At 52.7% G+C, this 56,475-nt stretch carries 59 protein-coding genes and 2 tRNA genes (2 of these 61 cut by a window edge); 39 read left to right on the top strand and 22 right to left on the bottom strand.

From position 1 onward, the window contains the following. Both B5D49_RS06220 and cobI read left to right on the top strand, forming a co-directional pair. Window positions 1-604: the 3' portion of an ABC transporter substrate-binding protein gene (locus tag B5D49_RS06220; protein WP_078716792.1), read on the top strand. 284 nt of this gene lie to the left of the window's left edge; 604 of the gene's 888 nt are visible here — the last part of the coding sequence; its start codon lies off the left edge, out of view; it ends in the stop codon at window positions 602-604. A gap of 2 nt (window positions 605-606) precedes the next feature. After that, a complete protein-coding gene (gene cobI, locus B5D49_RS06215) occupies window positions 607-1,332 on the top strand; it encodes a precorrin-2 C(20)-methyltransferase (RefSeq protein WP_078716791.1) in 726 nt (241 codons plus the stop codon). A gap of 73 nt (window positions 1,333-1,405) precedes the next feature. Here the strand turns inward: cobI and B5D49_RS06210 are convergent, their stop codons facing one another. Next, on the bottom strand, window positions 1,406-1,828 hold the full coding sequence (locus B5D49_RS06210) for a bactofilin family protein (protein WP_078716790.1): 423 nt from the start codon (window positions 1,826-1,828) through the stop codon (window positions 1,406-1,408). Between the two features lie 187 nt (window positions 1,829-2,015). On the opposite strand from B5D49_RS06210, the gene B5D49_RS06205 reads away from it, so the two are divergent. The 13 genes from B5D49_RS06205 (at window position 2,016) to B5D49_RS06145 (ending at window position 14,493) form a co-directional block, all read left to right on the top strand. Then, window positions 2,016-2,651 carry a TetR/AcrR family transcriptional regulator gene (locus B5D49_RS06205; protein ID WP_078716789.1) on the top strand — a complete coding sequence of 212 codons (636 nt, stop codon included), beginning with the start codon at window positions 2,016-2,018 and terminating at the stop codon, window positions 2,649-2,651. Between the two features lie 2 nt (window positions 2,652-2,653). Beyond that, window positions 2,654-3,664, top strand: coding sequence for a TRAP transporter substrate-binding protein (locus B5D49_RS06200; protein WP_078716788.1), 1,011 nt, complete (start codon window positions 2,654-2,656; stop codon window positions 3,662-3,664). Window positions 3,665-3,752: 88 nt separating this feature from the next. Continuing rightward, entirely contained in the window at window positions 3,753-4,250 is a 498-nt protein-coding gene (locus B5D49_RS06195; RefSeq protein WP_078716787.1) for a TRAP transporter small permease, read from the top strand. A 2-nt stretch (window positions 4,251-4,252) separates the two neighbouring features. Further along, on the top strand, window positions 4,253-5,566 hold the full coding sequence (locus B5D49_RS06190; protein ID WP_078716786.1) for a TRAP transporter large permease: 1,314 nt from the start codon (window positions 4,253-4,255) through the stop codon (window positions 5,564-5,566). A 191-nt stretch (window positions 5,567-5,757) separates the two neighbouring features. Continuing rightward, window positions 5,758-7,038 carry a PAS domain-containing protein gene (locus B5D49_RS06185; protein ID WP_078716785.1) on the top strand — a complete coding sequence of 427 codons (1,281 nt, stop codon included), beginning with the start codon at window positions 5,758-5,760 and terminating at the stop codon, window positions 7,036-7,038. Window positions 7,039-7,456: 418 nt separating this feature from the next. Next, entirely contained in the window at window positions 7,457-8,140 is a 684-nt protein-coding gene (locus B5D49_RS06180) for a FadR/GntR family transcriptional regulator (protein WP_078716784.1), read from the top strand. Window positions 8,141-8,156: 16 nt separating this feature from the next. Further along, complete coding sequence (locus B5D49_RS06175; RefSeq protein ID WP_078716783.1) at window positions 8,157-8,411, top strand: hypothetical protein; 255 nt, start codon at window positions 8,157-8,159, stop codon at window positions 8,409-8,411. A gap of 34 nt (window positions 8,412-8,445) precedes the next feature. After that, window positions 8,446-9,849: a hypothetical protein gene (locus tag B5D49_RS06170; RefSeq protein WP_078716782.1), complete on the top strand. Its 1,404-nt coding sequence runs from the start codon at window positions 8,446-8,448 to the stop codon at window positions 9,847-9,849. A gap of 23 nt (window positions 9,850-9,872) precedes the next feature. Then, entirely contained in the window at window positions 9,873-11,042 is a 1,170-nt protein-coding gene (locus B5D49_RS06165) for an MBL fold metallo-hydrolase (RefSeq protein WP_078716781.1), read from the top strand. Between the two features lie 68 nt (window positions 11,043-11,110). Next, on the top strand, window positions 11,111-12,937 hold the full coding sequence (locus B5D49_RS06160) for a CobW family GTP-binding protein (RefSeq protein WP_078716780.1): 1,827 nt from the start codon (window positions 11,111-11,113) through the stop codon (window positions 12,935-12,937). After that, a complete protein-coding gene (locus B5D49_RS06155; RefSeq protein WP_078716779.1) occupies window positions 12,934-13,539 on the top strand; it encodes a MotA/TolQ/ExbB proton channel family protein in 606 nt (201 codons plus the stop codon). The genes B5D49_RS06160 and B5D49_RS06155 overlap by 4 nt, the downstream gene beginning before the upstream one ends. Further along, entirely contained in the window at window positions 13,536-13,964 is a 429-nt protein-coding gene (locus B5D49_RS06150; RefSeq protein WP_078716778.1) for an ExbD/TolR family protein, read from the top strand. The genes B5D49_RS06155 and B5D49_RS06150 overlap by 4 nt, the downstream gene beginning before the upstream one ends. 4 nt (window positions 13,965-13,968) lie before the next feature. After that, complete coding sequence (locus tag B5D49_RS06145; RefSeq protein WP_159447149.1) at window positions 13,969-14,493, top strand: TonB family protein; 525 nt, start codon at window positions 13,969-13,971, stop codon at window positions 14,491-14,493. A gap of 323 nt (window positions 14,494-14,816) precedes the next feature. Here the strand turns inward: B5D49_RS06145 and B5D49_RS06140 are convergent. The 5 genes from B5D49_RS06140 to rimI form a co-directional block, all read right to left on the bottom strand. Next, a tRNA-Leu gene (locus tag B5D49_RS06140) sits at window positions 14,817-14,903 on the bottom strand. A gap of 30 nt (window positions 14,904-14,933) precedes the next feature. Next, a complete protein-coding gene (gene secG, locus B5D49_RS06135; RefSeq protein WP_078716776.1) occupies window positions 14,934-15,257 on the bottom strand; it encodes a preprotein translocase subunit SecG in 324 nt (107 codons plus the stop codon). A 38-nt stretch (window positions 15,258-15,295) separates the two neighbouring features. Continuing rightward, a complete protein-coding gene (tpiA, locus tag B5D49_RS06130) occupies window positions 15,296-16,051 on the bottom strand; it encodes a triose-phosphate isomerase (RefSeq protein WP_078716775.1) in 756 nt (251 codons plus the stop codon). Beyond that, window positions 16,048-17,247, bottom strand: a complete 1,200-nt coding sequence (locus B5D49_RS06125) for a phosphoglycerate kinase (RefSeq protein WP_078716774.1) — start codon at window positions 17,245-17,247, stop codon at window positions 16,048-16,050. The genes tpiA and B5D49_RS06125 overlap by 4 nt, the downstream gene beginning before the upstream one ends. 39 nt (window positions 17,248-17,286) lie before the next feature. Continuing rightward, the gene (gene rimI / locus B5D49_RS06120) at window positions 17,287-17,763 is read right to left on the bottom strand and encodes a ribosomal protein S18-alanine N-acetyltransferase (RefSeq protein ID WP_078716773.1); all 477 of its coding nucleotides are present in this window, start codon (window positions 17,761-17,763) and stop codon (window positions 17,287-17,289) included. An 85-nt stretch (window positions 17,764-17,848) separates the two neighbouring features. Between rimI and B5D49_RS06115 the strand changes: the two genes are divergently transcribed. Beyond that, window positions 17,849-18,397, top strand: coding sequence for an NUDIX hydrolase (locus B5D49_RS06115; RefSeq protein ID WP_078716772.1), 549 nt, complete (start codon window positions 17,849-17,851; stop codon window positions 18,395-18,397). Here the strand turns inward: B5D49_RS06115 and B5D49_RS06110 are convergent. The 3 genes from B5D49_RS06110 to B5D49_RS15025 form a co-directional block, all read right to left on the bottom strand. Next, window positions 18,394-19,188: an inositol monophosphatase family protein gene (locus tag B5D49_RS06110; protein ID WP_078716771.1), complete on the bottom strand. Its 795-nt coding sequence runs from the start codon at window positions 19,186-19,188 to the stop codon at window positions 18,394-18,396. The genes B5D49_RS06115 and B5D49_RS06110 overlap by 4 nt on opposite strands. Window positions 19,189-19,281: 93 nt before the next feature. Then, on the bottom strand, window positions 19,282-20,310 hold the full coding sequence (gene mreB, locus B5D49_RS06105; protein ID WP_234990637.1) for a rod shape-determining protein: 1,029 nt from the start codon (window positions 20,308-20,310) through the stop codon (window positions 19,282-19,284). Window positions 20,311-20,334: 24 nt separating this feature from the next. Continuing rightward, window positions 20,335-20,556: a DUF6485 family protein gene (locus B5D49_RS15025; RefSeq protein ID WP_078716770.1), complete on the bottom strand. Its 222-nt coding sequence runs from the start codon at window positions 20,554-20,556 to the stop codon at window positions 20,335-20,337. A gap of 228 nt (window positions 20,557-20,784) precedes the next feature. Between B5D49_RS15025 and B5D49_RS06095 the strand changes: the two genes are divergently transcribed. Continuing rightward, window positions 20,785-22,533 (top strand): hypothetical protein, encoded by a 1,749-nt coding sequence (locus B5D49_RS06095; RefSeq protein ID WP_078716769.1) that lies wholly within the window; start codon window positions 20,785-20,787, stop codon window positions 22,531-22,533. Window positions 22,534-22,595: 62 nt separating this feature from the next. Then, a complete protein-coding gene (gene gcvT, locus B5D49_RS06090; protein WP_078716768.1) occupies window positions 22,596-23,690 on the top strand; it encodes a glycine cleavage system aminomethyltransferase GcvT in 1,095 nt (364 codons plus the stop codon). A gap of 69 nt (window positions 23,691-23,759) precedes the next feature. Here the strand turns inward: gcvT and B5D49_RS06085 are convergent, their stop codons facing one another. Then, window positions 23,760-24,395 (bottom strand): lysophospholipid acyltransferase family protein, encoded by a 636-nt coding sequence (locus B5D49_RS06085; RefSeq protein WP_078716767.1) that lies wholly within the window; start codon window positions 24,393-24,395, stop codon window positions 23,760-23,762. A 156-nt stretch (window positions 24,396-24,551) separates the two neighbouring features. On the opposite strand from B5D49_RS06085, the gene yedF reads away from it, so the two are divergent. Continuing rightward, window positions 24,552-25,184: a sulfurtransferase-like selenium metabolism protein YedF gene (yedF, locus tag B5D49_RS06080; protein ID WP_078716766.1), complete on the top strand. Its 633-nt coding sequence runs from the start codon at window positions 24,552-24,554 to the stop codon at window positions 25,182-25,184. Between the two features lie 77 nt (window positions 25,185-25,261). Next, on the top strand, window positions 25,262-26,002 hold the full coding sequence (locus B5D49_RS06075) for a pseudouridine synthase (protein ID WP_234990636.1): 741 nt from the start codon (window positions 25,262-25,264) through the stop codon (window positions 26,000-26,002). Between the two features lie 64 nt (window positions 26,003-26,066). Here the strand turns inward: B5D49_RS06075 and B5D49_RS06070 are convergent, their stop codons facing one another. The 4 genes from B5D49_RS06070 to B5D49_RS06055 form a co-directional block, all read right to left on the bottom strand. Continuing rightward, window positions 26,067-26,750 (bottom strand): LolA family protein, encoded by a 684-nt coding sequence (locus B5D49_RS06070; protein ID WP_078716765.1) that lies wholly within the window; start codon window positions 26,748-26,750, stop codon window positions 26,067-26,069. Window positions 26,751-26,840: 90 nt separating this feature from the next. After that, on the bottom strand, window positions 26,841-29,075 hold the full coding sequence (locus tag B5D49_RS06065; protein ID WP_078716764.1) for a DNA translocase FtsK: 2,235 nt from the start codon (window positions 29,073-29,075) through the stop codon (window positions 26,841-26,843). Between the two features lie 78 nt (window positions 29,076-29,153). Then, window positions 29,154-29,711, bottom strand: coding sequence for an elongation factor P (gene efp / locus B5D49_RS06060; protein WP_078716763.1), 558 nt, complete (start codon window positions 29,709-29,711; stop codon window positions 29,154-29,156). Window positions 29,712-29,876: 165 nt separating this feature from the next. Continuing rightward, a complete protein-coding gene (locus B5D49_RS06055; RefSeq protein WP_078716762.1) occupies window positions 29,877-30,338 on the bottom strand; it encodes a type II 3-dehydroquinate dehydratase in 462 nt (153 codons plus the stop codon). Window positions 30,339-30,534: 196 nt separating this feature from the next. On the opposite strand from B5D49_RS06055, the gene yihA reads away from it, so the two are divergent. Beyond that, window positions 30,535-31,119: a ribosome biogenesis GTP-binding protein YihA/YsxC gene (gene yihA / locus B5D49_RS06050; RefSeq protein ID WP_078716761.1), complete on the top strand. Its 585-nt coding sequence runs from the start codon at window positions 30,535-30,537 to the stop codon at window positions 31,117-31,119. Here the strand turns inward: yihA and B5D49_RS06045 are convergent. From B5D49_RS06045 to B5D49_RS15020, 3 genes are read right to left on the bottom strand one after another with little or no spacing between them, the layout of a single operon-like run. Continuing rightward, entirely contained in the window at window positions 31,103-32,239 is a 1,137-nt protein-coding gene (locus tag B5D49_RS06045; protein WP_078716760.1) for an LptF/LptG family permease, read from the bottom strand. The two genes, yihA and B5D49_RS06045, sit on opposite strands and share 17 nt — an antisense overlap. Further along, a complete protein-coding gene (gene lptF / locus B5D49_RS06040; protein WP_078716759.1) occupies window positions 32,236-33,402 on the bottom strand; it encodes an LPS export ABC transporter permease LptF in 1,167 nt (388 codons plus the stop codon). The genes B5D49_RS06045 and lptF overlap by 4 nt, the downstream gene beginning before the upstream one ends. Before the next feature lie 24 nt (window positions 33,403-33,426). After that, window positions 33,427-33,756, bottom strand: coding sequence for a hypothetical protein (locus B5D49_RS15020; protein ID WP_234990635.1), 330 nt, complete (start codon window positions 33,754-33,756; stop codon window positions 33,427-33,429). A 137-nt stretch (window positions 33,757-33,893) separates the two neighbouring features. Here B5D49_RS15020 and B5D49_RS06030 point away from each other — a divergent pair, with 137 nt between their 5' ends. After that, a complete protein-coding gene (locus B5D49_RS06030; RefSeq protein WP_144019202.1) occupies window positions 33,894-34,688 on the top strand; it encodes an undecaprenyl-diphosphate phosphatase in 795 nt (264 codons plus the stop codon). Window positions 34,689-34,777: 89 nt separating this feature from the next. Continuing rightward, window positions 34,778-34,854, top strand: a tRNA-Met gene (locus B5D49_RS06025). Between the two features lie 345 nt (window positions 34,855-35,199). On the opposite strand, the gene B5D49_RS06020 is transcribed toward B5D49_RS06025, so the two are convergent. From B5D49_RS06020 to B5D49_RS06010, 3 genes are read right to left on the bottom strand one after another with little or no spacing between them, the layout of a single operon-like run. Next, window positions 35,200-35,544 carry a YHS domain-containing protein gene (locus B5D49_RS06020; RefSeq protein ID WP_078716757.1) on the bottom strand — a complete coding sequence of 115 codons (345 nt, stop codon included), beginning with the start codon at window positions 35,542-35,544 and terminating at the stop codon, window positions 35,200-35,202. A gap of 39 nt (window positions 35,545-35,583) precedes the next feature. After that, window positions 35,584-36,069: a 2-amino-4-hydroxy-6-hydroxymethyldihydropteridine diphosphokinase gene (gene folK, locus B5D49_RS06015; protein ID WP_078716756.1), complete on the bottom strand. Its 486-nt coding sequence runs from the start codon at window positions 36,067-36,069 to the stop codon at window positions 35,584-35,586. A gap of 8 nt (window positions 36,070-36,077) precedes the next feature. Further along, window positions 36,078-37,247 (bottom strand): LL-diaminopimelate aminotransferase, encoded by a 1,170-nt coding sequence (locus B5D49_RS06010; protein ID WP_078716755.1) that lies wholly within the window; start codon window positions 37,245-37,247, stop codon window positions 36,078-36,080. 167 nt (window positions 37,248-37,414) lie between these two features. Between B5D49_RS06010 and xerD the strand changes: the two genes are divergently transcribed. The 11 genes from xerD to B5D49_RS05955 all read left to right on the top strand — a co-directional run bounded on the left by xerD (window position 37,415) and on the right by B5D49_RS05955 (window position 50,225). Next, entirely contained in the window at window positions 37,415-38,359 is a 945-nt protein-coding gene (xerD, locus tag B5D49_RS06005; RefSeq protein WP_234990634.1) for a site-specific tyrosine recombinase XerD, read from the top strand. After that, window positions 38,359-41,016, top strand: coding sequence for a CBS domain-containing protein (locus tag B5D49_RS06000; protein ID WP_078716754.1), 2,658 nt, complete (start codon window positions 38,359-38,361; stop codon window positions 41,014-41,016). The genes xerD and B5D49_RS06000 overlap by 1 nt, the downstream gene beginning before the upstream one ends. A 122-nt stretch (window positions 41,017-41,138) precedes the next feature. Next, a complete protein-coding gene (locus B5D49_RS05995; RefSeq protein WP_327083008.1) occupies window positions 41,139-41,618 on the top strand; it encodes a TIGR00725 family protein in 480 nt (159 codons plus the stop codon). A gap of 59 nt (window positions 41,619-41,677) precedes the next feature. After that, window positions 41,678-42,163 (top strand): HIT family protein, encoded by a 486-nt coding sequence (locus B5D49_RS05990; protein WP_078716825.1) that lies wholly within the window; start codon window positions 41,678-41,680, stop codon window positions 42,161-42,163. 14 nt (window positions 42,164-42,177) lie between these two features. Next, on the top strand, window positions 42,178-42,555 hold the full coding sequence (locus B5D49_RS05985; RefSeq protein WP_078716753.1) for a lipopolysaccharide assembly protein LapA domain-containing protein: 378 nt from the start codon (window positions 42,178-42,180) through the stop codon (window positions 42,553-42,555). 54 nt (window positions 42,556-42,609) lie between these two features. Continuing rightward, window positions 42,610-43,785 carry a tetratricopeptide repeat protein gene (locus tag B5D49_RS05980; protein WP_159447148.1) on the top strand — a complete coding sequence of 392 codons (1,176 nt, stop codon included), beginning with the start codon at window positions 42,610-42,612 and terminating at the stop codon, window positions 43,783-43,785. A gap of 42 nt (window positions 43,786-43,827) precedes the next feature. After that, on the top strand, window positions 43,828-46,431 hold the full coding sequence (mutS, locus tag B5D49_RS05975) for a DNA mismatch repair protein MutS (RefSeq protein WP_078716751.1): 2,604 nt from the start codon (window positions 43,828-43,830) through the stop codon (window positions 46,429-46,431). A gap of 19 nt (window positions 46,432-46,450) precedes the next feature. Next, window positions 46,451-46,885, top strand: coding sequence for a hypothetical protein (locus B5D49_RS05970; RefSeq protein ID WP_078716750.1), 435 nt, complete (start codon window positions 46,451-46,453; stop codon window positions 46,883-46,885). Between the two features lie 81 nt (window positions 46,886-46,966). Continuing rightward, window positions 46,967-48,205: a diaminopimelate decarboxylase gene (gene lysA / locus B5D49_RS05965; RefSeq protein WP_078716749.1), complete on the top strand. Its 1,239-nt coding sequence runs from the start codon at window positions 46,967-46,969 to the stop codon at window positions 48,203-48,205. 20 nt (window positions 48,206-48,225) lie between these two features. After that, entirely contained in the window at window positions 48,226-48,978 is a 753-nt protein-coding gene (locus tag B5D49_RS05960; RefSeq protein ID WP_078716748.1) for an RsmE family RNA methyltransferase, read from the top strand. Continuing rightward, window positions 48,978-50,225 (top strand): replication-associated recombination protein A, encoded by a 1,248-nt coding sequence (locus B5D49_RS05955; protein ID WP_078716747.1) that lies wholly within the window; start codon window positions 48,978-48,980, stop codon window positions 50,223-50,225. The genes B5D49_RS05960 and B5D49_RS05955 overlap by 1 nt, the downstream gene beginning before the upstream one ends. 6 nt (window positions 50,226-50,231) lie before the next feature. Here B5D49_RS05955 and B5D49_RS05950 read toward each other — a convergent pair whose 3' ends face one another. Continuing rightward, window positions 50,232-51,461, bottom strand: a complete 1,230-nt coding sequence (locus B5D49_RS05950; protein WP_078716746.1) for a CgeB family protein — start codon at window positions 51,459-51,461, stop codon at window positions 50,232-50,234. A gap of 39 nt (window positions 51,462-51,500) precedes the next feature. Continuing rightward, the gene (locus B5D49_RS05945) at window positions 51,501-52,682 is read right to left on the bottom strand and encodes a glycosyltransferase family 9 protein (RefSeq protein WP_327083007.1); all 1,182 of its coding nucleotides are present in this window, start codon (window positions 52,680-52,682) and stop codon (window positions 51,501-51,503) included. 246 nt (window positions 52,683-52,928) lie between these two features. On the opposite strand from B5D49_RS05945, the gene B5D49_RS05940 reads away from it, so the two are divergent. The 5 genes in view from B5D49_RS05940 to tilS are tightly spaced (at most 20 nt apart) and all read left to right on the top strand, a layout consistent with a single transcriptional unit that may run on beyond the window. Next, window positions 52,929-53,624, top strand: coding sequence for a precorrin-2 dehydrogenase/sirohydrochlorin ferrochelatase family protein (locus tag B5D49_RS05940; protein WP_327083006.1), 696 nt, complete (start codon window positions 52,929-52,931; stop codon window positions 53,622-53,624). Further along, the gene (gene ccsA, locus B5D49_RS05935) at window positions 53,611-54,420 is read left to right on the top strand and encodes a cytochrome c biogenesis protein CcsA (RefSeq protein WP_078716744.1); all 810 of its coding nucleotides are present in this window, start codon (window positions 53,611-53,613) and stop codon (window positions 54,418-54,420) included. The genes B5D49_RS05940 and ccsA overlap by 14 nt, the downstream gene beginning before the upstream one ends. Window positions 54,421-54,423: 3 nt before the next feature. Further along, window positions 54,424-55,803, top strand: coding sequence for a glutamyl-tRNA reductase (gene hemA, locus B5D49_RS05930; protein ID WP_078716743.1), 1,380 nt, complete (start codon window positions 54,424-54,426; stop codon window positions 55,801-55,803). 11 nt (window positions 55,804-55,814) lie between these two features. Beyond that, the gene (locus B5D49_RS05925; RefSeq protein ID WP_078716742.1) at window positions 55,815-56,162 is read left to right on the top strand and encodes a hypothetical protein; all 348 of its coding nucleotides are present in this window, start codon (window positions 55,815-55,817) and stop codon (window positions 56,160-56,162) included. A 20-nt stretch (window positions 56,163-56,182) separates the two neighbouring features. Further along, window positions 56,183-56,475, top strand: partial view of a tRNA lysidine(34) synthetase TilS gene (gene tilS / locus B5D49_RS05920; protein WP_078716741.1) — the start only. The gene runs 733 nt beyond the window's last position; 293 of the gene's 1,026 nt are visible here — the first part of the coding sequence; the start codon lies at window positions 56,183-56,185; its stop codon lies off the right edge, out of view.

The following is a 56,475-nucleotide window of genomic DNA, read 5'->3' as shown; positions in this document are numbered from 1 at the left end:
AAGAAGCGCGGCATTGCAAAGTGTTCAAGCCTTGGAACGGTTTGGCATTCCAGTTGCTGTTTTTCATGTGTCTGATTTTGTGCAGCTTTTTGCGATGATAAACAAAATTGGGGATCTCACAGGAGCAGGGAAAGAGGCGAAAGCATTGGTTGCGCAGATGCGTCGGCGTCTTGAGGCGGTGCGGCAACGTCTGCCGAAAAATGGTTCGCCTCAAGTCTTTTTTGAAGTTCGGTCCGGAAATTTGTTGGCTGCCGGGCAGAAATCCATCGTAAACGACATTATTTTGCATGCGGGCGGTAAAAACTGTGTGACCCTCCACTCTCGATTGGTACGCCTCAGTGAAGAGGAGCTTCTTCGTCTTGCTCCTGAGGTTTACCTGTCACAGCAAGGGCCGATGAATCCCGTTCCTGTGGACGTACGGAGTTCATCCCGTTTTGCTTCGCTTCCTGCCGTGCAAGCCGGACAAGTTTTTCAGGTGGATGAACAGATGTTTTCCCGTCCTGGGCCTCGGAACGTCGATGCCGTAGAACGTTTGGCCGGGATTCTGTATCCTGATTTATTCCCTGAATTTTATGAAAGAAATCAAGCAATGGAGTTGAAATAATAATGACCAATATATCCAAAGGAACTTTGTACGGTATCGGTGTCGGCCCTGGCGATCCGGATTTGTTGACGTTGAAGGCTGTGCAGGTTTTACGTCGCGTAAAGCATATCTTTGCAAGTTCCTCCAGCAAAAACGGATTTTCCGTTGCGGAGGGAATTATGCGTCCGCATCTGCGAGAAGGTGTTGAGGTGCGCCGGCTTCGTTTCCCAATGACGAATGATGTCGAAGTGTTGCAGCATGCCTGGGAAGAAAATACCCACAAGTTGGTGCAGTGCCTGGACAAAGGAGAGGACGTTGTTCTTGTTACGTTGGGGGATCCGCTGTTGTATAGCACGGTTGGGTACATTTTGCGGACCTTGCGCCGTGCGTACCCGGATTACCCTGTGGAGATTATTCCCGGCATTACTTCTTTCCAGCAGGCCGCAGCACTGACGCAAACAATTCTGGCTGAAGGAGAGCAGCCTTTGCACATTCTTGCGGGGACCATGTCGGAAGACGCTCTTGCCGAGACGTTGTCGCAAAAGGGAAATTTTGTAATTCTCAAGGCGTATAAGAATTTTACAGTCATACGCGACCAGTTGCGACACAATAACATGGCGCATGACTGCGTGTATGCAAGTCGCATTGGTTTGGAGCGAGAGAAAATTTGTCGAGGAATTGAAAACCTTGTTGAAGACCCCACCTATCTTACATTACTTTTAGCGAATTCTTATGAAAAACCTGCTTGATCGTCTCGGCCTACAATAGTTTTCCTGGCCATTCCATTAGGGAAAAGTGTTTCGCCTTCCCTTGCTCGTTGGTTTATGAAGCCACGTCAGATAGATGGCGCTCCGCTTCTTTCGGCAATGCCGGGGCGGGGCGCACGAGCATTGTGCGGCGAGCTCTCGGACTGCCCTTTCCGCTAAGCATGTTCAATTTGCCGGTAAATGAAGCCCCTTCTTCACTGGCCAGGCAAGGGGAATCTATGTTGCCGGTCAAGGTTGCGCCGTCACGTAAGAGCACTTTTCGCTCGGCCTGAACATCCCCTTCCACTTTGCCGTACACTTCCAATTCGCCAACTTGAAGGCTGCCTGCCACTTTTCCATTCGGGCCAATGGTTAAAAGTCCCCTTGTACGTATGTCACCTTCAAAAAAAGAATCAATTGTTCCGGATCCTTCAAACTCGAGTAGCCCTTTCCATTGGCTCCCTTTACCAAGAATGCATAGCGCGTCATGCTTTTTCATGATTATTTTTTAGTCATCTTTTTGTGTTTCTTCAAGCTCTTTTGATTGTCAGTATCGGATATATAATTCGAAAATGTTTATAGTCTGTTTTTCTGTGATTTTTTCCTGTTGACAGCATAGGAAAAAGCTCATACCTAGGGTCAGTAAATGACCATCGGTCACTTTTTGACCAAAGGACGGAGCGCACATGGCACGCAGGCAGCAGGAAAAAAGTCGTCAGACCAAAGAAGAGCTGTTGGTCTGCGCCATGCGTTTGTTTGGTGAAAAAGGATTTGCCGCCACGACCATTTCCGAGATCACCAAGGCTGCCGGCTATGCCAAGGGGAGTTTTTACAGCCACTGGCCGGGTAAAGACGATATTTTTTTGGAAATTTTAGAACGCAAGATGGACCAATACCGTCGTGATCGTTCAAAAAAGATTCAAAAGGCTTCATCGTTTGAAGAAGTTTTTCACGTTATATGGGATTTTCTTGAATCAATTATGGATGATATGAACTGGTCCAAGGTCTTTTTGGAGTTTACGATTCATGCTTCTCGTGATGAACGACTTCAGACAGAGCTGAATCGGAGCAAGTACAGGTTGTCAAATGATATCTTTTCCAAACTGTTGGGAGATTTTGTTTGTACCGATGTGCCGCCTGAGAAGATTGGTTCTCTCAATACCGCGCTGTTCGAAGGTTTTTTGATTCAAAACGTTCTACAAACCAATGTGCTGGACCGTGAAGACATTCGCCGGGCTGCCCTGCTTCTTGCCCGGGCGCACTGCTTTCCTGAGTCCGATCAACTGGGCTTCCCGGCCCGAACGCCCGAATGTAAGGAGTGATCATGCGACCCCGTACCCTTTTGACAGGATGCCTCGCTGTTTTGTTGTCCTTATGGGTGCTGCCCACGCACGCCAGTGAGTTTCGCCTGAGTTACAGTTGTTTTTTCCCTCCAACCCATGTGCAGTCACAGCTTGCGGAGCAATGGTGTCGGGAGGTTGAAGCCCGTACTGACGGTCAGGTGCGTATTGATTACTATCCTGGTGGCACGCTGACAAAGGCAAAACAATGCTATGACGGCGTGGTAGAGGGTATCTCAGACATCGGCTTTTCCGCCCTGGCCTACTCCCGAGGTCGATTCCCGGTCATGGCTGCTGTGGATTTACCCTTGGGATACACCTCGGGGATGCAGGCCACCAAGGTCGCCAACAGCGTGTATGAGCATTTTCAACCGCAGGAACTGCAGGATGTGCAGGTCATGTATTTCAACGCTCATGGTCCGGGTCTTTTGCATACTCGGGAAATTTCGGTCACCCGCCTGGAGCAGCTCAAAGGACTCAAGCTCAGGGCAACTGGAAACAGTGCTCAACTCGTTCAAGCTCTTGGCGGGACTCCCGTGGCGCAATCCATGCCCGAGGCGTATCAAAGCATCCAAAAAGGCGTGGTCGATGGCGGTATGTATCCCGTTGAAACCAACAAAGGGTGGAAAATGGCCGAGGTCGTGGACTACATGACCGAAAGCTACTCCACTGGATACACCACGACTTTTTTTGTGGTCATGAACAAGGACCGCTGGGAATCCCTGCCGGACGACGTGCGGAAAGCTATCCAGGAAGTTAATGCCGAGTGGATCGCCAAGCACGGACAGGCCTGGGATGAGGCGGACAAGGTTGGTCGAGCAGCTTTTCTTGAGCAAGGTAATCAGATTGTTCCGCTTGCTGCTGAGGAAGCTGAGCGTTGGCAAAATGCTGCCGCTCCCCTGCTCCGTACATACGTGGATGAAGTGTCCGCCCGGGGAGTGGATGGAGACGCTGTTTTACGTTTTACCCGCGACGCGCTCCAAGAGCTGCGTTAAGCGTTGCTGCTTTTAATTTGAAGCGGGCAGACTTTTGGGTCTGCCCGTATCTTGTTCATACGGATATACATTGGAAGGAATAGGTTCCATGCTGCAATCGTTGTTTTCCGCATTGTCTGGTATGCGAAAAGTGATGCGCGCTGTGGCCGCAACAGCTCTTTGCGCTATGGCGCTAGTCACGGGAACCGATGTTGTGGGGCGGTTTTGGGACTCCCCTCTCTTCGGTTCCGAAGAAATCGTGACCATGCTTGCCGTACTCGTTGTCGGTCTCAGCCTCCCCGAAGCCCACTGGCATCGAAGCCATATTGGTGTGGAGATTTTTGTCCGATTCTTGCCGAAAAAGGTCCGTGACATCATCCACCTGATCACCACGTCAGCAGCATTGGGACTTTTTGCCGTAGTCGCCTGGCGGATGGTTGATTACGGCCTGACCATGCAAACGTCCGGGGTCCGTTCCATGAACCTCGGTTTTCCCGAATATCTCGTCGTGTTTGTGCTTGCCTTCGGTTTTCTGATCTTCACCCTCCATTTGGTGCGGGACGTGGTAACATGGTTTACCGCCTCACCCGAAACACGTCAGGAGTAATCATGGATCCCACTCTTGTCGGCATTCTGGGCATTGCGTTCATGCTCGTGCTGTTCATGACACGCATGCCTGTTGCCTACGTGATGACGCTGGTTGGGTTTGTGGGCTTCAGTCTTTTGATCTCCCCCAAAGGCGGACTGAACCTTTTATCCCGAAATATTTATTCCGCATTTGCCTCCTATGATTTAAGCACCATTCCACTGTTCATCCTCATGGGACAGATTGCTTTCAACTGTGGCATTAGCCGAAAGCTCTATGATACCGGATACCGTTTTTTCGGCCATGTGAACGGTGGGCTTGCTATGGCGACTGTAACGGCATGCACTGGATTCGGGGCAATCTGCGGATCAAGTCCAGCCACGGCGGCCACCATGGCCACTGTGGGCATTCCCGAGATGAAGCGTTTTGGCTATGCGGATTCCCTGGCCGCCGGGTCCGTCGCTTCCGGCGGTGGATTAGGCATGATCATGCCCCCTAGTGTCGTGCTCATCGTTTATGGTGTGCTCACCGAGCAATCCATTGGCGAATTATTTGTGGCAGGCATTTTTCCGGCATTGCTGCTCACCCTGCTTTTCATCGGTGCCGTCTGGCTTGTTTGTCGGCGTTCGCCGGAACAGGGACCCAAAGGGGAACGGTGCTCCTGGAGGCAACGATTGGCCTCTCTGTCTGGCCTTTCGGACACATTGATAGTGTTTCTATTGGTTATTGGCGGTATGTTTCAAGGTTGGTTTACTCCTACGGAAGCAGCCTCCGTAGGAGTGATCGGCATCAGCCTGCTTTCTTTTTTTCGCGGCCGTCTGACCTGGAAGGCCTTGGTTAAGTCGCTGCATGAGACGTTGCGAACATCCTGCATGGTGCTCTTTCTTATTGCCGGAGCCGTGGTTTTCGGCAAATTTTTGGCGGTGACGCGTATCCCCTTTGATATCGCCTCCTGGGTGGCAGGGTTTGACTTGCCTGCGTTTGCCGTGATGGCCGTGATTGTCCTGATTTACTTTATCGGCGGCTGTTTCATGGATTCCCTGGCTTTGATCATGCTCACCATTCCGGTCTTTTACCCTGTGGTGCAGAGTCTAGGGTATGATCCGATCTGGTTCGGGATCATCATTGTGCTCGTCACGGAAATGGGTGTCATTACGCCGCCTGTTGGTATCAATGTTTATGTGGTCTATGGGATTACGCAACAATTGCGAACCGGAATTCGGCTGGAGTCGATATTCCGAGGCATTGGTCCGTTTCTGGCGGCCATTGCCTTGGGGATCTCTCTATTGTTCGTGTTTCCGCAGATCATTCTTTGGTTGCCGGGTCTTATGTATTAGTCTGCATGCCTTGCCTTTCTTTTCAGCATACTGCCGGACAGATTGCCTTCCATGTGCGTCTGTCCGGCATTGCTATTGTTTTGTCTCCTGGTGGGACCAGCATTCAAGGGAATTTGCCAAGGGCTGGGAATACGGGCTATCCTGCGATTGAAGAAAAAGTGAGCAACAGCAACATTGAGGACCGACCGTAAATGGCAAAGAATTTTAGAGTGGATATGTCATCGACCGTGCTTTCAGGGAAGGAGCATTGTCTTGCCGCCTATATTGAAGCGCTTCCCGCCGTTGTTTGGCGAATTGATATTGTCGGAAACGAAATAACCTTCTTGAATAATTATACGATTCCGTCTTTAGGTGAATACGCCAGAGCCGTGTTGCAAAATCCGGTGCAGGCCGAGGAGCGCATTCCGAAGGAGGATCGTCAACGCTTTCACCATTGCTATAATCAGGTCCGGAACCGCCATGCCACGGCTTGCACCTTCCGCATGCGGTTGGAAAACGGCAGTATGGGCTGGTTCAAGATCATTGCCATGCCGGACCCGGAAAATCCCTCTTGTTCCGTTGGGTTGCTGTTGGATATTACCGCCCATGTGAACACGATTCTTTCCACCGAAGGTCGTCCCGGATTGTCCGAAAAAATAGACTTGGTACCTGATCCGGTCCTTCTGGTGCGTTTTTCGGATCGCCGCGTATTTCGTGCCAATCAAGCAGCGCTTCAGTTGTTGGGCTATTCATCGCAGCAAATCACCTCCCTCGATTTGGATATGCTGCTTCAGAACAATCCCAAGAACAGATTGTTCGAAATTTACGAAGGCCTTATCTTTTCCGACGCATGGTGTGGGGAAATCAAGGTCAGTGACGCCATGGGGAGACATCATCAGTGTTCCGCACATATCGAGGGCATAGCCAGAGATGATGAAAACGTGCTGTGGGTCACCTTGTCGCACCTGAATAGTTGCCAGGCATGCAAGGGTATCCCTGTTCGGGGCAATGAATCTGTTTCAGTGCGTGAAGTTCGTGCGGCGATGAAAAAATGTCGCACCGTGAAGCAACTTCTTGAGGCCATGCTTGCGGCCCTGCCCCCGGAATCCCCTACTGACGCCATTATGCTTTCCAGAATTTTCATAGCGCAGAATCAAGTACTGGTCACAGGTGCTGGTGAGCCGTTCGAAAGTGTTCCTGAAAATCGGAGCCATCTTTACGAAGGATCGATTGCCGAAAATATAGTTCGTTTCAACTTGAGCAACCACGTGGTCATGGAGACATCGAAAAGCATCAAAGCGATTGACTGGGCTTTGTTCATCCCCAGGGGAATTCATTCCTACTATGCTCAGCCCTTTTTTGATGATGGAGTCTTGACCAAAGTTTTGATTTTTTGTTCCCGGGGAGCAGGCAATTATGATCCTGACGCCCCGGCTCCGATGCAGGAGTTGTATCCTGATTTTTTGGATCATCTCGAACGCTGTCTTTCGTGATCCTCCCTGGGTGAGGCTTTTCCGCTTCTCTTTCCCTTATTAATTGTCAGATACCGTTTGGTATTTTGGTGCTCATGGTCGGTGGGGTTGCTCCGCCGGCCATGAGCATTTTGAAATGTTCCCTGCCGCTATTGTTTGGTCCAACCAGACAGACACATTTCGGTAGACGTACTCTTTTTTACGATCATGGCTTCATTTTTCATCATGGACCTGGCCAATTTTTATGTTCCATTCTTTAGTTAACAATTTCAGGTGCTCATTTCTTTTCCTTTTCTTTTTCTTGCACGCTTTTTTTAAATCTGGTTGGTCCAGTTTTGAGAAGGAACGTGCAAAAAACCTTGCCTTACGCATTTTGTTTCTGAAAGATGGCAGCCAGGAAACAAAATGTGAAAAATAGCAAACAACTGGTTGGACCAAAATGGCTACAGCACAACGCCCCATACTATGTCAGCGGATGATCGAAATGCTTCAAGGAAACAGGTTTTCCATTGGAGACCGTATTCCCGGAGAGCGACGTTTGGCCGAAATGTTTGTTACCAGCCGAAATACTATCCGAGAAGTGCTCTGCAATCTCGAAACCATGGGATATGTGGAAATTCGTGAAAAAAGCGGCTGCTATTTGAAGAGCAAAGAGGGTCGCATCAGCTGGGAGCAGCTACGAAACAGAAAATCGCAACAAGCCATACGCCAGTTACTGCAGACGCTTTCATTGCTTGTTCCGGCTCTGGTCCGAGAGCAGTCAGGTACACTTTCGCCGGAAGCGGTTGCCGGCCTTGAAAAAGCAACGGCCCGATTGGGAGAAGCTGTATTCAATTTTGAAGTCCGCTCGTTTAATAGGGAGTACATCTCTTTTTTCCTGCTTCTCGCCAGTTCGACACAAAATGACTATTTAATTTTGCTCTTCAATGAGCTGTTGGCTGCCGCGGACAATTTGGAGTTTACCGGAATCGGCCTGGCGGAAGTGCAAACCGACTCCCTCTTTGCTTATCACGTTGAGCTGTTCAATGCGCTACGCAGCGGTAAAAGTGAAGAGGCGTTCAAAGCTGCTGGTGAATGCATCCGGCTCTATTCCAAACTGATCCTTCCGGAAGATGTGTTGTAATCGGCAGGAATAGACCATGAATCGTAGAGAATTTTTTCGCCGCATCGTCCCCAACCTCGGAGATTCTGACGACTCCGGAGCGACGCAGCCCCACTCCGTTGCCCAGACTTCCAAATCGGTTCGCCTTACGGAAGAGCAACGGTTTTTGCGCGCCATGGCTTTGGGTATTGATCCGGCGACTGTTTCGCCCGGGCGATTGGAGGAGCTGGTTCCCGACCCGGAACCGACGTCATCACCCATGAAGAGAGAGCGTTTGGAGACCGAGGATTGATCACCCTCCCTCCCCGTTCGCGAAGGAGTTTGAAATGGACAGTCACGACTTCAGCTATCTTGAGAGCAGGAAGTTGGTCAAACGCTGGAGTGGACCTATTCCGGCATTGGTCAACACCGTCCTCATTTTGGCTTTTTTTTATGCTACTTGGTGGATTTTTCAAGACCCACGGGGTCTTATGCGTATGTATACCCCCTATGTGGGCTACATGGTCTGCCGCTGGCTTTTGATTTTGTTCATCTGGGTCGCATATATCTTTGACTTCTGGCCGTTCCGACGTTCCTGGTTGAACAAGACCCACCCCTTGGTTAAAGGGGCTGTGCTCACTTTGGTAAGTGTCGCGGCCATGGTTCTGCTCATCAAGGGCTTTTTTGTCGAGATTCTTGGCAACTTCGGTATTGCCTATTTTGATCCAGACCGTCTTATGGCCATGGGTATTACGGATTTCTATTCCATTGAATATGCGGCCGAGGCGATTATGATGTTTGCGGCCATTGCTTCCTGGCTGTCCCCCAGCTGGGTGGTGGCCTGCGAAAATGCGCCCTGGCAGAAATTGACCCAACCTGCAAGAGGTATCACCATTGTGTTGGTGACCTTCTTTTTCAGCATGATAGTCTTCTTCCTGACCATGCACTCCCATATGGCCATCTTGTTCTACCCTTGGCAGAAATTCACAGCTATTTGTCCTCCCTATTGGGAAGACTTTGCCAACACCGTGTCCGGCAACTTCCATATCGCCTGGATTATGTGCTGCACCGTGATTGTTTGGTTGTATGAGACCATTTGGGAACGATACCCCTTTAACTTAATAAAAAATAATGCCTTGCGCCGCACGGCATCGTTCTTCGGTATCATCGGCATTGCCGTGGCCCTGTGCTTCTTCCTGTATTATGCGCAAGATCTTGTTTGGGGCGAAACTATTCGTGGAACCCGCCGCCTTATGGCACCGGATTGGCGTTGGTTGCATGTCGGGGAAATGGCCATTTTTTGGCTTGTACCCACGTTGTACCTGAGCTTCTACTGCAACAATTGGCCCACGAAGTTCAGTCGTCCGGTGAACGTCTTTTTGCGGACGTTGATCACTGCGGCAGGAGCCGTCCTGGTTTACGTCATCTACTACAAGACATCCCACCTCTTCCTGGGGACACAAAAGGGCTTCTCGCATCCCCAGCAGTTCCCCATGATTCCAATGATTTGGCTCATCAATATCTTCCTGATCAACTATTGGTTCATGGATGGTTGGCCGGGGTGGAAGGCTGAATCCAAATCTCCGGAAGAGTTGAATGAAGTTCATGAAGAAATTGTCGCCCATGACGTGAAGTGGACTCCTGGCATCGCCAAGGGACTTTTGATCGGATTGGCCATAGGCGCTCTCGCGTATTTTGCCGTGATCAACGTTCTGCCTTGGATCGGCGCGAACTTCACTATCATCGACTAAGCAGGGGAATAAGGAGCTAAAAAATGAGCAACGAAAAAAAGAACCTGAGTCGACGCGACTTCGTGAAAGGCGCCGCCACCGGTGCTTTGGTCGGGGCGTTTGCCGGAATGGGCATGTATTCCTATACCCCGTGGTCGTACGACCGTCTGCCGGAAGTGCAGCGCAAGCAACATGATTTTGGAGCCTGCCGTAGCATTCGCATCACCAACATCTCGGAAACCAGCTGGTTCAACAATGCCCACCTGATCGGGGACATCCATGAGGCTGGTGGGCTGTTGGTGAACCAATACACCCTGAACTGGGCACCTTTTGCCAACGGCAAGGGGTCGGCTATGGGGTCATATGAGGACGGCATCTCCACAATCAAAGATCTGATCCCTCATGACATTGAAAAAGCCTGGGATATTCAGAAAAAGCTTGCTTTGCACCCGGAAAACCCCGGCGGGTATTCCTGCCTCATCGAAGTTGAGGCGCTCGACGGTTCCATGCACAAATACCTGCTGGATACCGGGTGGTCTTATTCCTGGATGAATGATTGCTTCAAACGCGAGGGTGTGGACCAGATGCTCCGCGACCAGCAGATCGAAGCCCTGTTCATCTCTCACGAGCACTGGGATCACTTCTGGGGACTGCCCGTGACCATGAAGTATGACAACCGCATCCCGCTGTATGTCCATGATGGATTTTATAAGGAGGGGTTACAGTATATCAAGGATTCCGGGTATAAAGGGGAACCTGTTATCGTCAACCAGCCCGTGACCGAAATCGCTCCGGGTGTGGCTTTGTTGAAGTTCAACGTCCCCATCATCAACCGGGTCTTTGGTGAAACCTCTCTGGCCTTTAATATCAAGGATAAGGGACTGGTGCTGGTTTCGGGGTGTTGCCATCAGGGCGTGCTCAAGTTTGCCGATTTTGCCTATGCCAACCTGAAATACGACCAGGATAGATTTTACGGAATCTATGGTGGACTGCACATCTCACCCTTCGAGGATTGGGATCCCAAATATGACGACTTGGTTATCTCTCTGGGTGAGTGGGATTTTGAACGCATTGGTTGCAACCATTGTACCGGTCACCTGACGGCCAAAAAATTCATTGAGGCTGGATATCCAGTGGTTCGCGGAACAGCCCGATTCCGCTCCGCTTCGAAGGATTACCTCGGCAACGGCGATAAGATCACTTTCGGCGTCTAACAACCGTCACCCTACCCCATGCGTCCGACCGGCAAACGTCGGTCGGACGCGCTCCACAAGGACACGGCATGCAGCTCTCCGCCCTTCTCCCTCCTCAGCGTCAAGTCGGCCAATTTGTTGATATGCATGAAATGTTGATGAATTGCCTACTCGCGGCATGCCGAGATGATGCGTTCAAGCGTTTGAGCGGATGGAAGGGAATGGCTGTCTGTCCCCGTGGACCCATGGCCCGGACGCTGAAGTTGCAAACTCGGCCGGGTGTGTTTGGACTGTGCGCCAAAACACACGAGGCTTCCTGTCAGGACCATTCGGCATCATTCGATATTTTTTATTTTCCCGATCCAGATGAAAAACTCCTGGAATGCATGTCGCTCGCTGCCAATCATTCCGTGATGCAGGAAGAGTACCGACACCGTGTCCGTAATTTTTCAGCGGTTCTACCATGGGCCGCTCCGTTTCATATTGGTCGGGTGTGTCTGGCGCTGGATCATTTGGAAACAACGCTATCTTTGGTTCTGGAAGCTCCGGAACGGATTATTACGGTGGCCCAGGACGGGATGCGGACTCAAGATGGTCAATGGATTCTCTCTCCTGGGGAGGCCGAAGAGGATATTCCGGCCCATCAGCTCGCTTTGGATTTATATCTTATCCTGGCTGCTTCTGTGTCCCATAGTTTAGGAGAGCCTCCTCGATTCTTGGAGAGGCGGCAGCGGCCCGGCACAGCCCGGATGGTTCGACAAGACGGACAATCCTTTTCTTCTGCCTCAACCTCTCTATTTTTTACGGATATCCTGAGCTGGGGAACGGATCGTGTCACCTCCACAGCGACCGTTTCCCAGTTTCAGGATTTTTTTTGGACTTTTTCTGATCGCCGACACATGCCCTCCCCGTTCAATACGGCGCTGTTGTGGGATGTGCATGACGCACAGCGGCTCCAACGTTGCCCCCAATACGCACATGCGTTTGATTCTCGTCCGCGACTCATCGTATTGAGCGGATTTCTCGGTTCAGGGAAAACGACCTTTCTGAATCAGTTGCTGGAATACCATGCCGCTCGTGACGAACTTGTGGCCATCATTCAAAATGAAGTTGGGCAGACCGGTGTGGATGGGAAATTGCTGGAGGGAGATGATTCCATCATTGAAATGGATGAAGGATGCGTTTGTTGCACCTTGGCTGGAAATCTTTCAAAAGGTGTTGCACAGCTCAAGGAACAGTTTCATCCCAAAATCATCGTGCTTGAAAGTACCGGACTAGCTAATCCTTTCAATATATTAAATGAACTGGAAACACTTCGTCCGTTGGTCCGCCTGGATTCCATCACCACGCTGGTGGATGCCGTCAACGCTAGGCATATCCTGGCCGCCAGTGATGTGGGGCGTGATCAGGTCAAGGCTGCGGATGTTCTGCTCCTCAACAAATGTGATTTGGCTTCCGAAGCGGATCAACGGGAGCTTGCCGGCATTTTGCAAAAGATAAACCCCCGAGCCGTACTCGTTCACGTTTCTCACGGAGTAATCAATCCGGGGCTTTTGTATGACGATGATCCGTTGGAAAAAACGCTTTGGCCCGCAGCAGCAGCCAACAAACCACCTCAGCACCATCATGACCACGGCATGGAGGGATTTTTTTCCAGGCGCTTCACTTTTTCTGCTCCTCTGAACGAGTCGGAATTGTTGAAGCTTCTGGAAGAAATGGGGTCAGCCAATGTTTTCCGCCTTAAAGGGATCGTTATGGTTCGTGATGCTATCAACGCGCGGGTGGTTCAATTCGTTTCGGGTCGATATGAATTGTCCGATCTCGGTGTTCCTTTTGCCGAGGAATCCTTTTTAGTTGCCATTGGGAAAGACATGAAGCTCGGTGCATTGGAAAAACTTGAGGAAAAATACGCATGAATATTGTTCAGCAAGGCGGTCTAATGATGTGGCCCCTGCTTGTCGTTTCCGTAGTGGCCTTGGGGGTTATTCTTGAGCGCTTTGTTGTGATCTCTACCACTCGCTTTCCCGCCTTGAGGGTGCTTTCGGCCTTACGGGACGATATCCAGGACTCCAAGGCGGCTCAGTTGCCGAGTGACATTGCGGATCGGTATCCTGCGTTTGTCCCTTTTTTTGAGGCGTTGCTTTTTGAGGAGTGCTCCAAGTCGCAGCGTGAGGCCACGGCCCAAGCCGCGGGCGAGGAAATACTGTTTCGGTTGAATCGTGGACTGGATTTGCTGTCCACACTCTCCAATGTTGCTCCGTTAATGGGATTGCTCGGTACGGTTATCGGCATGATATCCGCTTTCTCTACGCTTGCCGCTTCAAGCGATGTCGATATTTCATTGTTGGCTGGTGGTATCTGGCAGGCTCTGTTGACCACGGCAACTGGCTTGGCCATAGCCATACCAACCCTCCTGGCGCATCGTTGGTTTCTTCGCCAACAAGAAAAAGTGGCGCATGCCATGCAGGTTGGTGCGGCGTATTTGCTGGAGGCGTTTCACGAGGACGATGCTTTGTGATTCGTTTTCGGAACAAGACGGGTCATACCACCGGACCAGACATAACGCCGCTTTTGGATGTTGTCTTTATTTTATTGATTTTTTTTGTCGTCTCCGCCGTCTTTACGCTCAAAGGTATGGACATGGAGCTGCCAAAGGCAGAAACCTCCCAATCCATATCCGGCCGATGCTTGGAAATTGTATTACGGGCTGATGGATCCTTACTCATGGACGGAGCTGAAGCAACTTTGCTGGATATTCGGTATGCCCTGGACCATGCTGCAGCATTGCCGCAATCCGCACGTCCTGGGCAGATAGTGCTCAAGGCCGATCCACATTCCCAGGTCCAACCATTTCTGGATCTTGTTGATCTGGTGCGCAAACATGGCTTCCAGAATTTGGTCATTGCCACACGCTCCCTCTCATCACCCGAGGCGGATTCCTGATCCCATGGTACAACATCGAGTTATTGCTTGCCTCATCATCTCTTTTAGTATTCATTTTTTTGTTCTTCAGTTGGATATCCTTTTTGCCGAACCACGGAACTCGCCAGAAAAGATTACATTTTTCGAGGATGGTTCCATGGACGCCCGTGCTGTTCGGAACCAGGGCATCACCTTGGGGCGTATGGTGGAAGAAGCAATGGACGCATCTGGCGATGCTCGGTTGGACCGACAGGTCCAAGCCGAAAAGTGGTATTTGTCCCAAGTGCGTCGGGCCATTGAAGAACGAAAATTTTTTTCCAACGGACAGCGTGTGGCGGGCCTGATAGGGAATGTGCAATATGTATTTACCATTACCGCAGATGATGTGTTCCGTGACATCCGCTTGGTGCGTTCTTCGGGAGATGCACGTCTGGATAATGCGGCCCGCTCGGCCATTCAGGCGGCAAGTGGTGTTGTGGAACGGCCTGCCCTTCTTGGTCACCGCACGTTTCGGCTGGTTGTGACGGTAAAATATCAATATCAGATGTAGGTGGTGAACGCCGCATCAATCGACAGACTTTTCTTGCCGTGTTTCAGACCACATAAAACCAACCCAATAATCTTCTGTTGTTCCGAACAGCTAGTGATGGATGCAATGGAGATGGGAGCGTTGAACATTCTACTTGAATTTGTCTAGGAAAAATATCGTAAAATCGTATCTCTCTGAGTATACAGTTTTTGATTGAGAATCTTGTCGTAGATGATTTTGAACGGGAACGGCTCCATGGCGGCGCCGCTCTTCTTGGGCCGGTGAATTAAGAAGGACCGCACCATAAAAAGCGGGTCATGACAATCGTCATGACCCGCTTTTTATGGTGCCGAGGGGGGGACTCGAACCCCCACGACCTTTCGGTCACTACCCCCTCAAGATAGCGTGTCTACCAATTCCACCACCTCGGCACATATATGATATGAGGGCAATAAATCTTTTTAGTCGGCTTGTTCAGCCGGAATTTCAACAGGAGCCGGAGCTTCAGGTTGAGCCTGAGCAGGTTGCTCAACAGCAACACTGTCCATGATGGAGTCCGTACTTTCCTTGGTCAAGATATTGTACGTCAGGGACGTTACAAGGAAAATCGCCGCAAGGCCAGCAGTAACTCTTCCAAGCAGCCCACCGGCACCACCGGCACCGAACATTGTTTGACTGCTACCGCCGAAGATGGCTCCCATGCCTTCATGGCCGGATTGGAGCAGCACCACGACGACCAGGAAAATACAGGCCAAAATGTGAATGGTCAAGACCAAAGTTTCCACGTAACTTCCTCGATCCTTTACTGTTCTCTGGATACAATTCAAGCGAGAACAATTTTGCTGAAGCTTTCAGCCGTCAAGCTCGCGCCTCCTACCAAGACGCCGTCCACGTTGTCAAGCGTCATTATTGCGGAAATATTGTCAGGTTTCACACTTCCGCCGTACAAGATACTGATTTCACTTGCTATTGACGGCAAAAGCTCTTCGATTTTTTTTCTGACAAATGTGTGTGTGGTTGCGATTTCATCTGGTCCGGCGACTTCTCCGGTGCCGATGGCCCAGACGGGTTCATAGGCTATGACCAATGAATCCGAAGTCAACCCCACGGGAATTTCGGCCAGTCCAGCCTCAAGTTGTTCAGACAACACTTCTTCGACGCGATCCGCGCGGCGCTCCTCAATAAGCTCACCAATGCACAGGATGACGTTCAGATTGTTGTTAAGGGCAAAGGCTGTCTTACGTCCCACGAAAGCGTTGTCCTCTCCCAGAACATGCCGACGTTCGGAATGGCCTGTGAGCACCCAACTCGCCCCTACGTCGAGGAGCATATCCGGAGAAATTTCTCCAGTGAACGCTCCTTCCGCGGCGGGGTACATGTTTTGTGCACCGGCGGCCATGCCAGGCTCATTTTGTAGAGCCTCGGCCACTCCCTTAAGCGCAGTAAAGGGAGGGAAGATCAACACTTCCCTGTTTTCCGGCAATTGGCCACGGATGTTTTGGGCCAGTTCCGAAGCGGTATCCCGGGCCTGGTTCCAGGTTTTGTACATCTTCCAGTTGGCTGCCATGAGCTGCTTCATGCGGAACACTCCTTGAGCGCCTTAAAACCGGGGAGTTCCTTGCCTTCCATAAATTCCAAAAATGCTCCCCCGCCAGTGGAAATAAAGCTGAAACGATCCTGCAGCCCGGCCAAATGAACGACAGCATCCGTGTCGCCGCCGCCAACGATGGTCTGTGCGTCTTTCAAGTCGGCCATGCATCGACACAATTCGAGAGAGCCTTGAGCGAAGGCCGGGCGTTCGAAAAGTCCCATGGGACCGTTCCAGACTACGGTACGAGCTTCACGCAGGACAGCGCAATAGTTTTGTATGGTTTGTGGGCCGGCGTCAAGGATAACGGCTTGTTCGGGAACGCTATCCACGGCACATGTGCCTGCGGCCTCGGTGTCCTGCACGTCTTGAGCGTAAACGACATCCACTGGCAAATGTATCTCAACGCCGGATGTGGAAGCCAGTTGCAGAATTTCTCGCGCTTGGTCGAGCATATCCCGCTCGGCAAGCGAATTGCCGACACTGTGTCCCTGGGCAAGCAGAAAAGTATTGGCCATAGCCCCGCCAATGACGAGATGGTCCACTTTATGAATCAGGCTGTTGAGAATGCCGAGCTTTGACGAAACCTTGGCTCCGCCGGAGACAGCCACATAGGGACGCTTCGGGGAGGCAACCGCCATCTGCAGGTAATCCCATTCTTTTTTCATCAAAAAACCGGCACCGCATTCCGCCGCGTTGGCTGGGATATCCACCACTGAAGCATTGGCTCGATGCGCAACCCCAAAGGCATCATTGATGAACACATCACAAAGGGCCGCAAGCTGTTTGCCGAAATCCCCCCGATCCTCCGGCTTTTTCCCCTGCTCTTCCGGGTGAAATCGCAGGTTTTCCAACATCAGCACCTCGCCCGCTGCAAGATTCCGTACCAATTTTTCGGTAGCTTCGCCGATGCAGTCGGGAGCAAGTCTCACTTTTCTTTCCAGCAATGCGCCCAAATGAGCCGCCACAGGAGCCAGACTCAGTTCCGGTACGACTTTTCCTTTGGGTTTTCCCAAATGAGCACAAATAACGAGTGCGGCTCCTTGATCCAAAATATGGCGCAAAGTGGGCAAAGCCGCGCGAATTCGATTGTCGTCCGTAATTTGCCCTTCGTTGAGAGGAACGTTGAAATCAACGCGGACCAAAACGGTTTTTCCCTCAAGCTCCATAGTATCGATGCATTTCATAATGGTATTTTTCCCTCCAATCGGCAAACGCAATCATTTTTAGGCGGGGGTAGTATGCCCCAAAAAGGAACATCTGAAAAGAAGCGCATCTTCCTTCGTATCGGGATAATATCGCTTTCTGACTCCGTATTGCTCGAATCCAAATTGTTGGTATAAGGCTATGGCCGGGGCATTGGACCGTTTGACGTCCAAAAATCCAGCTTCTGTTTGTCGGGCTGCGCAAAAGGAAAAGAGTTTCCGCAACAGGATTTTGGCCAATCCTTGCCTGCGGAAATCAGGATGCACCGCCAGGTTGAGTATTTCCATTTCCCCGGCAATCAGTGAAAAAGCTAAATATGCCACGAGCCGTCCATCGGTTTTGATCCCGTATATCCGGAAAGCCCCTCGCTCCAGTCCGAGCTTGTATTGGCTTTCGTTCCAATGGTATTCAAAACACCGACGTTCAAGGCGCATCAATGCTGGGATATCAAAGACGCGTAACTCTGTCGGCTTCAGTGGGTTTGTGTTGGTGTTCATGAAGCAATCCTCCAACGCGCTCGCCGAGCTTACCTTCTACAAGGGCGGTGGAACGCGTAGCAACAATAGAAACGTTCAGGACTCTATGCAATCCTCTGATTATGACTCGTTACGAGGTCAACACGGATTGGCGGAAGTCATGGACCGGGGCAACCGGTCGCTCATGGTTATGCGTGTTTCCGAAATCCATCGACAACTGCTGCCCCATCGGAGCGTTGTGGTGTTGGTCTTCCGTCAGGACGGCAAACTGTACTTACAAAAACGAAGCCACAAAAAAAATGTTTTTCCGGGACGCTGGGACATATCAACGTGTGGACATGTTCGACCCTTTGAAGGAACAGTGGACACGGCAGAACGCAAACTGGAGCATGAGTTGAACATCAGGGCCGACCGGCTCAAGTTTGTTCGGCATCTTGCGGCCACACCCGGGACCGGATTTGAATTTACTTCATTGTACGCTTTGGAGCGGGTCAACGAACAAGTGGAGCCAAATCCCCAGGAAGTCGGCGAAGGGTATTTTTACAGTGCCGAAGAAATTCAATATCTTGTGCGGGAATTTCGCGAATTGCTTACCCCCCGTCTCGTCTACCTCTGGGAAGAGGGAATTCCTTTTCCAGTCTGGGAGTCCGTTTAAGCCTCAGTGCACAAAAGGTCACTCATGGTTTCGTGCAGTAAACCATTGGTTGCCAGAATGCCGGTGTCGCCAGGGATATACTTCTCGTGGGCATCGTATTGGCTGACACGTCCGCCCGCTTCCGTTACCAGCAAAAGACCTGCTGCGGTGTCCCAAGGATGCAACGCACTTTCCCAGAAGCCGTCATACCGGCCACATGCCACATAAGCCAGATCCAATGCTGCGGCCCCGGGACGACGGACTCCGCGCGTACGCGGGAGGAATTTTTCAAGATTGTTCAGAATTTCTGGAAGGTATGTTTTGATATCATAGGGAAATCCCGTTGCCACAAGAGCTTGGGACAGTTCCGACGTAGTGGAAACGTGGATTGCCTCTCCATTGCACCAGGCACCACCGCCGTAACTGGCTGCGAATACTTCCCTCAGTAAGGGAAGATTGATCACGCCAAGCACTGGCCGCCCCTGACCCCAAAGCGCCACCGAAGTCGCGACAAAAGGCAGGCCGTGGGCAAAATTCGTTGTCCCATCGAGTGGATCAATGACCCAGGTAAGATCACCCAGGGTATTCTGTGCAGAAGACTCCTCGGCCAAGAATTTTGACTCCGGCAGCAGCTCGATCAGCCGGTGTTTGAGTTGCTCCTCCACCGCAACGTCCGTCTCTGTAACCAGATCGTTTCCGCCCTTTTTGCGAATGTCCTTTGGAAGTGTGCTGTTGCGGACAATCAACTCCCCGGCGTCCTGTACGATTGAAACGAGTTGGGGAAGCAGTGCGGCGAGATCCAGTTTTGTCACGGGGTACTCCTCAAAATGTCAAGCGTGGACACAATTCTTTTGTGGGCGTTGATCACGGCTGTGAAGACCGGGTAAGCCCCCGGTCCAACCAGGTCAGCGATCCAGGAGGACATGATCCAATGCGCCGTCCGCCTCAAGAACTTTGGCAGTACCGCGAACCACAGTGGTCAGGGGATCATTGTCACGAATTACGCTGATACCGCATTGGTTACTGATCAGGTCTTCCAGGCCGGCCAGCATGGAGCCGCCGCCGGCCAGTAAGAGACCGTTGTCGAAAATGTCTGCCGAAAGGGAAGGCGAGGTGCGTTCCAGAGCGTTTTTAACGGCCTCCACAATCGCGCTCAATGGCTCACGAATAGCTTCTCGAATGTCCGCGTCTTCCGCTGTTACGGATGAGGGGGCGCCATCCACAAGGTTTTTCCCATAAACCAGCATGGTCCGGGTTTCCTCTTGGGGGACGGCTGCGCCAACTTCGATTTTGGCTGTGTCAGCCATAATTTCGCCGATGAGAAGTTGCCGCTTATCTTGAAAATAACGTTGAATCGCTACGTTCATGGCATCCCCTGCAACGCGGACCGACTCGGCGAAGGCTATGGCGGAAAGGCTGATGACGGCCACCTCGGATGTGCCGCCCCCAATGTCTAAAACCATGCTTCCCAGTGGTTCCTGAATGGGAAGGCCCGCGCCGATGGCAGCGGCCAATGGCTCAATGATCAGATCCACTTGCCTGGCTCCACCTTCCATGCCCGCTTCGATCACGGCACGTTTTTCAACGGGCGTGACCCCCATGGGAACACAGATGACCAGCCGCGGTTTTCGCATGTTCAACTTGCGGCTTGTCTCCCGTACGAAGTGAGCGATCATTTGTCTGGCGGCGTCATAGTGGGCGATGACGCCATTGCGTATGGGCCGGAGGACTTGAATTCGTTCGGGGGCTCTGCCGATAAAGGCTTTGGCCTCGCTGCCCACGCTGATGACTTTGTCAGTATAGCTGTCGATGGCGATGACGGACGGTTCATTGGCGACAATGCCTTTTCCTGGAACAGCAAGCAGAATGTTCGCTGTTCCCAGATCCATGGCCAGACTTTGACCGCCGAAAAGAGCGGAGAGTTTTCGTATCAAGGCACCCTGCCTATATTGCTTTTTTTATTTGGAAGAAGAGGTCTTGGCGCGTCTTTGAAGAAAAAAATCAATACTGCGGTTGTATGTTTTTTCTTCCTCCGGCGTAAAATAGCAGGCCGGAAGCTCATTGCGCTGACGGTGATAGTGCAGGCACTCGCAGCACAGCCCGTGCTTTTCGCAATCATACGTACAGTTGCAATACTTTCGGTTGATCTGCGCTCGCGGACACTGATCCTGTTTTCGCATGGATTATGATACCCTTTTCTTCCTGGTTTATTGCTCACTGATGCCGGTTGCAGTATATGGAATCGTTTCGCCCTGTCAACGCGGGACGCCGCCTGTCCAGCGGGAACGACGGCACCCGGAGCAAAGGTTCCGTTCGGCCGAGCTTGTTTTTTTGATGAGAAAAGTATAACTGAAAAGGACAATGGATATTTTTTGTCAACACCCATCAAACGCTGTTGGAGGCGTTGCTTGACCAAGTGGGAAAAGGCATTCAGTGAAGATCCTGATAACCCAGCCGTTTCCGGCCATGATTCATCCGGCCCGCCTCCGCCTCGAACTCTTGAGGAGTTGAAGGCGTGCCTGGATAGAATTCATATTCGGCAATGCCTATTGCGCCCCTATGAGGAGGATGAGGACTACCCCCTTGTGGAATCACGGGAGTTGCTCCCTTCATTTGAGGTCGATCTTTTTGAGTATAAGCATCTTCCCGGTTTCAGTATGGTCGCACTGGAACGGCCGTTGAGTTCTTTTGAAGAAGTGTTTCAATATGATGTATTGCAAACAAGCCACGCCGCATCCGAGCCTCATGCTCAAACGGATCTTTCGCAATGTGAAGAGGCCAACCGCCATGCCGGGAACATTGAGACCTTATTGACACGCCTTCCACGTCGGTATCACGCTGAGTTCAATCAGGACTTCGGAAGTCTTGATCCCAGTGAACTCCATGACTATGACCGACTTTTACCTTTTCTTCTTCGCCTGGAGCGGGCGCATGTGCTTGCCCATAATGACCTCAGAGAATTTTGTCTTGCCGGTGTCTATGCCTCGCTTCCGTCGGACCTGGACTCCGAGTTGAAGCGCTTTGGTCTGAAGATCGGCAAATTCCGGACCGGCGACAATGCGCTTTATGAGTGCAACCGTGCTTTTGTTTACCAGTTTTTAATGGAACTACACGGTTTTTCCATTGTTTCGGAGCGGCGTACTTCGGCTGCGCTTTTTGCGCGGCGACTCCATCGCATGGGGGAACGGTTTCTGGTTCGCGTTCTTGGGCAGTCGGATAGAACCATCACCACATTGTGTACGCCCAAGCGCGCACGGCGTTATCCCCGCGTTGAAAAAATCGCTCTTGTGCAAGTTTCCGAAGATCAGAAGGAAATCATCAACCGCCTGGGAGAACAAGGTTTTTTCGTTGACGCTGCAAAGCGGGTCATCATTTTACGGGTCATTTACGGACAGCATCGATTCAACCCCAACAACATCCAAGAAGACCGGGCGCTTTCCGTCCAGGGCCAGGAGATCATCCACCCGCTGACGGGGCGTGTGATTGCGGACCTTAATATCATTAAGGAGCCGTCGAGCATGATTTTGCAACTCAATGACATCGTGCGCGGCGAGCACCGGGGAGCCATCACTTACGCCCGGAATGAGATTATCCGGGATCCCGACACGCATGAAAAACGGCTCAAGTTCCTCTCAAGCTGGTTGAGCAAGCATCAACGTCGTATCATAGGATATTCCGAAGATTTCTATTCCAAGTTGGTGCAGGTGCTGGATAGTTATTTGTTGATGCCCGACAATTTCGAGGCATTTGCGCAGCTCCATGCCCTGCATCAGGAGGTTTGGGCACGGTTTAGCTATATTCAGCAGACGCGTCGGATCAAGATGCTTGAAGACTTGAGCCGGAGGCGGTACAAGGGGCAACGAATCGGTTATTTGGAAATGCTTTCTCAAATTGCCGAGATACTGAATGATTTGAAGTTTGAGATCGTCAAGTATTTTGACAGGCCGGTTGTTTCTGCCTTGGAAATCGGCAAGCGCGTGCTGAACAACAAGTACCTGCGACGCACGTATGTTCAAAAACGCGACGACGAGCTCACCCGTAATGGACGGGAAATCAAAAAGTTGTACGGACGTGTTGTAACCCTGCTGGACGAGATCGCAGCTATCCGAAAATCACGGAGACAGCGGACCTCCCCAGATTTGGGCGAAATCCGCTGATTGCGGTTTTCCTTCCCGCACCGCCCCCCGACGTTCACTTTTATCCCTCACAAGGAGGCAATGTGTCCACTCCCGAGACTCTGCGCACCACCCCCCTCTCCGACTGGCACCGGGAACATGGTGCCAAAATGGCACCGTTTGCCGGATTTGATATGCCGATCCAGTATGCCGGTATTCTTGCGGAGCACAACCACACTCGCAATCAGGTCAGCATTTTCGACATCAGCCATATGGGCGAATTCCTGCTTTCCGGCAAGGGTGCCAAGGATGCCCTCAACCAGTTGGTGACCCAGGATTTGAATACACTGGCTCAGGGAAAGTGCCGGTACGGATTTTTGCTCAAGGAATCCGGTGGCGTTTTGGATGATTTGATCATTTATTGTCTTGCCGAAGACGAATACATGCTTGTGGTCAATGGTTCGTGTGAGGAGAAAGATTTTGAATGGATATCCGGGCATCTTCCCCAGGGAATTCCGCTGCAGAACATCTCCGCCAACACCGCAAAAATCGATCTGCAGGGTCCGTTGGCCCTGGATGTACTGGAAGAGGTACTGGGAGAGTCCTGGCGGCATTTGAAATATTTTAACCATACCCCCTCAAGCTGGAATGGAGCGCCTCTTCGCGTCAGCCGTACAGGCTATACCGGGGAACTGGGGTATGAGTTGTATTTGCCAGCGGAACAAGCGCTTTCCCTTTGGGAAGCTCTTGCTGCGGACAGTCGGGTTCAACCTGCAGGTCTGGGGGCGCGTGATACCTTGCGCCTGGAATGCGGCTATCCGCTCTATGGTCAGGATTTGGACGAAGAGCATACCCCTCGTGAGGCCGGATATGGGTTCCTTTTGAAAAAGGAATTGGAATTTATCGGCAAATCCGGCCTTGAGGTCGTTCGTCAACATTTGGTGCCCTTGAGCATTCAAGGTCGGCGAGCCGCACGGCACAATGACAAGCTTCTTAATGTAAACGGGGACGTTGTGGGCGTGGTGACAAGCGGCTCCTACTCCCCCACTCTGGGACACAGCATTGCCCTTGCCTGGATCGACGCCGGAAAGGAAAGCGATGTGGAATATCTGGTCGAGGGGACACGCACCAACCTGCCAGCTCAACGAACGGAGCTGCCTTTTTTCAAGGAAGGGACTGCCCGGAAAAAAGTGGACTAGCCTTGAGAAAGCGGGCCAGATGGTCTGCCAGTGATCAAAAGGCGGCCTTGGAGGTCGCCTTTTTTGTTATTATTCAAGTCGTTCCAGTGCAATACGGATGCGTTCCCTTTCCTTTGCCAAAACATCGTCTTTGAGCTTTTCGCTGCTGATGACTAAAGGAGTACCCACGCGGATTCGGCAACGGGCCAGGGGGACCGGCATCTCAAATTTGTCCCAGGACTTGTTGAAGACGATTTTCTTTGCGGGTAATGCGCGAACCGGAAAAACCAGTGCGTTGCTTCGCTGCCCCATGAACACTACGCCATCCTTCACTTCATGGCGCGGACCGCGTGGGCCGTCCACTGTAAAGACGCCGATTCGTCCATGACGCTCCACCTCTCGGGACATGCGCAGTAAGGCTTTCAATCCCCCACGGCTGCTGGACCCTCTGCATACCGTGAGGCCCAACCGCTCTACCATGCGGGCAATGATTTCCCCATCCCGGCTTTGACTGACCATTACCGTATAGTTGTCGCCGGACCGATACCCGTACCCGGCCACCCCGACCAACTCGTTGTGCCAAAGAGCTACGACAACAGGCCGTCCTTCCTTGTGCGCCTTGGAGATGGCCTTCCACTCTTGATTATCTCGATAGCGAATCAGCCGTGTCCACACCCGAAAAAGGAGGCTCAAGGGCGTCGTTACCAGTGCCGGATTGATCTTCATTGCTGACTAGTTCTCCCTGGCGGTTTGTACGTACTACATCATGGAAAGGCAAGGTTTCAGCCATTGAGACAGACAATCGCTTGTCGTATGTTGCATTGAGATGAACGATTTGACCGGGTTTTATCTCTGTGGTCCTTTCATTGTGGAGGAATTGTCATGGATGAAAAATTGCTTGAATGTCAGGGACTGCCCTGCCCTCAGCCGGTGCTCAAGGCGAAACGATGCCTTGAAGCCGATGCCCCCGCACGTATCGTCGTGTTGGTGGACAATGACCCGGCCCGGGAAAATGTATCCCGCTTTTTGACTGGTAAGGGCTATACCATCAGTGCCGAACGCCGCGGCAACGACTGGGCTGTTGTCGGAGTGGCTGCACAGGATGACGCGGCCACTTCCGTGGAACAGGAGTGTCCAGTTTGTCAGGTCATGACCGATGAGGAGTTGCAGTCGTTTTCTGCTCGTACCGTGGTGTTCATCACCAGCAGTAGCCTTGGTGTGGGGGACGATGAACTGGGGTCAAAATTGATGCTGAACTTTCTTTCCACCTTGCCGGAATTGGGGAGTTCTCTTTGGCGCCTTGTCCTTGTGAACGGCGGAGTCAAGCTCGCCTGTGATGGTAATCCCTGCTTAGGAAAAATCCAGGAGCTGGCTGCTGCCGGTGTCGGGGTGCTTGTATGCGGCACCTGCCTGGACCATTTTGATTTGTTGGCACAAAAGAAGATTGGGGAAACAACCAACATGCTTGATGTGGTTACCAGTCTTCAGCTTGCCACCAAGGTCATCAATGTTTAGGTTGCGGCTACGCGGCTCCACAGCTTTGTGAACACGTCGCGTGTTTCAAGCAACCTATGGTGGCCGTGATGGAGCCTATGAACGACAACAAACCGATACGACTGAATAAGTTTCTTTCGCAATGTGGCATTGCCTCCCGGCGTGGGGCCGATGCGCTCATTGAGTCCGGCAAGGTACGGGTGAATGGCACCCCTGCACAGCCCGGGCAAAAAATCATGATGGACCTGGACAAGGTCACGGTAGACGGCAAGCCCGTTCACCCCCGGCAAGAACAGGTTACTTTGATTTTGCATAAGCCTGTGCGGGTGGTCACCACATTGCACGATCCGCAACAACGGACCACGGTACTTGATTTACTTCCTGCATATTTACGGCAGGTTCGGCCTGTTCCGGTCGGGCGTTTGGATTTCTTTTCCGAGGGGCTGCTGCTGATGACGACGGATGGCGAACTCTGCAACCGATTGACCCATCCGCGGCATCATTTGGCCAAGCATTACGACGTTACGATTCGTGGCGCTGTTTCGGAAGCTGCATTGCAGACCATGCGGCAGGGAATGCGCCTTTCTGAGGGAGAAATGCTGGCCCCTGTCGGCGTAAAGGCCAAACCTTTACCACACGGGGATACCCGGCTTGAGTTACGATTGTCCCAAGGTGTCAACCGTCAGATTCGGCGGATGTGCCGCGATCTTGACCTCACGCTACTTCGGCTTCGACGGGTGGCCCAAGGACCAATTCATTTAGGATCACTTGACGTTGGGAAATGGCGGGAACTGTCTTCGCAGGAACTTGCCAAGCTTCGGGCCGCTGTTGCGCTTTGAGCTTGTCACGATAAAAGAAAAAAGCGCGTTTTAATTGGAACGCGCTTTTTTTTCACCGTACCGCTTATTGCATGCTTTCGTTGACAACGGCTCCCTCTGGCGGTGTGAACGTGAACAAGTTTGCATCCAGGTCCACATCAACGGTTAGATTTTCAAGGTGGATTTCATTTCCGTTGCCCTGAAAATCCACGGTCATGATTCGACGGAGAATAAAGGTTTCCGGCTCCACTCCAATATAAGCGAAGAGCATACCGGGTTCAGGCTCATGCGGAACCAATCGAAAAAGCATCAACCCGGAGTCGGCCCAATGTTCGGCAAGTTTTTCTTGTCCATCCCAGACGCCTTCAACACGGAAATCCTCCACGAGATTGGCGCTGCCCGTCAAAAACCGCATCAACGTACGGGAATTTAGCAATTGCTCAACCGGCATTTGGTTGACCGTGTTCAGCTCGTGCAGATAGTCCCATACGGCATCCTCTGTGACCACGATGGTTTCCATGGCCTCTTCGGGTTCACGCGTTTCCCACCGGACCAGTGCTGGCCGCTGAAACCAAATACGTCCTTTGGTTTCGGTGGTTGTGCCTATGGCGGCGCGTGTAAGGCGTTGGGTAAAATCGGCCTCAAAGGATTGAATCGTTTCATACCGTTGCTGAATTTTGTCGGCGACTTCAGTGGTGTCTTCCGCCCCGGCGGGCAACTGCAACATGAAAATCAGAAAAAAAATCGTCAACCATTGAATAAAGCGCATGCCGATCCTCCAAAAGGATATTGGGAGACAGGCGTGGTCTTGCTCTCAGGGAGCTTTGCCTGTCGGGTATTGCGATGATTATTACCGGCGCTATTTGGCACGGATTACGGTTCTGGGCTTACTGCCTTCCTGCGGCCCAAGCAGCCCGTCTTGTTCCATTTGCTCTATAAATCTGGCGGCCCGGTTGAATCCGATGCGGAACCGACGTTGAATCAAGGAGATGGAAGCCTTGCCTTGGCTAAGGACAAATTCTACAGCCTCATCATATACCGGGTCGTCATTGGTTCCGGTGTTGTTGCCGCCCGAGCCGTTCTCCGAAGACTGCCATTCGGTAAAATCCAAATCAAAACGCTGTTCACATTGTTTTTTCCAATGCGCAACCACGGAAACGATCTCCGCATCGTCTACATACGCGGCGTGCAAGCGCTGCATCCCCGCGCCGCTGGGTTTAAACAGCATATCTCCCAATCCCAGCAGACGTTCTGCGCCGACGGCGTCCAGAATGGTGCGGGAGTCATGACGAGAGGATACCTGGAAGGAAATTCTGGTCGGAAAGTTGGCTTTGATCAATCCGGTCACCACATCAACACTGGGACGCTGTGTGGCGAGAATCAGATGAATTCCCGCGGCTCGGGCCAGCTGCGCCAGTCGGACGATGGACGTTTCCACTTCCTTTGCTGCGGTAAGCATCAGGTCCGCCAACTCATCAATGATGATGACGAGAAACGGCATGGGTTCCAGATCCTGCTGTTCCGGTGGCAGGTCGTCCCCTTGTCTGGCAAGGCACTGATTGTAGGATTCGATATTGCGGACACCGACGCGGGCCATATTTTCGTACCGCCGATCCATCTCCTGGACTGCCCATTCCAGCGCATTTTTCGCCAGGGCCATGTCTGTCACCACAGGATGCACCAAGTGAGGCAAGTCTGCGTAGACAGCCAGTTCAATTCTTTTGGGATCCACCAACAGCAGCTTGAGCCGCTGCGGGTCGGCTTTGTAGAGCATGCTTAACAAAATCCCGTTGAGAAAGACGCTCTTTCCTTTTCCTGTGGCTCCCGCGACGAGAAGGTGCGGCATGCGGGTCAAGTCCGCCACTGTGGGCCGTCCATGGATATCTTTTCCCAGAGCAAGGCTTAGCAGGGACCGGCCTTGTGTGAACGAACGTGATTCAAGCATTTCGCGCAGGAAAACTGTTTGACGCATGGTGTTTGGAATTTCCACGCCCACGCTGTCTTTTCCCGGGATAGGAGCCTCGATACGGACGGACATGGCCTTGAGCGCCAGGGCGATGTCGTCAGAAAGTGCGGCGATGCGGCTGACCTTCACACCGGGGGCCGGCTTGAACTCAAACATCGTCACGACAGGACCGGGGACTACCTTCTGAATTTCACCTTGAACACCGAAATCGGAGAGGCAGGCTTGCAAGCGGTCGGCCTGGGCCGCCAACTCCTGTGGAGATTCCTTGGGCTGCTTGGCGTTCGGCTCACTGAGGAGCGTCGTTGCCGGAAGAGTTCCGCGTTGTCGTGAGTGGGAAGATCGGTTTCCTTTGGTGCCTGCTTTTGACGATTGGGGAGCGGGCCGTTCCTGGAACGGCTCCAGCACCAAGTCTTCACGCACCGGTTGGGGCGGCTCTGGAAACGCCACGTCGTTCCCTTGCTTTTTGGGGGCGCGCTGTCTTTCTTCACGCACAAATTTCCGACGCGCAGCAGCTTTACGATGTTGCTCATGCCATGCCTGCCAAATGTTGTTCAGGGCTGTCGTGACGCGTTTTCCTATCCTCCGCCAACTGAAGCCGATCAGCAAATGAGCGCCTACCAACGTGAGAAACAGCCAAATCAAGAAACTGCCCCAGCTTCGGCAATAGGGGACGACCAAGGCATTAAGCCCCCTCCCCAGCCAGCCTCCGCTTATGATGGCATAGGAATGTTCCGGATCCGGTGCCAACCACGGATGTTGCATCCAAGCCGTGAGTAGAACAAACAAAAGCAGCGTGCCTGACCATTGCCGAGGCGTGAGTCGAATTCGGCGGACAAAGCGGGACAACCCAAGATACAGGAACAGCACGGGCCACAGAGTCGCACCAAGGCCAAAAAAATTGACCAGCAACCCTGAAGCATAGGCACCGACCGCACCTGCGAGGTTGTTGATGGTTGGAACGGCTACGGACTGATTGAATGTCGGGTCGGCAGAATCAAAAGAAAAGACGCTGAGAAAAAGAAAGGCCGCCAAAAAGATGAAGGCCAGCCCAGCCAGTTCTGGCGTAAGGTTTTTGGCTTCTTCCGCAGCCGGAGTTTTGGTCGTCTTTTTCGCGGATTTTTTGGCCAAACCCTTCTCCCATACCGTACATTGGGGCCAAGATGATGCTTCTTGACCCCAATATTTGTATTTATCTAAAATTATGAACTATTCTCGACCAATGTATTCGCTGCTCCGGGTGTCCACCTTGATGGAATCACCCGTATTGATGAACAGGGGAACATTGATCTTTTTTCCCGTTTCAAGGATGGCTGGCTTTGTGGCACCGCTGACGCGGTCTCCCTGGATGCCTGGCTCGGTTTCAGCCACGGTGAGCACCACGGAAGCAGGCAATTCCACGCCGATGAGCCGACCTTGGTACAACAACGTCTTGACGGTATCCCCTTCCTTGATGAACCCGCCTTCATCGCCCAGGGCTTCAGCCTGCACGTTCATTTGTTCATAGGACTCCAGGTCCATGAATACAAAATCCTCACCATCCTTATAAAGATATTGCATATCCTGAGAAACCAGATCAGGCTTGGCGACTTTTTCACCGGAACGGAACGTATTGTCCAGCATCTGGCCCGTAATCATCTGACGGAGTTTGGTGCGGACCATAGCGCCGCCTTTGCCGGGCTTGAAGTGCTGAAACTCAACAATTTCAAAGGGCTTGCCGTCAATTTCAATTTTCAGGCCGACGCGAAAGTCCTTAGTGGAATACATGGTGTTACTTCCTTCTTCATTGCAATTACCGGCTTACGCCGCATATAAAATATCCATTGCCTTCTATATGGCGACGATCCGAGATGCTCATTAGAACGTGTCGTTGTTGCTACACAGCATCATCCGTCAGCCCGAAGAAGGGGCGGATCGTCAGGGATGCCTCGGTCATGCCTTGTCCAATCGTTGGACCAGCGCCGCGACAGCCATGGCATAACCGAGAATGCCAAATCCGGCAATAACTCCCACGGCCTGCCTTCCCAACAGGCTTTGTTGTCGCAGGGGCTGATCGGTTCTGGCCCAGATATTGGATAAATGGACCTCCACGCAAGGGATTTGAATCCAGGCAAGGCAATCCGCAATCGCCAAGCTGGTATGGGTGTAGGCACCAGCATTGAAGACGACGCCGTCCACTCCTTGAGCGCGAGCTAACTCCAAACGGTCAATGAGGGCTCCCTCGGAGTTATGCTGATCAAATTCCAACCCAACTCTGTCGGCGTTTGCTCCCAAGAGATCCTTCACAAGGTTGGGGACAGCATCCATGCCTTGCGATCCGTATATTTCGGGTTGCCGCTCCCCCAAGTGTCCCAAATTCGGTCCATTGAGAACCAACATAGTATAGTGTTGCATGCTGTAGATTTCTCCCGGAATTATCTGGCAGACACCGTTGTTGCGTTGTGATCATGAAAAGATCACGTTTCATTATATCTCAGCAAACCCCATTATGCCAACCTTGACGCGGCAAGGCAAAGGAGGCAACACAGGCCGTATATCGCCTCTGTCCTTTGGAACCCGACCACCTGCAAGATTGCATGGGAAGCAAATTATGAACCATTCTTTGGAACTCGTAAAAACAATTTTTGAAATAAATCAACTGGAACCGATGGAAGCACCGCAAGTTGCGCTGGCTGGTCGGTCAAATGTTGGCAAATCTTCGCTCGTCAACTGCCTTGCCGGAAGAAAAGCCCTCGCACGCATCAGCTCCACACCGGGAAAGACCCGAAGCCTGAATTTTTATCTGGTCCACCCGGAACAGTTCTATTTGGTTGATTTGCCCGGATACGGATACGCAAGAACGTCCAAAACAGAACGTGCCAAGTGGGGACGGCTCATCGAAAGCTATATTCGCGACTCGCAACATCTGTGTGCCGTTGCCGTGTTGCTGGATGGACGATTGCCACCACAAAAAATTGATTTGGAACTCATCGCCTACCTCAAGGCAGCATCCATTCGGCTGATTCCTGTTCTGACCAAGGTCGATAAATGCAAACAAAAAGATTTGGCCAAACGCGGCAATGAATGGAAAGAGCTGCTTGGTTCGAATATCCCGGTTCATTTTTCCAGCAAAACGGGACGGGGGCGGGAAAAACTCTGGAATCGGCTTGTGGAAGCCGTTATTCCAAATCCCTGACCGGTGGTGCCAGATACCGAAATGGAGCACTTACCACACGCTCCACCAAAGGGGATCCAACGTAAAGAAGCCGAAAAAGGGAAAGCGTTCCAAAGACCGCATTGCCGACCCATGCACCGATGAGCGGGGGTACTACGCCTTGCTGCCCTGCGGCCACCCCCACCATGTGCAGGCCGTATTGCGCGAAAATAAGGGCTAATCCCAAGCCGACCCCCAAATACATATTTTCCGTGCAGGAATTTAGGGCCAGGGCCATAAGTGCCATACAGGCGATAGTAAACGCATAGGATATTTTGGCGTGCCAAATGGTGCGCAGCCGCTCTACATTTGACCCGGAAGCCTCAAGATCCTTGATGGCTTTCCCTAGAGCGAGCAAAGGCAATTTCTCACGTCCCGAAGCTTCATTGACCGCAGCAAGCGCCTTAACGTCCTGCATCACGGGCAAAAGCATACTTCGTCTTGTATCCGACGAAAAACTTTGTGTGTCCAGGATCACAGGATAAAAGACACGCCATCCGAATTCTTCGACCTTGACCCGCTCCGCATTGAGCACGCGGATCATCTTGCGACTATCCAGGTCAAACTCATAGACGGTGACGTTTTTTGCGGACATCTTTCCTGGAGCGATTTCTTCGCTATGAACGATGAACTCTCCACTACGGAACCAGATATCCCGCATGACCAGTTCATCCAATTGCTTTTTCCGCACGTCTTCTTTCCAAATTCGTCGGGATTGGTTTTCCCCCCACGCGCCCACGAATTGTGAAAAGCTGAGTTGAACGAGGCTCAACAGCACGGCATAGATGAAAAAAAAGCGTACGAGTCGTCCGAACGAGCAACCCCCAGCCCGTAAAGCCAGCATCTCCCGACTGCGGGCCAGCAGGCCAAGTTGAATGATAAAGGAAAGAAAAAAGACTGCGGGTAAAATTTGGGAGATGATGAGAGGAAGCTTGTATCCGTAATAGGCAGCCACCGTGGAGACGCCTAAACCGGCGTCCACAAAATCGTCCAGGCGATCAAACATGTCCGCTAAGAGATACACCCCGATACCGATGCTCAGGCACACTCCAAGCAAAAAAAGGTTTTGGCGCACAAGATAACCGCGCAGGATTCCGATCATGAATTGGTTCCCCCGAAACGCCAACGCGGAAGCCGTAGCGAAATTCTCGGCACCCTTTCCTCGGCGGAAAGGAAAAGACCCATTCCAAATATTAACAAGAACAGTATGTTGGGCACCCAAAGGCCGATGCGAGGATCAAGCACCCCAGTTTCTCCAAGACTTACGCCGAAAGAGAACATCGTATAGTAAACAATGAAAAGTCCCAATGAGAGCATAAGTCCCCAATGTTGCCGCAGTCCTTGAAAAGCGCAGGCAATGGGCATGGCGAAGAGGGCCAGCACAAAACACCCCGCAGGCAATGCAAAGCGTTTTACCAACTCCACATCGACCTTGTTTGCCGTGGTATCCACGCGTTCCAAGGCCTCAGGATCTTCTTGCAGTAAACGTAATTCCGCCACGGAAAGTTCGCTGGCCTTCCGCTCCCCCGGATCGTACCCGCCGCCGAAGAGTTCCGCCAGAGGTAAACGTATCACATACGTCCCAAACCGCAGCACATCGAGACGAGTTCCTTCTCGACGATAAATACGGCCCCGGTCAAAAGTGATCAGGAGGTCTCCCTGCGTGACATCAGTGACCACCTTGGCCCGCTCCGAGACAATATTCACGGTGATATTTTTTTGTCGTTTGTCTTGTACGAACACGAATTCCATCACTCCGGACTGCTCATCCACCTTATGGGCGTAGAGTGTGAGTCCGGAAAGATCCTGGTTAAATATCCCGGCTTGGAGAGCCAACCTGGTTTGAGAACTCACCAAGTTCATCAAGGTGCTCTTGAAATGATTCATCCCCCAGGAGATGCCGTGGTGCGAAATAAACAGCGCGCCCGCACTGCAAAGCAGCGCAAAAATCAAGGGGGCGGGAAGCATTCGATATAAGCTCACACCACTGGCCTTGAGAGCGACCATTTCGCGATCCGTACTCATACGCAGAAAAGTCAAAAAGACGGACAGCATGCTCGCAATGGGCATGATCATGAGCAAAATGGTGGGGACCAAGAAAAAAAACAGTGTGAGCAGATCCATACCGCCCACGTTTTGCGCCAGCAGGACATCGCGCAACTGGAGCATTCGCCCGAGCAGGATGATACCCAGCAGGCAGCCCAGCGAAAGGGCAAAGAGGTGCAGCAGTTCCTTGAGGATCTGTCGATGGACGAGCTTGAGCAAGCCGTTCTACCTGTATACGACCGGTCAGTCTTGCGTTTCGGAATAAAACCGCTGGAGGAATGCGCAATCGTTCGGGCCGAGATTAAAACGCATTGACGCCTCTTCAAGCAGTTTAGGAAGAGGCGTGTCCGTGTCACGGCGCTGTTCGTCGATCCAGGCCATGGCTTTTTTGCACTGCGCGCTTTGAGACATGACGGTACTCATGATTGGAGCCTCCCCCCCGGTTTCGAAAGGTTCAGTCCGGGGTTTTTGAAGATTGTCACCGAAAAGGCTCGGCAACGCGACATTCAAAATGTATACAATAAAGTCGTGTTCAAGGAAATCGCTCCGCTCAGCGCCAGCTTTGCCGGGCAACACCAATGTCCTCGTTTTTCACGGACCTTTGCGGGTGGTTAGGAAGTACACCACCTTCCTTTGCCTTGCAACTTTCGCCTTGTCGGGATACCCCGGCTCAGTTGACGCGGCGGTTCTTCAGAGAAAGGAGTTTTGTTTTGGATCAATGGATTGTGGCCGCGATATTGGGTGTTGTGGAAGGGCTGACCGAATTTTTGCCGATCTCCAGCACTGGACATCTCATCATCGCCGGACACGTTCTGTCATTTACCGGGCTAAAGGCCGAAACATTTCAAATCGTAATCCAATTGGGGGCCATACTGGCGGTACTTTTGCTGTATTGGTCTCGGTTCATCGGCCTGCTCCGCCCTACCTGCCCCGAAGGATTGTCCGGCGTACGAGGGCTGTGGCTTTTGTTTCTCACCAGTTTGCCAGCGTCGATCGTTGGGCTTTTGGCACACTCTTACATCAAGGAGCAGCTTTTCAAACCTGTTCCCGTGGCTCTTGCCCTTCTGGTGGGTGCCGTGTGCATTTTCATTGTGGAAGCCTTACCGCGTCGGGAGGTTGTCCGAAACCTTGACACCATTACACCAAAGATTGCTCTTGGGATCGGCTTCTGCCAATGCTTGGCTCTTTGGCCGGGGTTTTCGCGTTCAGCTTCCACGATCATGGGTGGAATGCTCTTGGGAGTGGAACGCAAAACATCGGCGGAATATTCGTTCATTGCTGCGGTTCCGATCATGTTTGCTGCCACTGGGTATGATTTTTTAAAAAATTACCAACTGTTTGGGCCAAGCGATCTCGTCTTCCTGGCAATCGGCTTCATCGTAAGCTTTTTGTCCGCCTGGGTAGCGATTCGAGGTTTTATTTTTCTGTTGGGCCGATTGACGCTCCGTTCGTTCGCCTTGTATCGCATAGCCCTTGCTTGCTTGGTTTTATGGTTTTTTTTCTAAATCGGAAAAAAATGTCTTTTTCCCCTTGCAAACGAAAAAGAGAGGGGATATACAGCGGTTCCGCTTCGGGGGGAAAGCCCTGAACGCATGGCGAGGTAGCTCAGTTGGTTAGAGCATGCGGCTCATATCCGCAGCGTCGGGGGTTCAAGTCCCTCCCTCGCTACCAAGACTTCAAAGCCCCGTTGGACATTGGTTCAACGGGGCTTTTTCGTGGCGGTATTGTCCGAATTGGTAAGTCATCAAAGGTGGCTGGTCCTAAAACATTCCCTCCCTCGGAAAACGTGTACGGTGAAGCGCTTTGCGCGGCCTGGACCGGGCATCCCTACAATATTACGCATTGTTCCGAAGAACCAATCGTAACCAATAGGATAAATAACGACATCCTTCCGCTGTTTTCTTCCATGGAACAAAGCATCTGAATTAAGCGGCTTGTTGGTCTGAAAAGGTTACTACTCAAAAAAAGCGCGGAGAAGGCTCCCCGCGCTTTTTTCATTTTTTGAATCCTGATCCGTTATTGTTTCGAACCGGATGCGTCCGAAGACGCGTCAGAATCGTCTGCAACGGATTTTGAATCGGCCGAGGCCTGTTCTTCCGCTGATTCGCCCCCTTCAAGGCGTTTGAGGAATTTGTCCCGGCATTCGTATGAACAAAAAAAATGGACTTGGTCGCCCTGGCGTACGCGGATTTGACCGTTCCTGTCCACATAGGCACCGCAAATGGGATCCTTGACAAGATCGCCCGAGGCCTTGAGCCGTTCCTCCTCTTTGCGCTGCCGTTCCACTTTCTTCTTTTTATCGCCTTTGAGCAGCAGGTAAATGATACCAATGGCAATAGCGATGAACAGGAACCGGGACATGTCCGCCCTCCTCTACTTGTATGGTGGCGTAGGGACTTGTTACTGAGAAATCTTGCCGCCCTTGAGTTCATACGTAAGCTGATTCAATGCGTCTACGGCTTTGATTCCATTGGGCAGAACCAGATTAGGTGCAATTTCCGTCAGCGGAACAAGCACAAAAGCCCGCTCCAGCATCCGAGGATGGGGGATATCCAAGAAGCCCGTGGTCTGCTCCAGGTCGCCGAATAGCAGCACATCCAGATCAATGATGCGCGGTCCGCCCGGTTCTCCCCGCTCGCGGTGCATTTGATCCTCAATGGCCATGAGTGCGGACAGGAATCCTTCCGGAGACCAGATTTCCGAATCTACACGATACCACGCAACCTGGTTCAGGAACCATGGCTGTTCCTGCACCGGTCCTTGCGGCTTGGTGAAGTACGTCGAAGACATGGCCTGCAGCGTAATGTCTTCGCCATACGCTTCCATACGAGCCAACGCCTGATTGAGATTGTCCTCCAGGTCGCCCAGATTGGTCCCCAGGCTCACGAAGACATCTACAGTTGGGAGATACGAGATACCGCCTCCTTGAGTCTGTCCGTGTCCACGGTAAGGGAAATACGGAAGTAGCCTTCACCGCATTCGCCAAAACCGCTTCCGGGCGTCACGACCACACCGGTTTTTTTGAGCAGATGCGTGACGAATTCCGCAGAGGTCTTGTTGCCCGGCACCCTGGCCCAGACAAATACAGAGGCCTCTGGAACACGGTGCTCAATGCCCGCCGCACTGAGAGCGGCGCACGTGGCGTCCCGGCGTTCCTTGTAAATGGCCCGCGCTTTCTCCACATGTGGTTCGCCCTGCTCCAAGGCGGCGATCCCCGCTTCCTGAACCGCGTTGAACGCGCCAGAGTCAACGTTTTCCTTGATCTTGCCCAGCCCATTGATGAGCTGTTCGTTGCCCACGGCCATGGCGATCCGCCACCCCGTCATGTTATACGTTTTGGACAACGAATGGAATTCGATGGCCACATCCTTGGCACCGGGAACCGCGAGGATGGACGGCGGCTTTTGAGCAGCATCGTAATAAATTTCGGAATATGCCAGATCGGAAACCACAATGGTGTTTGTGGCTTTGGCCTTTTCCACCAATCGTGCGTAGAATTCCGTTGTGGCAGTGGCCGCCGTGGGATTCCCGGGATAGTTTACAAAAATCATCTTGGCCCGGTTCCAGGTCTCTTCATCAAGGCCGTCCAGGTCGGGAAGATAGTCGTTCTCCTCCAGGAGCGGCAGTTCCTGCACCTCGCCCCCGGCAAATTTCACTCCCGTGGCATACACAGGGTAGCAAGGGGGACAAATCAGCGCCAAGTCCCCGGGATTGATGAACGCCCATGGCAGGTGACCAATGCCTTCCTTGGATCCGATAAGGGTGATGACCTCGGTTGCGGGATCAAGTCCTTCCACGTCGAAGCGTTGCGCATACCACCGTGCAACGGCTTCCCGAAAACGCATCATGCCCGTATAGGATGGGTATTGATGGTTAGCAGGATTTTTGGCCGCCTCGTACAGGGCGTCAATAATGAATTCGGGCGTGGGCAGATCCGGATCCCCAATTCCCAGAGAGATGATGTCCACTCCCTGTGCCGCGACTTCGGCCTTGGCCTTGTCGATGGCGGCAAACAGATAGGGAGGCAGACTGGCGACTCGCTCGGCAAGTGCAAAGTTTGGCATGAAGAACTCCTTGAAAATTTTGCAAGCTGCCTTTTAAAATGGCAAGGCCGCGCTGTCAATGTTGCGGCCGGTTGCACCCGGCAGGCACCCCAGGTACCCTGTTGCTGATGCCCCAAATGTTTTTTTGTTTCCACAGTACACTCAGTAGGCTACGCCGGTGACCAACAGTGAACAACAGCCAGAATCCACAAAGCTTGAGCAGCTCTGCCCTGCATGGACATCCATGGATTGACGCCTATCTTCAGTTTTTACTGATCGATAAAGGACTTTCCGAAAACAGCCTGCAAAATTATTCACAGGATTTGTCCTCCTTGTGTGCGTTTTTGGATGATCGCCAGGGGGATTTGAAACGCGTCACCGCCGAAGTCTTGTCGCTTCATCTTGTTCACCTGCGTGCACAAGGGTTGAGCAGCCGCTCATTGAGCCGTCATGTTTCCACGTTGCGCGGCTTCTTTGGCTATCTTTATAAAGAAAAAATGTTGAGTGATGATCCGGCTCGTTTGTTACGGAGTCCCAAGACTCCGAAAGCATTGCCCGAGGTTTTGACCAAAAAGGAAGTGGCCGCCATCCTGCAACGACCGGTACGTGGGACCAAACTCGGTGCCAGGGACCGGACCATGTTGGAATTGCTCTATGCGTCGGGGCTTCGGGTTTCGGAACTGATTGCCCTGCGTCCCCTTGATTTTGATGATCAGGTCGGCCTGTTGCGGATTTTCGGCAAGGGCGGCAAAGAACGCCTGGTGCCGGTACACTACCAAGCCCAACAGGTACTGCATGAATATTTAACCACTTGGCGGAAAGATTTTTCTCCAAAAGAGGATCGGATTTTTCTCAATCGTTCCGGGAAAGGCTTAACACGACAGGCCGTTTGGAAGGCTGTGAAGCGTTATGCCCTGGAAGCCGGTATCAGGCGGGAAATTTCTCCGCATACCTTCCGGCACTCTTTTGCCACGCACCTGCTGGAAGGTGGAGCGGACCTTCGGAGTGTACAAATTCTTCTGGGTCACGCGGACATCAGCTCCACAGAAATCTATACCCATGTTGAAACAGGCCGCCTTCTCCGCATTCATGAGCGCTTTCACCCCCGCGCCCAACTCTCCAAGGATGAATAATGTCTACTAAAGGCAAAAAGATTCAAGCACATACCGTCATTACCGGACACGCCAACGCGGACTTTGATGCCTTGGCCGCCATGGTGGCCGCGGCGAAACTGTACCCTGGGGCTGTGCTTATCTTTCCGGGAACCCAGGAAAAGGATCTGCGAAATTTTTATATCCAAAGTACAATCTACCTTTTCAACTTTCGTAATTTTAAGGAGATTGATCAAGATGCCGTGGAGCTTTTGGTACTGGTCGACACCCGCCAGCGTTCCCGGGTGCCGCATGTGGAACCTTTGCTGAATCGGAGCGACATTGAAATCCACAGCTACGATCATCACCCCGACTCCGACGAGGATGTGCCTGCCGTTCGGGAGGTTGTGAAAAGCTGGGGTTCCACTACCTCGATTCTCGTTCATGAGATGATGCGACAAGAGTGTGAAATAAATAGTGAGGAAGCCACTGTTTTGGGGTTGGGTATTTTTGAGGACACCGGCTCCTTCACGTTCAATTCAACAGTACCCGAGGATTTTGAGGCAGCTTCCTGGCTTCGGGGCCGAGGAATGGATTTGAACGTCATTTCCGACCTGTTGAGCCGTGAGTTGTCGGCCCAGCAGATCGCCATTCTGGGAGAATTGTTGGAGTCGGCCACCACCCATGACATCAATGGCGTTGAAGTCGTCATCACCCAAATGAGTGCCGATCACTATGTGAACGACTTTGCTTTGCTGATCCATAAGCTTGTGGACATGGAGAATATTCGGGTTCTTTTTGCCCTGGGCCGCATGGGTGACCGGATTCACCTTGTGGGACGTTCGCGCAGTCCAGATGTTGATGCCGGACAAATTTGCTCTTCGTTCGGTGGGGGCGGACACCCTTATGCTGCTTCGGCCACAATCAAGGACAAAACCCTCGCGGAAACCCGTGATGACCTGTTTGCCCTGCTCTACTCGCTGATCAATCCACAACTGGTTGTGAACAGCATCATGTCACGTCCCGCCGTGGTGGTGGAGGACACGTCCCCCATGCGGGATGCCGTGGAAATCATGACTCGCTATGGATTCAAGGGACTCCCTGTTGTTCGCGAGGGCGGGATGGAATGTGTGGGACTGTTGGAACATGCGGTTGCCGACAAAGCCTTGGCGCATCAACTGGGAGAGCAGCCCGTCAGCGACTATATGGGAACCCGCTTTGCTACGGTTCCACCTGATACGGATCTCTATAAGGTAATGGAGATCATTCTGGGCAAGCGCCAGCGCCTGTTGCCCGTGATCAAGAACGACCAGGTTGTTGGGATCATTACCAAGACCGACCTGCTCAACCTGCTGATCGAAGAACCTGCCCGTATTCCCGAGTCCCTCAAACCAGAGCGCAACAGGGAACGCAGCATCGTTTCCGTGATGCGCGAACGCTTGCCGCGCCCTTTGGTGGAGATGTTGCGCGGAGCCGGAGAACTCGCGCAATCCTTGGGGTACGGAGTATACGCTGTGGGAGGATTTGTTCGGGATTTGCTGCTGGCCCGTCCCAACATGGATTTGGATCTCGTGGTGGAGGGAGACGGCATCGCCTTTGCCCGTGCTTTTGCCGAGCAGCACAATGCCCGTGTCAAGGCGCACCACAAGTTCAAAACCGCGGTGGTTATCTTTCCGGACAACACCCGTATCGACGTAGCCACGGCAAGGCTTGAATATTATGAACGACCTGCGGCGTTGCCCACGGTACAGTTGTCATCCATCAAAATGGACCTCTACCGGCGAGATTTTACCGTCAACGCCCTGGCGGTCAACCTGACGCCCGGCAGTTTCGGGACATTAGTTGATTTTTTTGGTGCGCAACGCGACATCAAGGGTCGTAATATCCGAGTGTTGCATTCGCTCAGTTTTGTGGAAGACCCCACGCGCATTCTTCGTGCCGTCCGTTTTGAACGTCGTTTTGAATTCCAAATCGGCGGCCAGACGCTACGGCTGATCAAAAATGCACTGCAACTCAACCTGTTCAACCGGCTTTCCGGTGCTCGAATTTTTCATGAACTTCAACTGATTATGGAAGAGGAACATCCCACGGATTGCCTGAAGCGGCTCCAGGAACTCAAGGTGCTACAGGCTATCCATCCTCTTTTTCAATTGACGGCCAAACGTATCGACATCCTGGAGGAGCTTGAAAAAGTCCGGACTCTGTATACGCTGCTCTACGTGGAACCGCCTGTTACCGGCTGGAAGTTGTTCTTTCAGGGCTTGACCATGAACATGGAACGCAACGAAGCTGCTCAACTGCTTCGGCGGTTGGGTGTTGCCCCGCGAGAGGAGCGCGAACATCTTTCCACTCGGGAGATGGTCGGGAAAGCCTTGGGCAAGCTCATGCAGTGGCGGGAAGGGGTTTCCCGGCCGAGTGATATTTATTTCGCATTGGAAAGGCTTCCGTTGGAGGGCGTTTTGTTTTTAATGGCCAAAAGCCGAAAGGACGCTGTACGGAAACATATATCCCAGTATCTTACCACGTGGCGCTTCCATACACTGGAGGTTTCCGGCACAGATTTAAAACAGCTCGGCTTATCCCCTGGCCCGGACTACACCCGTATTTTACGCCGTATTCTGGCTGCTGCCATTGATGGAGAAGCACCAGGGCGCGAAGACCAACTCGCCATGGCCGCCAGATTGGTCAAGATGCGGTAGCGCAACAGTGGTTTTTCCTTGTTTTCGTGGCCGGCCGCACCCTTGCCCTTGCTCTGCGAGGCGTGTAGTAAAGGACGTTACGTTTTCGAGCGGGCGCAAGTTTGGGAACCAAAGGAGCCGCCATGCCACGAATGGAACAACGACTGCGCACCGTGGCCGTCATTGGTGCGGGGCAATGTGGGCATCAAACCAGCTTATTGGCCGAATCGTTGGGCCGACTGTTGGCCGAAACCGGCTTTTCCGTGGTTTGCGGTGGCCTTTCCGGAGTCATGGAGGCTGCATGCAAGGGAGCCAGAAGCGCCGGGGGACTAACCATCGGAATCCTTCCAGGCACGGATCGTGCGACCGCCAATGCGTACGTGGATATCCCCATTGCTACGGGACTCGGTCAAATGCGCAACAGCCTGGTTGTTCGCAACGGATTTGCCGTGGTTGCCGTAGAAGGCGGAAACGGCACCCTCTCCGAGGTGGGGCTCGCGCTTAAAGCTGAAATTCCCGTAGTGGCCATTGGCCGCTGGAGCGAACTGCCGGGTGTACTCCCGGCCCGGGACGCGTCCGAAGCCGTGACTCTTATCCGTAAAATGGCTCCCTTTTCCGCGTGAAAACGCCGAAACGGGAACATATTTTCATCTTCAAGGAAAGGTTACTTTAACCGATGGCAATGGAAGTTCTTTGGGCGCCATGGCGCATGAACTATATTCTTGGACCCAAGCCCGACGAATGTGTGTTTTGCGTACCGCGCAATGACGATTCCGAGGACCGGGAGCGGCTGATCCTGCATCGTGCGGATCATTGTTTTGTGATCATGAACAAATTTCCTTACAACAACGGCCACCTCATGATTTGCCCGTACCGGCACATTTCCTGTATTACGGAACTGTCGGCCGAGGAGACCCACGAATCAGTGCAACTGATCCAATCGTGCGTTTCTATCTATAAAATGGCTTTTCAGCCTCAAGGGATCAACGTGGGATTGAATCTGGGGGAGGCTGCAGGAGCCGGCATTGCCGCGCACCTGCATTGGCAACTCGTGCCACGCTGGAACGGAGACGCTTCCTTTATGGCCGTGTTTGGAGAAACAACCGTGATTCCGCAGCATTTGGAATCCACCTACGATCAACTTAAACCCTACTTTGAAACCCTCTAACTTCGGAGCAAAGCATGCGCTACGTCAAACTGGCCATTTTGGCTCTCTGCGTCGCCGCGGGCGTCCTTTTCTTCATGCAAAACGATGCCCAGTTCACGGCGCTTTTGAATATTAAGCTTGATCTCTATGCAGTGAAATTTGTAGGGATGGGAATTCCGCTGTATGCGGTCGTGATTTCCGCGTTTCTACTTGGCGTGCTGCTTGGGCTGCTCTATTTTGTGGCTGAAAAAATCGGCTCCTCTCGCCAGCTGCGCGCCTGCAACAAAAAAATGCGCAGCCTTGAGCAGGAACTGAACTCCCTTCGGAACCTCCCTCTGAACGACACTGGTTATTCCAATGGATTTGACGGGGAAGGAAATGCTTCGGCCGCTGAATCCGAGGAAGGGAAATAAAGTCCGCCAGTTACCCTTTGCACTGTTCACTTATTGACTCATAAGGGGGATCCCTTGTTGCGCAATTTGTTTCGATCCCGACGACGGTTCGATTCGAACCGGCTGCCCGATCTGTCCCAACCTGAGGGCCGATTCGACTTTGCTTCGGATCTGGACACCAAGGCGGCCATCGACGAACTTAGTAAGGTGGTGCGGAACAATTCCGAAGTGGTTGAAATCTACCTTGCGCTGGGCAGCCTGTATCGCGCCCAGGGTGAAATTGAACGGGCCATTCAAATCCGCAACAACATCACGGTACGCCCGGGTTTGGCTCCGGAATTCCGGGCCAGGGCGTACTACGAGCTTGGGCGTGACTTCCGGCGTGGGGGCTTTCTCGATCGCGCTGCGACCGCGCTGGATCAGGCTGAAAAACTCGGTGGGCGTAATCCCCATATTCTTCTTGAGCGTGCGCGGTTGGCAGCGCAGGGCAATGACTATGGTTTGGCTGCCAAACTGTATGGTGAGTTGAATTTTTCACCTGCACAGGCGCATTACCTCGTGCGTCAGTCCCAGGAGGAGCGGCGTGCCGGTAATACCTCACAGGCTGAACGCTCTCTGCGCCATGCTCTCAAGGCACATCCCGGCTCTGTGGAAGCATGGTTGGAACGATTGATTCGGCTGCACGACCTCAACGACGCTGAACGTTTTGGCAAAGCCATGCGGGAGGCATTGGACCACGTGCCGGAAGCCATGCGTTTTGCCGTGCTCGAAGGACTCATGGACCATGTTCGCCATTGGCGCGATGCCGCACTCCCCGCCAGTGATGAAGAGGGCTGCGATGTGGAAGACGCTCGCCAGGTTTCGCATGGCGGCCTGGACGACGAAGAACTCAAGCGGGAAATCCTGCCTGTCATCGATGAACGTCAACCTGATGCTATGCTCAGTTATTACGGAGCGTTGCTGCTTCAGGCAGGCGGATATGCCGCTGTGGCCAGGGCATGGTTTGAACGGGCGCTGAAGCTGGATCCAGATTTCTGGCTGGCACGGCTGGAACTTTTTAATTTGGCACGGGCTGACCAGCAACTTACGCCTTTTTTTGAAGAACAGTTGGTATTTTTTATTGAGAAGGCCAGGACGGTGAAGCGTTTCGTTTGTAAACGCTGTGGACTTAAGCGCGATACTCTTTTCTTTGTTTGTCCGCGTTGCAAAAGCTGGCACTCCATCACCTTCCGCGCCAGCATCGACACTTAACCAAGCTTAGCGAATACGGTGGCAGGAAAAAAACTGACCCCCATGCTGGAGCATTACCTTCAGGTCAAGAAGCAGCACCCCGATACGCTGCTCCTTTACCGCATGGGCGACTTTTACGAGGTGTTTTTCGAGGACGCTGAAGTGGCGGCCAGGGAGTTACAGATTGCCCTGACCTGTCGCAATCCCAATTCCAAAAACAAGGTTCCCATGTGCGGAGTTCCGCACCATGCGGTACGCCGATACGTTGGGCAACTGCTGGGAAAAGGGTACAAGGTGACCCTCTGCGACCAGGTGGAGGATCCAAAACAGGCCAAGGGGCTTGTAAAACGTGAAGTCACTCGTGTCCTTACACCAGGAACCCTTTCCGAAGACGACGACCTGACGGCAAAATTTCATAACTATCTTGCATCACTGTATTGGAATCCGGACAAGGGGCGGGGCGGCCTGGCCTGGCTGGATTTCTCCACAGGAGAATGGTCGGGCATGACCTCGCGCCGCGAGGAGGAATTATGGCAGTGGGCCGTCAAGATCAATCCCAGTGAATTATTGCTGCCCAAGGGAACAAAACCACCTTCGGCATATGCGGATCTTGCCCTGGTCTGTACCACTCTCCCTTCCCTGCCCCATTTTGATATAACAACGGCGGAACGAGCCTTGTTGCAGAATCAAGGAGTGGAACATCTTGATGTCCTTGATCTTTCGAATCGTCCTGAACTGGTGCGGGCTTGCGGGGCGCAACTCTCCTACCTGCGTCAAACCCAGATGCGCGATGCCGACCATCTTGGTGAATTTCAACAGTTGAACCTCTCCCGCCATCTGCTCTTGGATGAAGTCACCGAACGCAACCTCGAGCTTTTTCGTCGGCTGGACGGTCGCGGAGGAGCCGGTACGCTCTGGAACGTGCTGGACAGGACCATGACCCCCATGGGCGGCAGACTTTTGGAAGAACGTCTCAAACGACCTTGGCGGGATATGGCTCCCATTCGGACCTGTCAAGAATGCGTGGCTCTTTTTGCCGACAACGATTCGCTGCGAGCGGATCTCCGCCGCCTGCTGGACGCCGTATATGATATGGAACGCCTCAGCACGCGCATTGCTTTGGGGCGGGCCACCCCAAAAGACATGGTTGCCATGCGACGCAGTCTTCAGACATTGCCGCCGATCCAAGACCTGCTGCAACGCATTGATAATCTTCCAACTGGCCTTCAGGATGTGTACCGCAACTGGGATTCCCTTAAAGATGTCGGAGAGTTGCTTTCTGCGGCGTTCGTGGACTCCCCTCCCCCGCATATTACAGAGGGCGGCCTTTTTCGAAGCGGATACCGACCGGAGCTTGATGAACTTATCGAGCTGACAGAACACGGAGAAGCCGCAATCCAGCGACTTCTGGAACAGGAACGAACAGACGCGGAGATTCCAAAGCTAAAATTGGGATTCAATAAGGTCTTCGGCTACTTCCTTGAAGTGTCCAAGGCGTATCAGGGACAAGTCCCTGATCATTTTATTCGCCGTCAAACCCTGGTCAACTCGGAACGCTACGTCACTCCCGCTCTTAAGGAGATGGAAGAACGACTTCTTTCGGCTTCAGATGAACGCAAGGCCATGGAATATAATTTGTTTATGGAGTTGCGTGAAATTCTTTCCCAAGCTCGGGACCGCTTTATGTACATGGCGGGAACCCTGGCGGCATTGGACTATTGGCAGGGACTTGCAGAGACTGCCCGCGCCCAGGCCTGGACCGCGCCGGACTTGCATGACGGGATGGATATTGAGATCACGGACGGACGGCATCCCGTGGTAGAGGCATCGGTCGGAGGCAATTATATCCCCAACTCCTTGACCATCACCCCCGACCGTCGGATCCTGCTTATTACCGGACCTAATATGGCGGGAAAATCAACAGTTCTGCGCCAGGTGGCCATCATTGTACTGCTGGCGCAAATCGGTTCCTTTGTTCCCGCCAAGCAGGCGCGTTTGGGATTGGCGGATCGTATTTTTTCCCGCGTCGGTGCGTCCGACAATCTGAGCCAGGGCCAATCCACCTTTATGGTGGAGATGATGGAGACGGCGCGCATTCTTCGCCTGGCCACCAAAAAAAGTCTTGTTATCCTGGATGAAATTGGTCGTGGCACCAGTACATTTGACGGCCTGGCTCTGGCCTGGGCTGTTGTGGAAGAACTTGCCCGCCGAGCCAAGGGCGGCATCAGAACATTATTCGCGACCCACTACCATGAACTGACATCCCTTGAGGGCCGCATTGATGGGCTGCGAAATCTAAACATTGCAGTCAAAGAATGGAAAGGGGACATTGTTTTTCTGCGTAAACTCATCCCTGGACCGGCTGACAAAAGTTACGGCATTGAAGTGGCCCGCTTGGCAGGAGTCCCTCTATCCGTTGTGCAACGTGCTCGTGAATTGCTTTCCCACCTGGAAGACAAGGCCGGCGATGAGCGAGCACAGGCTATGGAGCGGGCTTCGCAGACACTGCTTCCAGGCATGGCAGTGGAAAACGAAGATCCCGTTGCGTCTAACGTCGATTCCCAGGCGGAAGACCTGCTCCAGGAAATCCGGGCATTGGACTTGGACGGCTTGACTCCGTTGCAGGCTTTGACCATGCTCCACCATTGGAAGCAAAATCTTCATTAACCCACACGCGGGAGCCTTTATGTCTCGATTCCTGCCGTTGTTGCTCGCGGTTTTTTGTTTGGTTTGCTCCGCCTGCACACTTGGCTACAAGGCTTGGCCCGAGCCTGTTGAAAAGGAAGACACCTTTTCCTGGCGGTTGGTTACTGCGGAGCGTAAGGACGGTTGCCTCGTTATTGAAGGTCGGTTGCAGGGCGCCTATCAACGGCTGGATTTCGTCACGGTGCAACTTGAGCCGCTGGTTCCCGGTGCTGGATGTGTGGAATGCCCGTTTACTCCCCGAAAAATCCTGGACATGCGTCGGGGCGATCAGGGATACAGCGAAATCGGTCCGTACGTCCGATTGACGGTTTGCGGATTGGAGCGTGATTTGACGTATAAATTCCGCATTGTGGGACACAATTCCCTTCGTTCAATTCCAGAGCGAAAGAGCGGTGTCTTGATCGCCGAACCATAGTCTGTTGCCCGAACTTGATTTCTCCGAGCTGACAGGTCAGGATTTAAGAACGATTACCCGAGAGCACAAGGAGCGTTGATAATGCATCATTTCGAATATCGCGATGGACGGCTGTATGCCGAGGATGTTCCGGTCGCAGATTTGGCCGCCGAGTATGGAACGCCACTATATGTATATTCCGCATCCACTATCCGTCGGCATTTCAAGGCGTTTGACTCCGCTTTCCGTGGGTTGGATCATTTGACCTGCTTTTCCGTTAAGGCCAACTCGAACCTCAGCGTCCTGCGTCTGATGGCGGAACTTGGTGGAGGCGTTGACATCGTTTCCGGCGGTGAACTGTATCGCGCACTCAAGGCAGGCGTTCCTTCGGAAAAAATAGTCTATTCCGGCGTGGGCAAGAAGGATCATGAAATCCGGGAAGCCTTGGAAGCCGACATCCTTATGTTCAATGTGGAATCCATGCAGGAACTGGAGCGCATTAATGAAATAGCTCAGGACATGGGACGGGTGGCACGCATCAGCTTTCGCATCAATCCGGATGTGGATCCCAAGACCCACCCTTACATTTCCACGGGGATGAAAAAAAACAAATTTGGACTAGATATCGACCACTCCCGTCAGGCCTACAAATTGGCTCAACAATTGCCGGGCATTGAACCGGTAGGCATGGATTGTCATATCGGTTCACAGCTTACGAGCATCGACCCCTTCCTGGAAACACTGGAAAAACTGCTCGCTTTTTACCGTGAACTGGACGAGCAGGGGATCAAGATTCGCTATCTCGACCTTGGCGGAGGGCTGGGCATCACCTACGACCAGGAGGAGCCGCCTCACCCCGAGGAGTTCGGCAACGCCCTGACCAACGCCCTGCAAGGCCTTCCTTTGACGCTGATTTTGGAGCCGGGCCGGGTCATTGCCGGAAATACAGGCATTCTGGTGACCGAAGTACAATACCTTAAAAGTACGCCCAGCAAAAATTTCGTCATTGTGGATGCGGCCATGAACGATCTGGTCCGCCCGGCCCTGTATCAATCCTTCCATGCCATCGGTGAAGTTGAGCAACATTCCCGTCCGGCTAAGTCGTACGATGTGGTGGGACCCATCTGCGAAACAAGTGATTTCCTGGCTCGGGATCGTGAATTGCCGGAACCTCGTCAGGGAGAATTGCTGGCCGTGTATTCGGCCGGAGCGTATGGCTTTACCATGGCCTCCAATTACAATTCGCGGCCGCGGCCAGCGGAATTGATCGTTGACGGCACGGAAGTACAGCTGGCGCGACGCCGTGAAACCTATGACGATCTTGTGGCCCTGGAGCCATAGCCTGCTGAAGTGAAGCGCTCATGTCTCGCTTGAATTCGTTTTTTCTGGCATCGGACCATTGGCCCAGGGCTGGAGAAGATATCCTGCTTGAAGGACCGGAAGCACGCCACATGCTTCAGGTTCTTCGCACCATGCCGGGAACCGAGGTGCGCCTTTTTGACGGCGAGGGGCGCACCGGGCATTTTGTTTTGGTCGAATCCGCCAAGCGAAAAGCTGTGTTGCGTCCCGGGTCCGTCCGTCGCCACCCTGCCCGCAGGTCGGGCGTAACGCTTGCTTTAGCCTGGAGTAAAGCCTCCCGGCGGGGTTGGCTGTTGGAAAAAAGTGTGGAGCTGTACGGAAACGGTGTGGCGTTTTGGCGTTCCGAACGAAGCCAAGGCGCCCTTCCCAAAACAGTAAAAGACTCCTGGAAGGAAAAAATCGTCCAGTCTGCCAAACAGTGCGGCAATCCTTGGCTTCCCCATCTATACACTATTGGCGGAATTCAGGATCTGATTACCTTTGCTGCTGGATTTGAGCAGCGTTTTTTACTTTGGGAATCCCCGCAGCTCGGAACACTGCTGCAACCTGACATGCTTTCCCATGGGAGGAGTCTGGCCGTGATCGGACCGGAAGGCGGCATTACGGAACAAGAAGCGGAGCACTTACAGGAAGCAGATTTTTTGCCCGTCAGCCTGGGGAAAAGCGTCCTTCGATGGGAAACCGCGGCACTGCACTGCCTGAGTTTGGCTTTCCACGGCCTCATGACGGCGTCGCAGACCAACGGAGATGTATAATGCAGCTTTCGCTGACGGAGAACGACAATCAGCCCCTGGCGGACCGTATTCGTCCCAAAAACATGACGGAGTTTATCGGGCAACCGCAACTCCGGGAACGTGTTGACGCCTTTCTGCGGGCCAATCGACTTCCGAGTCTGCTTTTCTTTGGGCCTCCTGGCTGTGGGAAATCCACATTGGCCTTGCTTCTGGCGCAAGCCACAGGCCGTCCCTTTGTACGTGTGAGTGCCCCGGAGGCCGGATTGCCCGTATTGCGAAAAAAACTGGCGGGCCACAAACTGTTGATTCTGGATGAACTGCATCGTTTTTCCAAGGCGCAGCAAGACTTTTTCCTTCCTGGTTTGGAAAACGGCACCATAACCCTCATCGCCACCACCACGGAAAATCCATCTTTCAGCATTACCCGGCAATTGCTTTCCCGTCTGCATGTGCTCCGTTTTCGCCCGTTAAGTCATGACGAATTGCTGGACGTGGCCAAACGTGGAGAATCCGAACTCGGGGACTCGCTTACAGATGCTGCCAGAGAGTACTTGTGCGGTATTTCCGGCGGGGATGCCCGTAGCCTGCTGAATCTGCTCGAATATGCTCTTGGTCTGCCTGAAGAGTCGCGCACGCCCGAGCATTTGGCTAAAAATCTGCCGGAAGTGATCATTCGCGGGGATCGTGGCGGCGATTCTCATTATGAATTGGCATCCGCTTTGATCAAATCAATCCGCGGTAGCGATCCGGACGCGGCGTTGTATTATCTGGCTTGTCTATTGGAATCCGGGGAAGATCCCCGTTTCGTCACACGGCGGCTTATGATTTCAGCCAGCGAGGATGTCGGCCTGGCCGATCCGCAGGCGCTGCCGATGGCTGTTTCTTGTCACCAATCAGTGGAGGCGGTGGGCATGCCCGAAGGGCGCATCCCTATGGCGGAAACCGTTGTCTATCTGGCCTTGGCTCCCAAAAGTAACTCCACATACGCCGCTTACGCGACAGCGCAAAAGGAAGTGCGCCAAAATGGGGTACAGCCCGTGCCGCTTCATTTGCGTAATGCCAGCACATCGCTTCAAAAAGAATGGGGCTATGGGCGAAATTATCAATATCCTCACTCGTTTCCCGGCTCCTGGGTGGAACAGCGTTATTTGCCGGAGTCCCTCGGGGAACGCCGTTTCTATGAGCCGAAAGAACAAGGTGCGGAACCGCGATTGCTCGCTTGGATCAAAGGGCATTTACGGTCTTTACGAAAACCGCCTCGTCGTTGAACCGCTTTATTTTTCGTACATTTTTTTCCATTCATCCAAAAAGAGAATGGATGTTTCGAGTCCTGAAAGTCGGCCTTGCTGTTGACGAACAGCCCACACCAAATCGGGAAAAGTGACGTTCTTCGGAAGATTCAACCGCTCCAGAAGGCCATTGACCTCCGTGGTCAATTCTTTTGGGAGTACGGCCAAGGCTTCGTTGCCCTGCCGTGGTAGCGGCCAATTGGGGATGCGTTCTGCGGTAAACTCGAGCAACCGCCGCATGCGGTGTGCATAGGTGTGTTCCATGAGCACCCGCCTACGCCCTTTTTCAGCGATGGCCTGGCGCTGTTCCGGAGCGTGCAGAAAATATTCTACTTTTTCTTTCAAATCCGTAAGTGATTCAAAGGTAATCAATTCATCCTCGGCAAACGCCTCAGCAAGAAGGGACCGCCTGTCCACGAGTTGAAATGCTCCGCAGCAGGCCACTTCAAAGGTGCGAGGGTTGATGAAATCACCTTGGCTTATCAACTGGTCAGGATGGATTGAGGAATGCAGATTCAAATTGATGGTACTTGCGTTGAAGATGCGTACGCACTCCTCCGATGTCACTCGACGCCCCCCCATTTGAAGGTAAGGTGCCAACACGTGGTCGCCGTCCCAGTCTGATCCCCAGATCTTAAAATCGTACTGCAGCAATTCGCGAAAGGCCTTTCGCCGGTTGGGATAGCCAGCTCCCATAAAGGAAAGCTCTGCCCCCCATTTCCGCCGCTCTACAGCGGACACTTCCTGGGGATGGTGGAAATCCGGTTGCGCCGCCATGGGCAGATACAGGACATTGTGTTGCCCTGCGGATTGCAGTTCTTCAAAAAAGGGATCTTTTTGAATCACCGCAAAAACGTCATAAAGCGGTGCAAAGCTTTTCCAGTACGTGAACAATCGGTAGTCTTCCACAAACCACATTGCCGTGGCGACACCATCCTTTCGGAGCCGCCGCAGAATCTGGCGCGAAAGAGGGGCTTGGGCCATTGCCAGCACAAGATCAGGCTCAAAGCTATGCACTTTGGCCAGCACGGCTTGCGAAAGGAGTTGAACATAATTGTTCTGGAGAAATTCGAGACGATCCGAAGTAACCCGCAGTCCTTTGAGGGCGCTGTATGCGTCGTAGAACTGATCCGCCTGGAAAACCTCCACGACATGCTCTTCCTGGCGCAAGGCTGTTGCGCAAAATTCTCCAACAGGAAGCGACCCCCCATACATTGGCAAAACAATGAGTATTTTCAATGTACTACTCTTAGTCTAGATATTTTCTAGCTTTTGTTGAGAATCATATTCGCCGTTTGTCAGCAGATCCGGGGTCTGCTTTTCCTTCGGAGCCACAACCCAATCGCGTTCATGATACAAGCGCTGTGCCAGGGAGATGTTGCTTTTGGAATCGAGATTGGGACCGGAGATACCGAGATGTTCTGCCACGAACGTGCGTAACGCGACCCTGCTTCGGGTATCGGCATCTTCGCCGCCAAAAGAAATAAACTCCACCCCAAGGGAATCAAGATCGCTGCGCAATCCCATAATGCCTGCAGGGGCATGTTCCGCCTTGCGGGTAGTGAAAAAACGCAAAAACATGGGGTCATCAAACCCTTCTCCACAACGCACGTTATAAGGGCAGGACTCATGCTCCAGACAGGGCAAGCAAGGTTGAAGCGCCTGAAAGACAGTATGCCCCTTACCGTACGGACCTGTTTCAAAGCACCAGGCCGAGGAAAGGAAAAAAGCGGCCACCGGTACACCCAAGTGGGCGGCGAGGTGCATGATCCCGGTATCGGGTGTGAGCAGAAGATCCATGCCCTGGACTGCTTCAATCAATGTAGCCCAATCGGTTTTCCCCGTGAGATCGGAGGTCCGTTCCTGCATTTCAGAAGGCAATTCCTTACGCAGCGCTCGAGCGGCTCCTGCTTCCGTAGCGGTTCCGAGCAGTTTTACGTGTGGTTTTCCCAGTATGTTCCAGGCTGTTTTTGCCACCTCACGTAGTGTTGGAACAGGCAGAGAACGGCGGGACTCTCGGCCTGCCAAAGCAATGCCGATGCCGTTGCCTCCTGGTCTCGCAACAGGATTGACTGCTTCCGGCGGGCAGGGACGAGGAGCATACCCACCCCAAAAATCGACAAGATTCAGTGCAATGCGCCGTTCTTTGGACCACCGGATTCCCATGCCCGCCCAAGGACTGACCACGTCCTGACCGTCAAACGATTGATAGCCTCGAACGGTTTCCGGAGCAAAAAGGCTCGCAAGACGAAAATTGAGCGGGGAAAAATTGAGATTATAAACCGTATCAAATTTCAAGTCCGCGAGTGTGTCGAAGGCTGCACGGTTGTTCAGCACGACCTCGCCGGCATTGGTGCCACCACCATGAGCGCACACGCCATGCACCACAGCATGAGGATACAATAATTTCGCCAGACCCCGCAGGGACCGGTCCACGCAAAGATGAACCTCGGAGCCGCAGAGTTCCAGGGACCGCACCAAACGTTTGGTCTGAACCAGATCGCCAAAGCGTGCCAGTTGCACCACCAACTCTCGTCCCATAGGACGCCATCCCCTCCCTTGTTTTCCGGACCGCTCGATTCTAAAAGGTTCCCCAATGCTTGTGGTGTACCGAATCGGCCTATCCCTGGCAAGCGGGACACCTTTTTCCTGTTTTACACCCCGAGGGCCATGGTATAGTATATGGGGATGCGCTATTATCCTATTTTGTTGAATCTTACGGACAAACAGTGCCTCGTGGTCGGGGCCGGCGCCGTGGGAATACGAAAAATTCGCGGCCTCCTGGACAATGGTGCCCGAACGGTCCTGGCATTGGATCGATGCTACCCGGCGGATCAAACTGGGCATGAGTTGCAGATGCTGCTGAACCGACCCGAAGTTCGGTTTGAGGAACGAGAATTCCAACTTTCAGATTTGGATAATGCATTTCTCGTTGTGGCGGCGACGTCCAATGCGGCAGTAAATCGGACCATTGCCGAAGCCTGCCGGGAGCGCGGCTTGCTTTGCAACGTGGCGGATGCGCCGAAACTTGGAAATTTCATCGTCCCGGCAACCGTCTGCCGCGGCGATTTGACCCTTTCGGTTTCCACTTGTGGCCAGAGCCCGGCTTTGGCCCGGCTTGTTCGTTCCGATCTTGAAGAAACCTTTGGATCCGAATACGCTGACTTGCTCACTATTTTGGGCAGGCTGCGCCCTATGTTGCTGGAACTCGGTCTGCCGACCCAAAAAAACACGGAGATTTTTCGGTCTATTACCACGTCAAACCTGTTGCGCGACATTGAAACCAACGATGTGGACGCGGCGAAACGCTCCCTACGGGAGCGCTTGCCCAGCGCCTTGCATTCCAACCTTCCGGAGTTGCTGGATGGAGTTTTTTGATCTACTTCCCCTGGCCATCATCGGACTCTATTTTCTGGGCGCAATGCTGTTCTTTGTGGGGCTTACCCTCGGCAATGAGCGGCTTTCAACCGTTGCCGGTGCGCTGGCCATCGGCGGGTTCGCCCTGCACACTCTTGACCTTGCCATCATGCCGGTTTTATCCGGCAAAATGGTTTTACTCCGCGGTACCTTTTATTTTAGTTTTGTGGGCTGGACGCTTTTCGCCCTTTTTTTGGTTCTCCGCTGGAGACTGCGCTCGTCGTTCCTTTCGTTCACGGCTTTTCCGCTGGGATTGTTGCTCTACGCCTCATCCCTGGGAGCTGGCAGTCTGACTATCAAAATCCCCCCGCAATTGACTGGGTTATTTTTTGGTCTGCATGTCGGCAGCCTGGCTGTTGCGCTCGCCCTGCTCGCCCTGGGATGCGGCGCAGCCTTTGTTTGGCTGCACTTGAATCGTAAGATCAAGAGCAAGGCTGCCCTCGGCAGCATGAACGAATCCATGCCATCGTTGGAAGTTGTCGATCGCGTCAACCACCTGGCCGTTACCCTCGGATTCCCCTTGTATACCCTTGGCATCTTTTCTTTGGCCATTTGGTATTGGATCGATCCGGAAAAGACCTTTCAATGGGATGCCATGAAGTTTACCTCCCTCGGGGTCTGGTTGCTGTATGCTGTTCTCTTCCACCAGCGCCTCGTGCTGGGGTGGCGGGGACGCAAGACAGCCTGGATGGTTATTTGGGTTTTCTTGTTCATGGTTATTTCCCTCATCCACCACACCATTACGTTCAAATCGTAACTTATGAATAAATTTATCTATCTTACAGGTCTCAACCACCGCACCGCCGAAGTGGACATCCGTGAGCGTTACGCCCTGACCAATGTGGAGGACATGGAACTCGGCATCATGTCGGAATGCCCGGTGCGGGAAGTCATGGTTCTTTCCACCTGCAACCGCGTCGAACTGCTGTGTGTCAGTGAGCATTCCCCGGAATCCGATGTGGATGTGCTTGGATGCATGCGGGCGTATTGGGCCGAACGTTGCGGCGGTCAGCCGGAAGAGTTGGCAGAGCACACCTATAATTATGAAGGAATTTCCGCAGTCAGACACCTTTTTATGGTTGGGGCAAGCCTTGACTCCCTGGTTATGGGAGAACCTCAAATTTTGGGACAACTTAAGGATGCCTATCGCCGAGCCGTGGACAACAATACGGCGCGAGTCATCATCAACCGACTGCTGCACAAATCGTTTTCCGTTGCCAAACGGGTTCGGACAGAGACCGCTGTGGCCTCCAGCGCAGTATCCATCAGCTTTGCCGCTGTTGAGCTTGCTCGGAAAATCTTCGGCTCTTTTCAGGGAAAGACCGCCATGCTTGTAGGCGCCGGAGAAATGGCAGAGCTGGCTGCTACGCATTTATTGCGCAACGGTGTGGAACGACTCATTATTGCCAACCGAACATTGTCACGGGCCAAGGCATTGTCCGCAACGCTCGGAGGCGAACCGATTCCCATCGAAAATCTTATGGATCGGTTGCCCGAAGCCGACATCGTTATCAGCTCCACGGGATCGCCAACTGCCGTGATTCGGGCCAAAGAGATGCAAAAGGTCTTGAAACGACGGAAACACCGCTCCATGTTTTTTATTGATATCGCTGTACCCCGGGATATTGATCCGGACGTAAACGCCCTGGACAATGTCTATCTCTATGATATCGACGATCTCAAAGAGGTGGTCGAAGAGAATATGGCGCAACGTCAGGACGAGGCCGTCAAGGCGCGTGCGTTGGTAGACAATGAAACCAGTGCGTTTGAGCATTGGTTGCAAACATTGGACCTCCAGCCGACCATAGTGGATTTGCTGGGTAAGGCAGAGGACGTTGCGCGTAAGGAACTGAGCAAAACCTTGCGACGAATTGGCGATGTGGATGAAAGCACACGTGAAGCTTTGGAGTGTCTTGTGCTGTCCGTAAGCCATAAGGTTTTGCATGAACCGGTTTGCTATCTCAAACGCCGTACACGGGAAGAAGGCGTGGCCGATACGGTCATTGATACGGCGCGACGTTTTTTCAATCTCGATAACGACTGTATTCCGCCGGAAGCTCATGCGGAGCGACGATCCAGGGATTCCTGCGAATGTCGGGAAGATGAGTTCGGCCTTTCCAACGATTTGAACGATCACTGAACGAGGATTTTATGCGCACCTACTGTATTGAAGATATACCCCGGGAACACGCTGATATCATCGCCAAGACACTTGACCAGCGTGGATGGAAAGGTCCCATTGAAGGCATTTGGTATGTTCCTATTTCCGAAGCATTGCTTGAGCAGGAACAACAGGAACATCTGGATTCTTGCGGTCCGTACATGATGGCCCTTGAACGGATCGACCGACCTGAATGCTCTGATTTTAAACTGGAACTTTTGGTCCGGGCGCGCAACCGGATGCGTTGTTCCTGCGTTGCCTACGCCTCCCCCGCTGCTCGGGAATGGGCCATCAATCTCATTGACGAGATCTTCCAGGCACAAGACGTCCCTGCATAATCGACAGGGTGGCCGGTTTGATGTTCTCAGTCCCCCGCTTTCTTCAGGAACTGCCTCCCTGGGCCGCACACCTTTGTTTGGACGTGGAGCGTTTTGTTTCTGAAGAGCTTGGGATCGACCCCAGAACCGGCCTCGTGGTCGCGTGTTCCGGTGGTGCGGACTCCACGGCTCTGACCATTATCTGGCATTGCCTGATGCAACGCCACGGTGGAAGCATGGCCGTGGCGCATCTTGATCACGGCCTTCGGGTCGAATCATCGGAAGACGCCGTTTTTGTCAAGGATCTCTGCGTTGCATTGGATGTGCCTTTTTT

It is taken from the genome of Paucidesulfovibrio gracilis DSM 16080, assembly GCF_900167125.1.
Classification (GTDB): domain Bacteria; phylum Desulfobacterota; class Desulfovibrionia; order Desulfovibrionales; family Desulfovibrionaceae; genus Paucidesulfovibrio; species Paucidesulfovibrio gracilis.
This window is presented reverse-complemented; position numbering and strand designations above follow the sequence as displayed.

Bases quoted from the DNA above. Each gene is read 5' to 3' on its own strand.
- cobI (WP_078716791.1), top strand. From the start codon at position 607: ATGACCAATATATCCAAAGGAACTTTGTACGGTATCGGTGTCGGCCCT.
- B5D49_RS06210 (WP_078716790.1), bottom strand. From the start codon at position 1,828: ATGAAAAAGCATGACGCGCTATGCATTCTTGGTAAAGGGAGCCAATGG.
- B5D49_RS06205 (WP_078716789.1), top strand. From the start codon at position 2,016: ATGGCACGCAGGCAGCAGGAAAAAAGTCGTCAGACCAAAGAAGAGCTG.
- B5D49_RS06200 (WP_078716788.1), top strand. From the start codon at position 2,654: ATGCGACCCCGTACCCTTTTGACAGGATGCCTCGCTGTTTTGTTGTCC.
- B5D49_RS06195 (WP_078716787.1), top strand. From the start codon at position 3,753: ATGCTGCAATCGTTGTTTTCCGCATTGTCTGGTATGCGAAAAGTGATG.
- B5D49_RS06190 (WP_078716786.1), top strand. From the start codon at position 4,253: ATGGATCCCACTCTTGTCGGCATTCTGGGCATTGCGTTCATGCTCGTG.
- B5D49_RS06185 (WP_078716785.1), top strand. From the start codon at position 5,758: ATGGCAAAGAATTTTAGAGTGGATATGTCATCGACCGTGCTTTCAGGG.
- B5D49_RS06180 (WP_078716784.1), top strand. From the start codon at position 7,457: ATGGCTACAGCACAACGCCCCATACTATGTCAGCGGATGATCGAAATG.
- B5D49_RS06175 (WP_078716783.1), top strand. From the start codon at position 8,157: ATGAATCGTAGAGAATTTTTTCGCCGCATCGTCCCCAACCTCGGAGAT.
- B5D49_RS06170 (WP_078716782.1), top strand. From the start codon at position 8,446: ATGGACAGTCACGACTTCAGCTATCTTGAGAGCAGGAAGTTGGTCAAA.
- B5D49_RS06165 (WP_078716781.1), top strand. From the start codon at position 9,873: ATGAGCAACGAAAAAAAGAACCTGAGTCGACGCGACTTCGTGAAAGGC.
- B5D49_RS06160 (WP_078716780.1), top strand. From the start codon at position 11,111: ATGCAGCTCTCCGCCCTTCTCCCTCCTCAGCGTCAAGTCGGCCAATTT.
- B5D49_RS06155 (WP_078716779.1), top strand. From the start codon at position 12,934: ATGAATATTGTTCAGCAAGGCGGTCTAATGATGTGGCCCCTGCTTGTC.
- B5D49_RS06145 (WP_159447149.1), top strand. From the start codon at position 13,969: ATGGTACAACATCGAGTTATTGCTTGCCTCATCATCTCTTTTAGTATT.
- tpiA (WP_078716775.1), bottom strand. From the start codon at position 16,051: ATGAAGCAGCTCATGGCAGCCAACTGGAAGATGTACAAAACCTGGAAC.
- B5D49_RS06125 (WP_078716774.1), bottom strand. From the start codon at position 17,247: ATGAAATGCATCGATACTATGGAGCTTGAGGGAAAAACCGTTTTGGTC.
- rimI (WP_078716773.1), bottom strand. From the start codon at position 17,763: ATGAACACCAACACAAACCCACTGAAGCCGACAGAGTTACGCGTCTTT.
- B5D49_RS06115 (WP_078716772.1), top strand. From the start codon at position 17,849: ATGCAATCCTCTGATTATGACTCGTTACGAGGTCAACACGGATTGGCG.
- B5D49_RS15025 (WP_078716770.1), bottom strand. From the start codon at position 20,556: ATGCGAAAACAGGATCAGTGTCCGCGAGCGCAGATCAACCGAAAGTAT.
- B5D49_RS06085 (WP_078716767.1), bottom strand. From the start codon at position 24,395: ATGAAGATCAATCCGGCACTGGTAACGACGCCCTTGAGCCTCCTTTTT.
- yedF (WP_078716766.1), top strand. From the start codon at position 24,552: ATGGATGAAAAATTGCTTGAATGTCAGGGACTGCCCTGCCCTCAGCCG.
- B5D49_RS06075 (WP_234990636.1), top strand. From the start codon at position 25,262: ATGAACGACAACAAACCGATACGACTGAATAAGTTTCTTTCGCAATGT.
- B5D49_RS06070 (WP_078716765.1), bottom strand. From the start codon at position 26,750: ATGCGCTTTATTCAATGGTTGACGATTTTTTTTCTGATTTTCATGTTG.
- efp (WP_078716763.1), bottom strand. From the start codon at position 29,711: ATGTATTCCACTAAGGACTTTCGCGTCGGCCTGAAAATTGAAATTGAC.
- B5D49_RS06055 (WP_078716762.1), bottom strand. From the start codon at position 30,338: ATGCAACACTATACTATGTTGGTTCTCAATGGACCGAATTTGGGACAC.
- yihA (WP_078716761.1), top strand. From the start codon at position 30,535: ATGAACCATTCTTTGGAACTCGTAAAAACAATTTTTGAAATAAATCAA.
- B5D49_RS06045 (WP_078716760.1), bottom strand. From the start codon at position 32,239: ATGATCGGAATCCTGCGCGGTTATCTTGTGCGCCAAAACCTTTTTTTG.
- B5D49_RS06020 (WP_078716757.1), bottom strand. From the start codon at position 35,544: ATGTCCCGGTTCCTGTTCATCGCTATTGCCATTGGTATCATTTACCTG.
- B5D49_RS06010 (WP_078716755.1), bottom strand. From the start codon at position 37,247: ATGCCAAACTTTGCACTTGCCGAGCGAGTCGCCAGTCTGCCTCCCTAT.
- B5D49_RS06000 (WP_078716754.1), top strand. From the start codon at position 38,359: ATGTCTACTAAAGGCAAAAAGATTCAAGCACATACCGTCATTACCGGA.
- B5D49_RS05995 (WP_327083008.1), top strand. From the start codon at position 41,139: ATGCCACGAATGGAACAACGACTGCGCACCGTGGCCGTCATTGGTGCG.
- B5D49_RS05990 (WP_078716825.1), top strand. From the start codon at position 41,678: ATGGAAGTTCTTTGGGCGCCATGGCGCATGAACTATATTCTTGGACCC.
- B5D49_RS05985 (WP_078716753.1), top strand. From the start codon at position 42,178: ATGCGCTACGTCAAACTGGCCATTTTGGCTCTCTGCGTCGCCGCGGGC.
- mutS (WP_078716751.1), top strand. From the start codon at position 43,828: ATGCTGGAGCATTACCTTCAGGTCAAGAAGCAGCACCCCGATACGCTG.
- B5D49_RS05970 (WP_078716750.1), top strand. From the start codon at position 46,451: ATGTCTCGATTCCTGCCGTTGTTGCTCGCGGTTTTTTGTTTGGTTTGC.
- lysA (WP_078716749.1), top strand. From the start codon at position 46,967: ATGCATCATTTCGAATATCGCGATGGACGGCTGTATGCCGAGGATGTT.
- B5D49_RS05960 (WP_078716748.1), top strand. From the start codon at position 48,226: ATGTCTCGCTTGAATTCGTTTTTTCTGGCATCGGACCATTGGCCCAGG.
- B5D49_RS05955 (WP_078716747.1), top strand. From the start codon at position 48,978: ATGCAGCTTTCGCTGACGGAGAACGACAATCAGCCCCTGGCGGACCGT.
- B5D49_RS05950 (WP_078716746.1), bottom strand. From the start codon at position 51,461: ATGTATGGGGGGTCGCTTCCTGTTGGAGAATTTTGCGCAACAGCCTTG.
- B5D49_RS05940 (WP_327083006.1), top strand. From the start codon at position 52,929: ATGGGGATGCGCTATTATCCTATTTTGTTGAATCTTACGGACAAACAG.
- ccsA (WP_078716744.1), top strand. From the start codon at position 53,611: ATGGAGTTTTTTGATCTACTTCCCCTGGCCATCATCGGACTCTATTTT.
- hemA (WP_078716743.1), top strand. From the start codon at position 54,424: ATGAATAAATTTATCTATCTTACAGGTCTCAACCACCGCACCGCCGAA.
- B5D49_RS05925 (WP_078716742.1), top strand. From the start codon at position 55,815: ATGCGCACCTACTGTATTGAAGATATACCCCGGGAACACGCTGATATC.